The organism is Raineya orbicola (assembly GCF_002843425.1).
Taxonomy (GTDB): Bacteria; Bacteroidota; Bacteroidia; order Cytophagales; family Thermonemataceae; genus Raineya; species Raineya orbicola.
The window spans coordinates 57672-108619 of record NZ_NKXO01000004.1 but is presented as its reverse complement, the minus strand read 5'-3'; the positions used below and the strand labels follow the sequence as shown (position 1 = coordinate 108619).

At 37.1% G+C, this 50948-nt stretch carries 49 protein-coding genes and 1 pseudogene (1 of these 50 only partly in view); 24 read left to right on the top strand and 26 right to left on the bottom strand.

Features of this window, described 5'->3' with window-relative positions; genetic code table 11:
• Positions 1-204 precede the first annotated feature (204 nt).
• From Rain11_RS02030 to Rain11_RS02015, 4 genes are all read left to right on the top strand, one after another.
• Positions 205-480, top strand: coding sequence for a YdeI/OmpD-associated family protein (locus Rain11_RS02030; RefSeq protein ID WP_165778054.1), 276 nt, complete (start codon positions 205-207; stop codon positions 478-480).
• Between the two features lie 184 nt (positions 481-664).
• A complete protein-coding gene (locus tag Rain11_RS02025; RefSeq protein ID WP_101357660.1) occupies positions 665-1462 on the top strand; it encodes a cation diffusion facilitator family transporter in 798 nt (265 codons plus the stop codon).
• Positions 1463-2231: 769 nt separating this feature from the next.
• Complete coding sequence (locus tag Rain11_RS13820; RefSeq protein WP_133121465.1) at positions 2232-2615, top strand: hypothetical protein; 384 nt, start codon at positions 2232-2234, stop codon at positions 2613-2615.
• Positions 2616-2784: 169 nt separating this feature from the next.
• Complete coding sequence (locus tag Rain11_RS02015; RefSeq protein ID WP_101357659.1) at positions 2785-3984, top strand: dioxygenase family protein; 1200 nt, start codon at positions 2785-2787, stop codon at positions 3982-3984.
• Between the two features lie 253 nt (positions 3985-4237).
• On the opposite strand, the pseudogene Rain11_RS14260 reads toward Rain11_RS02015, so the two are convergent.
• From Rain11_RS14260 to hppD, 3 genes and pseudogenes are all read right to left on the bottom strand, one after another.
• A pseudogene (locus Rain11_RS14260) lies at positions 4238-4788 on the bottom strand (IS1 family transposase).
• 282 nt (positions 4789-5070) lie between these two features.
• The gene (accD, locus tag Rain11_RS02000; protein ID WP_101357656.1) at positions 5071-5934 is read right to left on the bottom strand and encodes an acetyl-CoA carboxylase, carboxyltransferase subunit beta; all 864 of its coding nucleotides are present in this window, start codon (positions 5932-5934) and stop codon (positions 5071-5073) included.
• Positions 5935-6241: 307 nt separating this feature from the next.
• Positions 6242-7333 carry a 4-hydroxyphenylpyruvate dioxygenase gene (hppD, locus tag Rain11_RS01995; protein WP_101357655.1) on the bottom strand — a complete coding sequence of 364 codons (1092 nt, stop codon included), beginning with the start codon at positions 7331-7333 and terminating at the stop codon, positions 6242-6244.
• 141 nt (positions 7334-7474) lie between these two features.
• On the opposite strand from hppD, the gene udk reads away from it, so the two are divergent.
• Together udk and Rain11_RS01985 are read left to right on the top strand one after the other, a co-directional pair.
• Positions 7475-8092 carry a uridine kinase gene (gene udk, locus Rain11_RS01990; RefSeq protein ID WP_101357654.1) on the top strand — a complete coding sequence of 206 codons (618 nt, stop codon included), beginning with the start codon at positions 7475-7477 and terminating at the stop codon, positions 8090-8092.
• 2 nt (positions 8093-8094) lie between these two features.
• Entirely contained in the window at positions 8095-8649 is a 555-nt protein-coding gene (locus Rain11_RS01985; RefSeq protein WP_101357653.1) for a hypothetical protein, read from the top strand.
• Positions 8650-8659: 10 nt separating this feature from the next.
• On the opposite strand, the gene Rain11_RS01980 is transcribed toward Rain11_RS01985, so the two are convergent.
• Positions 8660-9724 carry an Rpn family recombination-promoting nuclease/putative transposase gene (locus Rain11_RS01980; RefSeq protein WP_101357652.1) on the bottom strand — a complete coding sequence of 355 codons (1065 nt, stop codon included), beginning with the start codon at positions 9722-9724 and terminating at the stop codon, positions 8660-8662.
• Between the two features lie 100 nt (positions 9725-9824).
• Between Rain11_RS01980 and Rain11_RS01975 the strand changes: the two genes are divergently transcribed.
• Positions 9825-10259, top strand: coding sequence for a hypothetical protein (locus Rain11_RS01975; protein WP_101357651.1), 435 nt, complete (start codon positions 9825-9827; stop codon positions 10257-10259).
• A 2-nt stretch (positions 10260-10261) separates the two neighbouring features.
• Here Rain11_RS01975 and Rain11_RS01970 read toward each other — a convergent pair whose 3' ends face one another.
• Positions 10262-11791 carry an AAA family ATPase gene (locus Rain11_RS01970; RefSeq protein WP_101357650.1) on the bottom strand — a complete coding sequence of 510 codons (1530 nt, stop codon included), beginning with the start codon at positions 11789-11791 and terminating at the stop codon, positions 10262-10264.
• A gap of 269 nt (positions 11792-12060) precedes the next feature.
• Between Rain11_RS01970 and tgt the strand changes: the two genes are divergently transcribed.
• Positions 12061-13191 carry a tRNA guanosine(34) transglycosylase Tgt gene (tgt, locus tag Rain11_RS01965; RefSeq protein WP_101357649.1) on the top strand — a complete coding sequence of 377 codons (1131 nt, stop codon included), beginning with the start codon at positions 12061-12063 and terminating at the stop codon, positions 13189-13191.
• A gap of 119 nt (positions 13192-13310) precedes the next feature.
• A complete protein-coding gene (locus tag Rain11_RS01960; protein ID WP_101357648.1) occupies positions 13311-15197 on the top strand; it encodes a HAMP domain-containing protein in 1887 nt (628 codons plus the stop codon).
• A 28-nt stretch (positions 15198-15225) separates the two neighbouring features.
• On the opposite strand, the gene Rain11_RS01955 is transcribed toward Rain11_RS01960, so the two are convergent.
• Together Rain11_RS01955 and Rain11_RS01950 are read right to left on the bottom strand one after the other, a co-directional pair.
• Entirely contained in the window at positions 15226-16110 is an 885-nt protein-coding gene (locus tag Rain11_RS01955) for a flavin reductase family protein (RefSeq protein ID WP_101357647.1), read from the bottom strand.
• Between the two features lies 1 nt (position 16111).
• Positions 16112-17680 carry a tetratricopeptide repeat protein gene (locus tag Rain11_RS01950; protein WP_101357646.1) on the bottom strand — a complete coding sequence of 523 codons (1569 nt, stop codon included), beginning with the start codon at positions 17678-17680 and terminating at the stop codon, positions 16112-16114.
• A gap of 192 nt (positions 17681-17872) precedes the next feature.
• On the opposite strand from Rain11_RS01950, the gene Rain11_RS01940 reads away from it, so the two are divergent.
• Both Rain11_RS01940 and Rain11_RS01935 read left to right on the top strand, forming a co-directional pair.
• Positions 17873-18376, top strand: a complete 504-nt coding sequence (locus Rain11_RS01940; protein WP_101357644.1) for a hypothetical protein — start codon at positions 17873-17875, stop codon at positions 18374-18376.
• A gap of 4 nt (positions 18377-18380) precedes the next feature.
• Positions 18381-19076, top strand: coding sequence for a hypothetical protein (locus Rain11_RS01935; RefSeq protein WP_101357643.1), 696 nt, complete (start codon positions 18381-18383; stop codon positions 19074-19076).
• Position 19077: 1 nt separating this feature from the next.
• On the opposite strand, the gene Rain11_RS01930 is transcribed toward Rain11_RS01935, so the two are convergent.
• The gene (locus Rain11_RS01930) at positions 19078-20181 is read right to left on the bottom strand and encodes an AMP-binding protein (protein ID WP_101357642.1); all 1104 of its coding nucleotides are present in this window, start codon (positions 20179-20181) and stop codon (positions 19078-19080) included.
• A gap of 34 nt (positions 20182-20215) precedes the next feature.
• Between Rain11_RS01930 and Rain11_RS01925 the strand changes: the two genes are divergently transcribed.
• Together Rain11_RS01925 and Rain11_RS01920 are read left to right on the top strand one after the other, a co-directional pair.
• Positions 20216-20929 carry a pyridoxine 5'-phosphate synthase gene (locus tag Rain11_RS01925; protein WP_101357641.1) on the top strand — a complete coding sequence of 238 codons (714 nt, stop codon included), beginning with the start codon at positions 20216-20218 and terminating at the stop codon, positions 20927-20929.
• Positions 20930-20969: 40 nt separating this feature from the next.
• Positions 20970-22130, top strand: a complete 1161-nt coding sequence (locus Rain11_RS01920) for an FtsW/RodA/SpoVE family cell cycle protein (RefSeq protein WP_101357640.1) — start codon at positions 20970-20972, stop codon at positions 22128-22130.
• Between the two features lies 1 nt (position 22131).
• Here Rain11_RS01920 and Rain11_RS01915 read toward each other — a convergent pair whose 3' ends face one another.
• A complete protein-coding gene (locus Rain11_RS01915) occupies positions 22132-23085 on the bottom strand; it encodes an L-threonylcarbamoyladenylate synthase (RefSeq protein ID WP_101357639.1) in 954 nt (317 codons plus the stop codon).
• On the bottom strand, positions 23082-23564 hold the full coding sequence (locus tag Rain11_RS01910) for a hypothetical protein (RefSeq protein WP_101357638.1): 483 nt from the start codon (positions 23562-23564) through the stop codon (positions 23082-23084). The genes Rain11_RS01915 and Rain11_RS01910 overlap by 4 nt, the downstream gene beginning before the upstream one ends.
• Before the next feature lie 112 nt (positions 23565-23676).
• Here Rain11_RS01910 and Rain11_RS01905 point away from each other — a divergent pair, with 112 nt between their 5' ends.
• On the top strand, positions 23677-24105 hold the full coding sequence (locus tag Rain11_RS01905; RefSeq protein ID WP_101357637.1) for a TerB family tellurite resistance protein: 429 nt from the start codon (positions 23677-23679) through the stop codon (positions 24103-24105).
• Here the strand turns inward: Rain11_RS01905 and Rain11_RS01900 are convergent.
• Both Rain11_RS01900 and rpsO read right to left on the bottom strand, forming a co-directional pair.
• Positions 24089-24319: a hypothetical protein gene (locus Rain11_RS01900; RefSeq protein ID WP_243390521.1), complete on the bottom strand. Its 231-nt coding sequence runs from the start codon at positions 24317-24319 to the stop codon at positions 24089-24091. The two genes, Rain11_RS01905 and Rain11_RS01900, sit on opposite strands and share 17 nt — an antisense overlap.
• Positions 24320-24361: 42 nt before the next feature.
• Positions 24362-24637: a 30S ribosomal protein S15 gene (gene rpsO, locus Rain11_RS01895; RefSeq protein ID WP_101357666.1), complete on the bottom strand. Its 276-nt coding sequence runs from the start codon at positions 24635-24637 to the stop codon at positions 24362-24364.
• A gap of 173 nt (positions 24638-24810) precedes the next feature.
• Between rpsO and Rain11_RS01890 the strand changes: the two genes are divergently transcribed.
• Positions 24811-26121 carry a cryptochrome/photolyase family protein gene (locus tag Rain11_RS01890; protein ID WP_101357665.1) on the top strand — a complete coding sequence of 437 codons (1311 nt, stop codon included), beginning with the start codon at positions 24811-24813 and terminating at the stop codon, positions 26119-26121.
• Positions 26122-26125: 4 nt separating this feature from the next.
• On the opposite strand, the gene Rain11_RS01885 is transcribed toward Rain11_RS01890, so the two are convergent.
• The gene (locus Rain11_RS01885; protein ID WP_101357636.1) at positions 26126-27028 is read right to left on the bottom strand and encodes a hypothetical protein; all 903 of its coding nucleotides are present in this window, start codon (positions 27026-27028) and stop codon (positions 26126-26128) included.
• 119 nt (positions 27029-27147) lie between these two features.
• On the opposite strand from Rain11_RS01885, the gene Rain11_RS01880 reads away from it, so the two are divergent.
• Together Rain11_RS01880 and Rain11_RS01875 are read left to right on the top strand one after the other, a co-directional pair.
• Complete coding sequence (locus tag Rain11_RS01880) at positions 27148-27771, top strand: hypothetical protein (protein ID WP_101357635.1); 624 nt, start codon at positions 27148-27150, stop codon at positions 27769-27771.
• Between the two features lie 3 nt (positions 27772-27774).
• A complete protein-coding gene (locus tag Rain11_RS01875) occupies positions 27775-29769 on the top strand; it encodes a GAF domain-containing protein (protein ID WP_101357634.1) in 1995 nt (664 codons plus the stop codon).
• A gap of 44 nt (positions 29770-29813) precedes the next feature.
• Here Rain11_RS01875 and Rain11_RS01870 read toward each other — a convergent pair whose 3' ends face one another.
• From Rain11_RS01870 to Rain11_RS01850, 5 genes are all read right to left on the bottom strand, one after another.
• Positions 29814-30218, bottom strand: coding sequence for a LysM peptidoglycan-binding domain-containing protein (locus Rain11_RS01870; RefSeq protein WP_101357633.1), 405 nt, complete (start codon positions 30216-30218; stop codon positions 29814-29816).
• 114 nt (positions 30219-30332) lie between these two features.
• Positions 30333-31532, bottom strand: coding sequence for an aspartate aminotransferase family protein (locus Rain11_RS01865; RefSeq protein WP_101357632.1), 1200 nt, complete (start codon positions 31530-31532; stop codon positions 30333-30335).
• A 1-nt stretch (position 31533) separates the two neighbouring features.
• Entirely contained in the window at positions 31534-32322 is a 789-nt protein-coding gene (locus Rain11_RS01860; protein WP_101357631.1) for a lysophospholipid acyltransferase family protein, read from the bottom strand.
• 93 nt (positions 32323-32415) lie between these two features.
• On the bottom strand, positions 32416-32919 hold the full coding sequence (locus Rain11_RS01855) for a bactofilin family protein (RefSeq protein WP_101357630.1): 504 nt from the start codon (positions 32917-32919) through the stop codon (positions 32416-32418).
• A gap of 107 nt (positions 32920-33026) precedes the next feature.
• Positions 33027-33890: a M23 family metallopeptidase gene (locus Rain11_RS01850; RefSeq protein WP_101357629.1), complete on the bottom strand. Its 864-nt coding sequence runs from the start codon at positions 33888-33890 to the stop codon at positions 33027-33029.
• A 184-nt stretch (positions 33891-34074) separates the two neighbouring features.
• Here Rain11_RS01850 and ccsA point away from each other — a divergent pair, with 184 nt between their 5' ends.
• The 3 genes from ccsA (at position 34075) to Rain11_RS01835 (ending at position 38543) form a co-directional block, all read left to right on the top strand.
• Positions 34075-34782: a cytochrome c biogenesis protein CcsA gene (gene ccsA / locus Rain11_RS01845; RefSeq protein ID WP_101357628.1), complete on the top strand. Its 708-nt coding sequence runs from the start codon at positions 34075-34077 to the stop codon at positions 34780-34782.
• A 119-nt stretch (positions 34783-34901) separates the two neighbouring features.
• Complete coding sequence (gene pckA / locus Rain11_RS01840; RefSeq protein ID WP_101357627.1) at positions 34902-36518, top strand: phosphoenolpyruvate carboxykinase (ATP); 1617 nt, start codon at positions 34902-34904, stop codon at positions 36516-36518.
• A 156-nt stretch (positions 36519-36674) separates the two neighbouring features.
• Entirely contained in the window at positions 36675-38543 is a 1869-nt protein-coding gene (locus Rain11_RS01835; RefSeq protein ID WP_133121464.1) for a T9SS type A sorting domain-containing protein, read from the top strand.
• A 49-nt stretch (positions 38544-38592) separates the two neighbouring features.
• Here Rain11_RS01835 and Rain11_RS01830 read toward each other — a convergent pair whose 3' ends face one another.
• The 8 genes from Rain11_RS01830 to Rain11_RS01795 form a co-directional block, all read right to left on the bottom strand.
• A complete protein-coding gene (locus tag Rain11_RS01830; RefSeq protein ID WP_101357625.1) occupies positions 38593-39471 on the bottom strand; it encodes a cbb3-type cytochrome c oxidase N-terminal domain-containing protein in 879 nt (292 codons plus the stop codon).
• Positions 39468-39656, bottom strand: coding sequence for a CcoQ/FixQ family Cbb3-type cytochrome c oxidase assembly chaperone (locus Rain11_RS01825; protein ID WP_101357624.1), 189 nt, complete (start codon positions 39654-39656; stop codon positions 39468-39470). Before Rain11_RS01825 ends, Rain11_RS01830 begins: the two co-directional genes overlap by 4 nt.
• Positions 39657-39715: 59 nt before the next feature.
• Entirely contained in the window at positions 39716-41878 is a 2163-nt protein-coding gene (gene ccoN, locus Rain11_RS01820; protein ID WP_101357623.1) for a cytochrome-c oxidase, cbb3-type subunit I, read from the bottom strand.
• A 13-nt stretch (positions 41879-41891) separates the two neighbouring features.
• The gene (gene ccoS, locus Rain11_RS01815) at positions 41892-42068 is read right to left on the bottom strand and encodes a cbb3-type cytochrome oxidase assembly protein CcoS (RefSeq protein WP_101357622.1); all 177 of its coding nucleotides are present in this window, start codon (positions 42066-42068) and stop codon (positions 41892-41894) included.
• Positions 42069-42072: 4 nt separating this feature from the next.
• Positions 42073-44544, bottom strand: a complete 2472-nt coding sequence (locus Rain11_RS01810; protein WP_101357621.1) for a heavy metal translocating P-type ATPase — start codon at positions 44542-44544, stop codon at positions 42073-42075.
• Position 44545: 1 nt separating this feature from the next.
• A complete protein-coding gene (locus Rain11_RS01805) occupies positions 44546-44881 on the bottom strand; it encodes a thioredoxin domain-containing protein (protein ID WP_101357620.1) in 336 nt (111 codons plus the stop codon).
• Positions 44882-44974: 93 nt separating this feature from the next.
• The gene (gene lpxB, locus Rain11_RS01800) at positions 44975-46081 is read right to left on the bottom strand and encodes a lipid-A-disaccharide synthase (protein ID WP_101357619.1); all 1107 of its coding nucleotides are present in this window, start codon (positions 46079-46081) and stop codon (positions 44975-44977) included.
• 10 nt (positions 46082-46091) lie between these two features.
• Positions 46092-46955 (bottom strand): Wzz/FepE/Etk N-terminal domain-containing protein, encoded by an 864-nt coding sequence (locus Rain11_RS01795; protein WP_101357618.1) that lies wholly within the window; start codon positions 46953-46955, stop codon positions 46092-46094.
• Positions 46956-47042: 87 nt separating this feature from the next.
• Between Rain11_RS01795 and Rain11_RS01790 the strand changes: the two genes are divergently transcribed.
• From Rain11_RS01790 to Rain11_RS01775, 4 genes are all read left to right on the top strand, one after another.
• Complete coding sequence (locus tag Rain11_RS01790) at positions 47043-48341, top strand: UDP-N-acetylmuramoyl-tripeptide--D-alanyl-D-alanine ligase (protein ID WP_101357664.1); 1299 nt, start codon at positions 47043-47045, stop codon at positions 48339-48341.
• A gap of 61 nt (positions 48342-48402) precedes the next feature.
• The gene (locus Rain11_RS01785; RefSeq protein ID WP_101357617.1) at positions 48403-50229 is read left to right on the top strand and encodes an ABC transporter ATP-binding protein; all 1827 of its coding nucleotides are present in this window, start codon (positions 48403-48405) and stop codon (positions 50227-50229) included.
• 114 nt (positions 50230-50343) lie between these two features.
• Positions 50344-50799 (top strand): DUF2147 domain-containing protein, encoded by a 456-nt coding sequence (locus tag Rain11_RS01780; RefSeq protein ID WP_101357616.1) that lies wholly within the window; start codon positions 50344-50346, stop codon positions 50797-50799.
• A 59-nt stretch (positions 50800-50858) separates the two neighbouring features.
• Positions 50859-50948, top strand: the 5' portion of a protein-coding gene (locus Rain11_RS01775; RefSeq protein ID WP_101357615.1) for a hypothetical protein. The gene runs 714 nt beyond the window's last position; only the first 90 of its 804 coding nucleotides appear in the window; the start codon lies at positions 50859-50861; the stop codon falls past the right edge of the window.

The following is a 50948-nucleotide window of genomic DNA, read 5'->3' as shown; positions in this document are numbered from 1 at the left end:
GCTATAAGTATTTTTTTTATACCTCACAAAAAAACAATAAGGATTTTCTTAATGATGAAATCTTTCTTAATTTTGTTAAATTAAACGCCGTCAATATCCACTAATTCATAACTTGGCGGTCATATTGTAAATGGGTACGATTTTATTAAAACTTTAATGCCTGTCAAGGACGCTTCTCACAGACTTTTTGTAAATCAGCAAATGATGAAAGGCGGAAAAACTGCAGTTGGGGAAATTGCAATTTTTGAGATTGAACAGGACACAAACAAAATCAAGAAGGAATATCCAATACCAGAAAAATTAGCTGAGCAGCTTAACAAGAACAATCTAAGTCAAACTTTTAATGATTTAACTGCTTCAAGGAGAAAGGAAATACTGAAATACCTTAATTACATAAAAACAGAAGATGCTTTGTTAAAAAATATTGACAAACTGTTAGCACAACTTAAAGAAAAAAAGAAGAACATAAGAATACCATAACGAAAACAACGACCCGCTAACAGCGGTTTGCCGCAAGCGGGGGTGCAGTGCTTCGGTTGACAGTTTTTTCGTATAATTGGAGTGCGGTTTTCCAAATGAACGGTAGTGCTAAAAAGCCCCGCCTGCGGCAAGCGGCAGAACGTTAGCAGTAATGGTAGGACGCACCAGCCGACAACAATAGACAATGAGGAAAACGACATTTAAAATATCAAAAATGGACTGCCCATCCGAAGAACAAATGATACGGATGAAACTTGCCGACTTGACAAACATCAACTCGTTAGAATTTGACATTGCAAACAGACAACTGACCGTTTTTCACACAGGCAATCACGACCAAATTTTTCAGCGACTTGATAACTTAAAACTTGACACTTCACTTATTGACAGCGTTTCGGCAGACAATTACACAGCAACGACAGACAACACTAACCGAGAAAGAAAATTGCTTTGGCAAGTTTTAGCTATCAACTTTTTCTTTTTTGCTCTTGAAGTGACAACAGGTTTTATTTCAAACTCAATGGGACTTGTGGCGGACAGCTTGGATATGCTTGCCGATAGCATAGTTTACGGACTTGCACTTTTTGCAGTTGGTGGGACAATGACACGAAAAAAGAACATCGCAAAATCAGCAGGTTATTTTCAGTTGACACTTGCCGTTTTCGGTTTCATTGAAGTAATCAGACGATTTGTAGGCAGTGAAACAATTCCTGCATTTCAGACAATGATAATTATTTCAATTCTTGCACTTATCGGCAACGGACTTTGTTTGTATTTACTGCAAAAAAGTAAAAGCAAAGACGCACATATGCAAGCAAGTATGATTTTTACATCCAATGACGTAATTGTAAATCTTGGAGTAATTATAGCAGGCGGACTTGTTTACTTGACAAACTCAAAATATCCTGACCTTATCGTTGGGACAATTGTATTTTTCATTGTTGGACAAGGAGCATTTAAAATTTTAAAACTATCAAAATGACGGACGAACAAAGAACCACTACTGCTAACAGCGGTTTGGCAAAAGGCGGGGTTTCGTGCTTCGTAGAAACATTTTTGCAAGGTTCAACATTTGTGCTTCGAATGAACATTTGCGCTAAAAATCCCGCCCTTCGCCAAGCCGCAAACCGTTAGCACCAATTTTAGGACGACATCAACCGAATTACAGAAACCAAACATATTAGTAGTTTGTAGACGAAATAAAGAACGTAGTAGAACAGGATAATTTCAGAAAATGATTTGAATTGGGCGGACTTGTTTTTCGTAATAGAAACTGTACATTGTACAAAAATATGGGGGACTTTATAAAAATTTAAAAAAAAGGACAGCAAGAACAACGATTTGAGACTTCAGTGACAGGACAAAATATCTTTTTGGTAAGACTTTAGTACATAAAAGTATGCAGACAAAACGACACCAACTAACCACAACCATTGCGAATTTTGCTCAGATAAACTTTCTGTAAATATTGCTGACTGCTTGACTATAAGGATATACAACGACAGACGATTATCATTGGGTTGTGAAAATTGCTATCTTGAATTTAAGAACGATTTTAAATAGACAATTCACAATCAATAGAAGAAAGAAAAACTGGTGCTAACAGCGGTTTGGCGCAATTGGGGTTTTTGTGTAAAAAATAAAGTTGGTTTTGTGTTTGGAAGTTTGGTTTTTATTTTATAGTTTTGGCAAAATTAATCCCCAACTGCGGCCAAGCCGCATAAACGTTAGCAACAATAAAAACAAATAATATGAAAGTAAAATTACTTACCGCATTACTGACATTTATTCTCAGTATTACATTTTTGTCAAATGCAGAAGCTAAATGCAGAAGGGTCGCAACTGTAAAATACCAACAACGATATGGTTGGTCAAAGAAATATACAGTTAAAGTAACTTTTATGACAGGGATGGAATTAAATCAAGCTACAAATAGCTATGATTACTCCTCTTATTCTGTTTATGCGATTATATTTTGGGGCGAAGGACAAGCCACAGTAATTAAATTGAAAAGTTTCCTTTCGTGTGGTTACGAAGTGACTTGTGACTGTATTGATAACGCAATATATGACTTACAAGGATATGACCAAGACGGAGATAAATGGAATATATGTTTGGGCGACTATTGTTACTAGTAAATTTACAGTTGCTAACAGCAGCTACCCAAAAGGCGGGGTTTCGTGTTCCAAAGACAGTTTTGGGGTTAATTAAACATTAGTTTTTCAAATCAAGTTGTGGTAAAAGTCCCGCCCTTCGGGTAGCTGCAAAACGTTATGTGCAACCCTAACAGACAATATCACTAAAGTGAACAGAATATTATTCTTAGGACTACTTGCAACTCTTTTCAGCTTTTTGACAAGTTGCATCGGACAAACAAATCAACAATCCAACGAAATCAAACAAACTCAGGAAGTTGGTGGCGGTTGTGAGGGCTGTGAATTGATGTATGTCGGAATGCCCAAAAATATTTCAAGTGAACATACAAGTATTGGTTGGAAAGAAGGAAAGCAAAAACTCATTCTGACAGGTAAAGTTTTTCTACTTGACGGAAAAACGCCTGCATCTGATGTCATCATTTATTATTGGCATACTGACGATAAAGGTTTGTATTCATCAAATAACGAAACACTTAAACAAGCAAAGGAACACGGCAAACTGCGAGGTTGGGTAAAGTCTGACAAGGAGGGAAATTATACTATTAAAACTTCAAGACCAGCAGCTTACCCGAATGATAATATTCCGCAACACATTCACTTATCAATAAAAGAACCAAACATAAACGAATATTATGCTGACCTTTATTTTGATGATGACCCATTGTATCTAAATCATAAGAAAAAATATGGCAAACTTGACAGAGCAGGAACGGAATTGTTAAGAGTAGTATTGGACGGCAATATTCAAATTGCAGAACACAATATTGTATTAGGATTGAATATCCCCAACTATCCCTCTAAAACTAAAACAGGTATTCAATCTGGCTTAAACATTGGCGAAGACCAACCTTCATTTATGCCATTTCACGCATTTGGACCAGACAAAGGAACAAGGACTTGCCCTGTTTGCAAATATGGACGCTATCACGGAATTGTATATTTCGTTGGTGATAACCCCAATTGGCCAGACATAAAAAAATGGCTTAAACAATTGGACAACGAAAGTATATCAAGAGAAAAGTATCTTAAAGCATACTTTGTTTACGGAAACTCAAAAAAATACAACAAGCTGGCACGACAAACAGAGTTAGAAAAAATTGGAAACGAATTAGGGCTTCAAAAAATTGCTTTGACATTTGTGCCATCATTCAGCGACACTGAAAGCGAGGTATACCTTAACAAAATCAATGCGAGTGTTGATAATACTTTTATTATATACAGACACAGAACCATAGTTGACAAATATGTAAACCTCAAACCGACAGAACAAAACTTTAAACTCATTGCGGAAATACTTGACAAAACAAAAGGAAATTATTTTGACTTAAATGAGCCAAAACACGAATGATAAGAAGGGATGCACATAACAAGGTATTGCCGCAAGCGGGGGTGACGTGCTACTATGACACTTTTCTGCTTAAACAGACTTTGATTTTTCAAATCAACGGTAGTGCTGAAACACCCCGCCTTCGGCAAGCCTTTTCCGTTAGTGGCAACTCTAAAAGACGACAAAATATTAACATATAAAAGAATGTTGTTGTTTAGAATGTATGATAGCGATAGTTCCATTGTTGAAAGATGGTTTTGATATCTGCTTCGTGCTACTTGTCTTTTTTAGAAAAGCAAGTCGTTTTTCGTACAAAACGCCTATTTCTGGCTCGTAAGGCATTATTCAGTCCCTCAATATGACGGGTCAGATGTTTGCCAACTTGATGGTTTTGTGCCCTGCTCTAATACATCAGCAAAAGCAACCCAATGGTCGGTACAATACTGGTCAATTTCAATATCTTTCGCTTTGGCTTTTTCTTGTGCTGAACATAAGACCAAAATTCGTCTATCTGAACACTTTTGTAGTGCTTTTGCTTGGGAGTTATCACACACTTTTCAGACTGCTTAAGAGCTGATTTTATACACAAGCACGACTGACTTGTAAGACCTTTGCAATATCTCGTATGCTACTATTTTTTAGTAATATACTCACTATCAGATGTTTATTTTTAGGGTCTGCTCCCTTGTATCGATAAGCCTGTTGAAACTGCTTACCACAAGATTTACACAAAAAATTTTGTGATCTATCCTTTTTATGACCATTTTTTACTATCTTTGTACCTTGACAATGAGGGCAGTTTACTTTTGTGAATACCTCACACATATTGCAAAAATAATCTCTCTTTGCTTTTTACAAAAATATCATACAATCTTTACCACAACCCTAAAAATTTCTTGATGAGCCTATGGTGGGTATGGCCGCTTATACTTTTTTAGATAAGAAACCTGCTATTAACGACTGCTACAAAATATCCAACGAAATTATACTTTACAAAGATTTCGCCGCATAACTCACGTTATTTTACGAAATCTTGCGGTTTCTCAAAAAAATATCAAATAATTTATTGATAATAAACTACTTGAGTACTTCTCAAAGGACAAGAAGTTATTTCCCATTCCCATTTTTTGGTAAAATCATTTTCAGTAGGGAGGTAAGCTCGTCTTTGAGGTCTTTGCGATGAACAATAAAATCTAAAAAGCCGTGTTCAAGCACAAATTCAGCAGTTTGAAAGCCCGAAGGTAAATCTCTGCCGATAGTTTCACGAATAACTCTCGGTCCTGCGAAACCTATCAAAGCGTTAGGCTCTGCAATATTAAAATCGCCAAGCATTGCAAAAGAAGCTGTAACTCCTCCTGTGGTAGGGTCTGTGAGCAGAGAAATGTAAGGCAAACCTGCTTTATCCAAAAGAGCCAGTTTGGCAGAGGTTTTAGCCATTTGCATAAGCGAAAAGCCCGCTTCCATCATTCTTGCCCCTCCCGAACGCGAAATAATCAGCAAAGGCAATCGCTTTTCTATGCAAAAATCAATGGCTCGGGCAATTTTTTCTCCTACCACCGAACCCATAGAACCGCCTATAAACTCAAAATCCATACAGGCTATTACAATATCAATGCTATTCATTTTGCCATAAGCGGTGCGAATAGCATCTTTTAAGCCTGTTTTTTTTTGAGCTTCCGCAATACGTGTGGGGTAGTCTTTGCTATCCACGAATTTAAGCGGGTCGGCGGAAGTCATATTAGGGTTTAATTCTTCAAACTCGTTGTTATCAAAAAGGATAGCAAAATATTCTGCTGAGCCAATTTTTTCGTGATAATTGCAGTTGAGACAGGTGTAATAATTGGCTTGCAATTCGTGGGTAAGCATTACCTTTTTGCAAGAAGGACATTTATACCAAAGCCCATCAGGTGATTCTTTTTTCTGTGAAGTCGGGGTCTGAATGCCTTTTTCTTGTCTGATAAACCAACTCATAATTTGCTGTTTATGTTGAGCGGTGCAAGTTACGAATTTTTCTAAAATAAGAAACCTACACGCAAGGAAAGAAAAATTATTGATGAAAATCAATAAAAAATTTCTGCTTACAGGAAATCTCGGAATAGAAAGCTATGCTTTCAAGAAAATGAGTATAGGTGTAATCCTGTTGTGCAAAATTTAGGAAATGGTGAAATTCGTGCTGAAAGTCGTTGGAATTTACATTTTTCAGTGTTGTTCTAAAAAAAGCCTTCATCAAAAAAGATGAAGGCTTGGAAAGGAGAATTTTTTAGGGAAAAAGCCATTTTTACAAATTACCTCTTACGGCTTGTTCGCGTTCAATGGCTTCAAAAAGAGCTTTGAAATTGCCTTTTCCGAAAGAAGTTGCACCTTTACGTTGGATAATTTCATAAAAGAGCGTAGGGCGGTCTTCTACGGGTTTGGTGAAAATCTGCAATAAATATCCTTCATCATCTCTATCAACCAAAATATTAAGTTCTTTGAGTTTTTGGACATCTTCATCTATTTTACCAACTCTGTCGTAGAGGTCGTCGTAGTAATTATCGGGCACGTATAAGAAATCTACGCCACGGCGACGAAGCTCACTAACGGTGTGGATAATATTTTCGGTTTCAATAGCAATATGCTGTACACCAGGACCTTTGTAAAAATCTAAGTACTCTTCAATCTGTGATTTTTTTCTGCCTTCGGCAGGTTCATTGATAGGAAACTTGATATACCCTGTGCCATTAGAAACTACTTTGGACATAAGAGCAGAGTATTCGGTAGAGATATCTTTATCGTCAAAGGTTACAAGCAATTTGAAGCCCATTACTTTTTCATAAAACTCTACCCAAGTATTCATTTTTCCAAGTTCTACATTGCCAACGCAGTGATCCACGTGTTTTAAGCCAATAGGCTCAACTTTCATAGTGCTTTTGGCAGGTACATAACCGGGCATAAAAGCCCCTTTGTAGTTTTTACGTTCTACGAAAGTATGGATAGTTTCGCCATAGGTATGAATAGCAGAAATTACTACTTCTCCGAATTCATCTTTCAATTTTTTAGGCTCAAAAGCAGATTTAGCTCCACGACTCATTGTCTCATAATACGATTTTTCGGCATCATCTACCCATAGAGCAAGTACTTTTACACCATCGCCGTGCTTATGTACGTGTTGAGCAATTTCACTTTCAGGAAACATCGGTGCTGTAAGCACAAAGCGAATTTTATTTTGTTGCAATACATAAGAAGTTCTATCACGTACTCCTGTTTCGGGTCCGGCATAGGCTACGAGTTCAAAGCCAAAAGCGGCTTGATAAAAATAAGCAGCTTGTTTGGCATTGCCCACATAAAACTCAATGTGGTCTGTTCCGAGAATAGGCAAAAAATCTTCCATAAAAAATCAGTTTTTTATATGTTCAAGAAAAGGACAAACAAAATTTTGCACCAAAATAAGATTTTTTTGCATTTTTTCCAAAAGCATTTATCAGCATTTTGACAAAGATTTCTAATTTTGCAGGCGAAAAAAAGTACTTCTATGCAAAAACCTTTTATCGTGGGCATTACGGGAGGCAGTGCTTCGGGCAAAACTTCTTTTTTAAAAGGTTTGCTCAATGCCTTTTCAGACGAGCAGGTTTGTCTTGTTTCACAAGACAACTACTATCGCCCACGCGAAGAACAACCTGTTGATGAAAATGGGGTACATAACTTTGATTTGCCCGAATCCATCAACGCTCACGAGTATGCACGCGATATACAAAAACTTCGTAATGGGGAGGTAGTCTATCGTTTGGAATATACCTACAATAACCCTGATATAGTTCCTAAAACACTGATTTTTAAGCCTGCTCCTATTATTATTGTAGAGGGAATTTTTGTGTTTTATTTCAAAGAAATTGCTGACCTGTTGGACTTAAAGATTTTCATTGATGCCAAAGAGCATATCAAGCTCAAACGCCGTATTCATCGCGACCAAGTAGAGCGAGGTTATGACCTTTCAGATGTTTTGTATCGTTACGAAAAGCACGTTGCCCCTACGTATGAGCGTTATATTGAACCCTTCAAAAACGAAGCCGATATTATTATTCCTAATAATAAACACTTTCAGAAACCTTTGGAAATGCTTGTGAGTTATCTAAAAAATAAAATTGAATAAAAGTGAAAAATTTTTTATATGGAGCAATTTTTCTTCTTTTTTCTGCTTGTTATAAGTCGCAAGAGCCGAATAACAATGTGAGTTATTATTATGATTTGACAGCATTTTTGCAAAAATTATATGCTCAAAAAGGCGGATTTTACTTAAAAACTACTTTTACAGAAAATCAGAAACAACAGAAAAAAATTGAGAACATTCGTTGGGAAAAAGAATTGGCATTTTTTGAGCAGACAAATATCAACAAATCTGCTTTTAAGGATTTATATGATGAACGTAGAGAACAAAAAGGCGACACACTGATTTTGCAATACCAAGCCAAAAATAGCGATTTGAAAGTAAAGTTTTTGGAGATAAAATTTGATAAAAATCAAACCCCTATACAAATTAAAGCATTTTTGCAGACAGAAAATTACTTATACGCTTCGGAAAAAGAATTGAATTTGTATTTGAAAGATGAAAAAGTTTTGCGTTATAGTATCAAGGGTAAGCAAAAAATGATTTTTGCGGAAGCCGAAAATTTTGAAATTTACGCCGAAAAAGTTGGTGATAAAAGCTAACGTAAATTTTTTATTTCAGCTTTTTACGAATAATGTCAATTTCTTTTGGAGATAAGCCTGTTAGGCTTGCAATAGTCTCGTTACTTAGACCTTTTTCTATCGCCTTCCTTACTATCTCTTCTTGCTTTTTTTGTTCTGCGTCCAAAAGAGCCTTCTGTATTTCTTCTTGTTTTTTGCGTTCAACTTCGGAGAGAGCCTTCTGCATTTCTTCTTGTTTTTTGCGTTCAACTTCGGAGAGAGCCTTCTGTATCTCTTCTTGTTTTTTGCGTTCAGCGTTTAGAAGAGCCTCTTGGACGGCTTGTTCAACTGCCATTTTTACAATTTTATCCACTTCTTCTTGTATTCTTGAATATTCATCGAGGTAGCGTTTGTACTGACCTTCATAATATTCTCGCTCTTTTTTGTCAAAATACATTATTTCTAATTTTTCACTTGCTTTTCTGATAGCTTCCATTTCTGCAAGTTCGGGGGGCAAATTTTCTTTGGAGTACAAATCAGCATAATTCAAAAACTTTATCCACCTATCCAAAGCTGTTTTTACTTCTTTATGTACTTTTTCAAATTTTTGCAATTCCACAAAATAAAGGTCCAAATAATCTAAATCGGTATGAGTTTCGTTGGTTTCGCGGTCTTTGAGAATGAAACAACGATGATAGCGGTTGTCATCAAAAAAATCAAAATCCATAAGACTGATGACTATACATTTATTGAGGTCAATGTAGGATTTTCCTTTTTTTTCCTTTTTTTGGATTTCCTCTTCTGTTTGATAGTCTAATTGAGAGCCAAAAATCTTTGCCCAATAATAAAGGGTTCGTTTTCCGTAAAATTCTGAGCCACGAATTTGCATTTCAATATCATACAAATTACCATTTTCGTCTTCAGCTTTAATGTCCAGAATAGAGAGTTTCCCTTCGGCGTAGTCAGAAACGTTATAGGGGTTTTTGAGGGTTAAATCTGCAATTTGTTGATATTCGGGTAAAATAGCATTGATGAGCGATAAAAGTATATCCTTATTCTCTTCGGAGCCAAATAGTTTTTTGAAAACCAAATCAATTTTAGGATTTACTTTTGCCATAAAAATTTGCTTTTAGATGTTTCCATTACAAATTTACAACTTTTTTGAATTTAGAGTGGTTTATCTATTAAATTTGCATTGCTTAAATTTAGCAAAATTTATGATTATCCCCAAACGTAAAGCCTCTGATTACCAACGTCCTGAAATTGTGAATGAATTTGATGAAATTCATAAACATATTCAGGAGAAACGTACTCTGTGTGAAATTCAGGTAATTATGGAGGGCAGAATGAGTGATGAAGCAATTGAAAAAATCTATATTCGGGTGCTTAAAGAGTTACGCCGTGCCAAAGACCGCCAGCGTGGGTTTATCATCATTGGACTTGTTTTTTTGAGTGTTGGTTTATGGCTTTCATTTCGAAATATTTCTAATATCTTGCATCAAATGAGCGTCAAAACGGGAGATGAGAATTTTTATGTCAAAAACTCTTTTTTTGAATTTGCTCACCCTTTTTGGCTACTCATTTTTGGTACTATGGTGGTGAGTGGCTTGATTTTGGTGCTAACCAATCTTTTCCAAAAACCGAGAATTTGAATTTACTCGTATAAATGCACAATTTTTTCTAATTGCAAAGCCAAATTTTGCAAAATTTTACTACTTTCTTTCATATTAGCTTCAACAATTTCGGCTAAATGTGCAGGCACAAAAAGATTAGTTTTCAGATGATTAAGCTCGTCAGGGGCATCTTCTTGAAGTCTTTTTTGCTGATTATGAATGTAATTTTTTAGTTCTTGAGCTTTTTCATTCCAAAACTTCTCTACCAAACTATGCGGCTTTTTCTTGATATATTCTGTTTTTTCTCGTTCTACGGTCTTGATTTTCAAAGGTATAACTTGTGAATTGTGTAAAATTTCAAGAGTATGTTTTTGTAAGGCAAGTTTTGCCTGAATTTTATTGACAAGATTGTGGGAAACATCAAACAAACTGATAGATTTCCATTCCTCTACATTCAATTTGACAAAATCCGCTTTTTTGATGAGATTGCCTTCAAAATAGTTGCGAATATTGAGAACTTCTAAAAACTCGGTATCCACTGATTGCATTTCCTCTACCACAACTTGATGGGCAATTAGGGTTTCATTGCGAACTTCCTGTTCAAACTCTTGCAACTCGCGGCTTAAAGCTCCCAAATTAAGAGTAAGATGATAGCCGTGTTCTCTGATAATTTCCGAAAGCATTTGAAAAATAGCAGAAATTTGTTCAGGGGTGTTCCAAAGGCAATGAATCATAAGAAAACAATCCATCAAATCTACTTGCTTACGTTCATTCAGAAAAGCGGAAGTTCGTAAAAGACGAATAATTTTTTTCCAACGGCGGTCATACACCAAAATTTGTGAGCTTTGATGTTGGTTGTATTCCTCAATTTTATGTTTCAAAATTTGTATTACATTAAGCACTACTTCGGGTACATCTATGCTATCAATGCTGGCAGACCATTCTTGCAACTCAATTTCACTTAATTTGAGTTCCGCAGGAACAGTATCAGCGTAAGCATCTTTATTGGAGGTTATCATTTGTAAAAAACTATTCGGATTACGAATTTCCGAAACCTGTGTGCGTATCAGAAATCTATCCCACAAAGCCTCTAAGCCTTCGCCCAGTTGGGGCAATTCATTGGAAGCTGAAATGATGCAACGAATATTTACTTGTAGTTCTTGCTCTCCATTCCGATAAATTCTTTCATTGAGAATGGTGAGTAAGGCATTTTGAATAGCAGAACTCGCTTTCCAAATTTCATCTAAAAATACCACATTGGCATCAGGCAAATATTTTGCTGTGATGCGTTCATATTTATCCTCTTCTTTGAGTTTGCGAATAGATATAGGACCGAAAATTTCATCAGGCGTGCTAAAACGGCTCATCAGATATTCAAAAGATTTGCCTTCACAAAAGGCATATTTTAGTTTGCGAGCCAAAAGACTTTTGGCGACACCGGGCGGACCAAGTAAAAAAATACTTTCGCCACTTACTGCGGCAAGCAAACCCAGAGCCAGAATCTCATCTTTATCAAAAATGCCTTCTGTAAGATGTATAAGAAGTTTTTTTATCCGTTCTTTGCGTTTCATACTTTTGCGTTCTTTTTTCTTGTAAAACACAATCCGAACCCACGAGGCTCGGATTGTGCAACCTAACTAATCAAAAACTTACAATTATGAAAACTAACACTATAACTTATCAAGTTCTGAAAAGGTTTTAATTTCTTGGAATATTTTTGTGAATTTTTGCTCACAAGATATAAGCCATTAAACGTTAAATTCTTGTAATTTGCTTGGTAAGAAAAAAATCTTTTTTTGGCTGAAAAGCAGAAAATTAGCAGTTTTGCAAAAATGATACTATGACTTTTGAACTTTTACACACGGATAGCTCTTGTAAAGCTCGTTTAGGGCGTATTTATACCGACCACGGAACAATAGAAACCCCTATTTTTATGCCTGTGGGTACAGCAGGTACCGTGAAGGCTGTTCATTTCCGAGAGTTGCACAAAGATATACAAGCAGAAATTATTTTGGGCAATACTTATCACTTGTACCTACGTCCAGGGTTAGAAATTTTACAAAATGCAGGGGGCTTGCATAAATTTGGCGGTTGGAATAAGCCCATACTTACCGATAGTGGAGGCTATCAGGTATATTCTTTGGCAGAAAATAGAAAGATAACCGATGAAGGAGTAAAATTCAAATCGCATATAGATGGTTCTTATCACTTTTTTACTCCCGAAAATGTGATGGATATTCAGCGGGTAATAGGAGCAGACATTATAATGGCATTTGACGAGTGTCCGCCCTATCCTTGCGAATATAGCTATGCTAAAAAATCGCTTATGCTTACTCACAAATGGCTCAAACGTTGTTGTGAGCGTGTAGATAATACCACAGGGCTATATGGCTACTCACAGGCATTATTTCCGATAGTGCAGGGGGGCGTTTTCAAGGATTTACGTCAAGAATCGGCGGAATTTATTGCTTCTTTGAAGCGTGAGGGCAATGCTATTGGAGGGCTTGCCGTTGGAGAACCTGCTGAAAAAATGTATGAAATTACAGAATTTGTATGCGATATACTACCTGCTGATAAGCCTCGCTATCTGATGGGGGTGGGTACTCCTGCCAATATTTTAGAAAGCATTGCTTTGGGCGTAGATATGTTTGACTGCGTAATGCCTACTCGCAATGCCCGCAATGGTATGCTTTTTACTACGCAAGGCATTATCAACATTCGCAATGAGAAGTGGAAAAATGATTTTAGTCCTATTGATGAAGTATTAGGAGGTGAGGTGAGCGGCTTTTATACAAAAGCCTATTTGAGGCATCTGATGATTTCCAAAGAAATACTTGCTTCGCAAATAGCAAGTATTCAGAACTTGCGTTTTTATTTGTGGCTGGTTCGCGAGGCTCGCAAACACATCGCTGAAAACAACTTCTTGCAGTGGAAAAATAAAATTATTCCACAGATTATGCAAAAATTGTAAAAAAAGGCTTTTGGGGTAATTTTGAGATGTTTCCTCTCTATGTTTTTGCATAAAAAACTTTCGTTTGCTTTGTTTTCTGCAAAAAATTACGAATTTTGCTTTGAAAAACTGAAAAATCAATGGCGAAAGAAAACCTTATTACGCGTATTCAGTCGCTGAATTTGCAGGTAAAGCTACTCATATTTTTAGGAATAGTGCTTGTACTTAGTATTATCAATTATGCTCTCGTGAACTATGAAGAGGTAAATCTGGCAAATAGCACTTCGGGGATAGAAGTTGCTCAAAGGAATGAAGTAATTGCTCAAAAATTTGGTTTTTTGGCTTTTTCAGTTTTTCAGGGAAATGAAAGCTACAAAAAAGAGTTGGAAATAGCTATCAATGAACATCAGTACAATTTAGACTTGCTTGAAAATGGTGGAACTGTTGAAATCTTGAATAAACGTGTTCCCGTAAGCCCTGTAACAGGTAAAACACGTTCTAAGCTAAATGAAATCAAGCAGTTGTGGGGAACTTACCGAGAAAACTTGCTGGCAGTTCTCACTCAATCTACCGAAGTAACACAAATAGATAGCGTTCTTGCGGCGGGGCAAGTAACTTATACGGTGAAACGTGTGCCTAATCAGGCTCGTAGGCAAGCGATGGCTTTTGTTCAGGATAACACTATCAGCCTTTTTACGCAAAATAGTGAATTGGGTGATTTACTTTGGGAAGATTTCTATACTATAAAAAATCGTAATAGTACCCAAATAGCTTTGATATTTCTTGGATATATTTCCCTTTTCGTGTTTGTATATTGGCAATTTTCGGTAAATGTAGTTGTACCTATTCGTAAAATTGCCAAGGCTATTCGGAGTATTGCATCAGGCGATTTTTCTGTTCGTTTGCACTTCAAACAAAAAGATGAGTTGGGGATACTTGCCGAAGATATCAATGGGCTTTCGGATAGCTTACGAAAGGCTACCGAATTTGCTACTGCAATAGGAAATCACGAATTTGATGTTGAATTAAAGGCTAAAAATGAGCAAGATAAGCTCGTAGTAGCCCTTACACGTATGCGTGATAGCCTCAAAACCATTGATGATGAAAGTGAAAAAAGAACTTGGGCAAATACAGGAATTGCACTTTTCAACGATATTTTACGGAAGCAATATCCTTCTTTTGAGGAGTTTGCTTATGCTATTACCTACAATTTGGTACAGTATCTCAATGTAAATCAGATGGGTTTTTATTCCCTTTTTGAGGAAAGGGGTAAAAAGTATTTGAAATTAGAAGCATGTTATGCCTACGACCGTCGTCGCTTTGAGGAGGAAATTATTGATTTAGAAGATGGGTTATTGGCTCAGGCTGTTTTAGAGAAGGCTGTTATCAATCTTACCGAAGTACCTGAAAATTATATTCGTATTACTTCGGGATTGGGAGATGCTCCTCCTCGCAATTTGCTGATTGTACCGCTAATGGACCAGAAGGAAATCTATGGGGCAATTGAAATAGCTTCATTCCAAAAACTTAAAGATTATGAAATTGAGTTCGTAAAGAAAATTGCTGAAAGTACTGCTACTACTATTGCCGCTATTCGTATCAATCAAGAAACAGAGCGATTGTATAAAGAAGCTACCGAATACGCCCAAAGAATGCAAGCCCAAGAAGAAGAAATGAGACAAAATGTAGAGGAACTGGCATCTACCCAAGAAGTTTTGCAAAGACGTGAAAAAGAAACTGCCGAAGCTTATCAAAAGTTAGCAGAGGAATATGAAAGAAAAATGGCAGAAATGACTTCCAAAGAGCGTATGCTTTCGGAACAAAAAAGTCAGTTGCAAGCCTCTTTGGATATTAGTCAGGAGAATTACAAAAAGTTGGAAAAGCAATATGAGGAAGTTCGAGCGGCTTTTGAAAAACTCAAAAATAAAGAAGCCTCAATGGCTTTTGCTATTCAGGAAAAGGATAAAGAAATTATCACTCTGCGTAAAACGGTAGATGAATTGCGAAAAGGAGGAACCACAGGGTAGCACATATTCAAGAAAAGTTAGAAAAACTTTATTTCAAAAGCACTCGCCAAGCCTCTTGAATTTTTCCTGCTTGCAGAAGTTCCTGTGCATAAAGATGTGTTTGCTTGATAAGTTCTGTCCCTGAAAAATTTTGTTGAATAGTCTGCAAACGATCATCTTGAAAACTCTGAATTTCTTCTGTGGAAGGTAATTTTTCAACATTCGCAAGCCTGCCCAAGTTGTTGCCTGTGAGTATAGAACTATTACGTATGGTTTCAGGAAGTTGGTCTATACCTATGCCTTTGGTAGTAAGAGGTTTAGGAATTTCAAAAAGAGCCTCGCCATTAGCACGGCAATACCACTCGCCCCCCATTCTGCCAACCAAATCAATTTTTCGGGTATCAATTTTTCCTTTGGAGTCCAAAATTTCTTCTTTGACGTGAGCTAATAGCACTTCACAAATTACTAAGTTTCCTGCACCGCCTTGTGTGCCTGTTTCTATAATTTGCAATACTTTGCATTCAAAAGCTACAGGACTTTCACCCACGCGAGGAGGTTTGATAAGCACCGAAGGTACTTGTGTAAAGCCCGCTTTGATGAATTCGTTCACACCTTTATCGTATTCAGTGCTGGCGAGGGAGGTTTGTTCTACCATAGCATAATTTACCACATTTATCACTACCTCGGGAACTTGGCGAACATTTTCCAAAGTATGTTTAGTGGTATTATCACGAACACGACGAGCGGGTGAAAAAATCAGAATAGGAGGATTTGCCCCAAAGGCATTAAAAAAACTAAAAGGACTAAGATTTATGTTGCCTTCGCTATCAAGAGTACTTGCAAAAGCAATAGGACGAGGAGCAACAGCTGAAAGTAAAATACTATGAAAATCAGCAATACTGACTTCTTGGGGGGAAATAGTCTTGATACTCATATTAAGCTACGCTGGCGTATTCTCTTTTTAGTTTTAGTAGTTCAGTTTTTACACGAATGAGTTTTTTATCAGTGGCATCAATATCGGCAGTAAGAAGCCAATCTTCTATTTCTTTTACTGAAAAATTAAAAGTAAAGTTTTCACGCAAAAGTTCATCTATTTCTCTTTCTGTTTTTTCAGTATTTTGCATTAAACCTTTTTGGGCAATGAGCTTGAGGTAAAGCTCAACAGCTTTATGGCTATGCGATTTTTCAATAGGGGTTAATCGTTCAAGGAGTGTAAGAGCTTGGAAAAAATTATCAGTCAGTATATAAATCTCAATAGCGTTGTTGTATGCAGGAATAAAGTCTTTTTTGAGACGAATAGCTTTCTCATAGTCTTCTGCGGCTTGGTCATATTTTTTGAGAATATGATAACAATTAGCTCTGCGTGTGTAAGCCAAATAATCAGGACTTATTTCAATAGCTTTGCTATAAAGCGAGATAGCTTCGGAAAAGTCTTTGTTTTCATAAGCCATCATAGCTTGAGCTATCAGACTATCGTATTCAGGATTATGAATGATTTGTGTATTTTCTGTTTCAGTAGTGGTGGTTTCACTTTCGGCAGTAGGCTGAAAAGTATCTTTTTCGTAAATAATTTCTTCTACGATTTCCTCCTCATTGGTTATTTCAGTAATGCTTTCTTCTTTCAAAGATTCATTGATTTTTTGTTCAATCGCATCTACCCACTCTCGGTTGTTGTGAAACAGAGGTTTTTCGGATATTTGCTCGCTTTCGTTTTCTATGCTTTCTTTTTCTATTTTTTTCTCGTTGGGGTTTATTGTATTGATTTCGGCGATAGTGAAAATCTCTGTTTGAATAGGTTTTTCAGTTTCATTATTAGGGGAAAGTTCATTAGTAATTGTAGTTTTATCTTCAATGTTCTGGCGATTCAATTGTTTTTCTAATTCAGTTATTTTATTTTTGAGAGATGAAATGATACTTTCATATTCGCTGTTATTTGCATTTTGCGTAGATTGCCAACTTTTTAATTCTTTTTGCAGGATATCCTTCAAAATCACAGAAAGCTGTGTTTTGAGCTCACTTTGCTGATTAAGAGCAAAACTTTGCATTTGGCGTTCTTGTTGGTCTTTAAGCATTTTCAAAGCCACAAAGAAAAGCACCACACAAAGAACTACAATGCCTAAACCTCCGAAAAGTAACATAGATGCTTGTTGGTTAATTTGCTGTTGGAGTAAAAAAGTATGGTTTTGTACAATTTGTCCAATTTCATTTTTTCGTTCGTCTTTCTGCTTTTTTAAGTCGCTAAGTTCTTCCGCGTATTTTTTATCAATTTGGGCTAAGTAAAATTGCAAAGTACTGAGCATTTGTTTCTGTTGAGTAGTGTCTTTGGCAGAAAGTAATAAAATTTGAGCCTGCAAATTTTCTATCTGGTGGCGATAGTTATTTTCTAATGAACGAATTCTATCTTCTAACAAGCGGTTATGTCTGCGTTGGAGCAATTCCTCTTCGCGTTGAGCCCAGCAAGAAAGAGAAATAAAAAAAATAAAAGCAAGTATGAGATTTTTCATTTTTTTAGAACTTTACAAGATTTCAAAATGCAAGTTACAATTTTTTTTCAAATTTGCAAAAAAAATTAAATTTTTTCAAAAAAATTACAAAAAAGTTTTTTTCATTCAAATTGTTTTTTCGTTTGAGATTTTCAGAAATGTTTTCTACCTTTGCAGAAATTTTGAAAACGTTTTCTTAAAAAATAAATCTTTATGAAAGAGTTATTAAAGCACTTGCCTGCTATCAAAAAGTTTGTAGAAGAGCGTACTCAAGCTATTCAGGAATTGAGCGATAATACGGTCAAAAACTTTTTACGGGAAGCCTATAAATTACCTTTCCTATTTCCTGTAAGAATTATTGTAAGTGAAGAGAAATTTGTAAATTTTTTATTTGATATGCGGAAAGACCTTTTTGATGGGAAAAATATATTTTTCGCTTCCGAAACAGGTAAAAATGAACAGAGTAATACAGAAGTGCTACAAAATTCAGAAAATAATGTAAAAGAAAATGAACAGCAGTATAAGCAAGAAACCAAAGTAAAAAAAGTAGCAAAGACTACCACAAAACAAGAAAATAATTCGCAAGAAAACAATTTGAGTGAAAATGTAAAAAAAACAAAAAAAGTTACATCTAATTCAAGCACTACTGCTAAAAAGCAGTCTGCTAAAACTACAACGCAAACTCCAACACTTAAAACCAAAAAAGTAAAAGCCTAATGTTTTGAAAAAAGCCAAGAGTACCTATAAAAAAATACGTACTGCATTGCTTATTTTAGCAGGTCTGGGGGCATTTTACTGGATTTATTTTTACGTATGGGGCTTTTCACCTTTCAAATTAGAAGAAGCAAATAAAATTAGGGTGAAGATAGCAAACTTGCACAATCAGCCCAAAGAAATAATTTCAAAAACTTTTCATCTTACACTTTTAGACTCTTCTCAAAAGGAGCAGAATTTGTGGAATTTGGCAAGTGCCTACTACGAACTCAACCAGAAAAATATAGCTCTGCGTTTTTATGACTCACTGGCTCGTTCAACAAAATCGGCAGAATGGCAGTCACAAGCTAAAGTTCAAATCGGTAATATTATTTTTCTGACCACCCCTCAAGCCTTAGACTCAGCCCTGAAAGCCTACAAACAATCGCTCTATCTTGCAGAAAATAATGAAAATGCTCGCTTCAATTACGAGCTAATTAGAAAACTCTCTCAAAAAAACACCCCTCAAACCAAAGAAAAAGTAAATTCTCCGTCTTTACCCACACCTGTTGATACTATTGTAGAATTGCCAATTTTCAAGGAAAATAAAAGTCAAAATGAGCTTTTAGAAGCAATTACCAATCAAGAGCAAGAGTTACTACGCAAATATTTTCAGAAAAGAACCCCTTCTGCTCCTACAATCAAAAACTTGCCCAATTGGTGATTTACAAAATTCTTTTAATCTTGCCTGTAGCAGTTTGCTCAAAATGACTTTTATAGAGAATAGATTTGGGTACATAATATTTGTTGGTTGTAAGCAGGGCAATTTTGTTTAATATTTCTCTTTCCTTTTCTACATTCCAAAAAGCGTTTTCCACACAAAGCACTAATTTTTGTCCTAATTTTTCATCAGGTATGCCTATGCAAAAAAAACGATTATGGATATGTTCTGCTTCAAAAACTTTTTCCACAATTTTTTCCACCATTTCTAACTGAATTTTCACTCCACCGCTATTGATAACATTATCTATTCGTCCTGTAATTCTGAAAGTGCCATTTGGCAGAATATCAGCAATATCATTTGTAATAATTTCCTGAAAATCCGTAGTTGGCGAAGTGATACAGAGACAACCTCGTTTATCCAAACGAACTTTAACCCCCTCTAAAACCTGAAAAAAATCGCTTTTCTCCTTACCATTCACAGCACGAACGGCAATATGCGAAAGGGTTTCTGTCATTCCGTAAGTGTGAAAAATAGGAATTTTTAGCTTTTCAAGGCTCTTTTCCAAAGAATAAGAAAGACTTGTTCCTCCTAAAATAATAGTGCTTTGCTTATGAAAAAGTCGGTTAATTTTTTCAGGTGTTTGTTCCAAAATACTTTGCATTTGCAAAGGGACAAAAGCGGCGAAATCAATTTTTCGGCTTACTTCCAAGTTTTGCAGAGGGTTGCTTTGGGTTTCTTGTAAAATAATATGCCAAGCCAGTTCCATTCCACGAATAAGCATCATTTTGCCTGCAATAAATTCAGTAGGTAGGCATAGCAAGGCAACTTCTCCGCCTTTAAGTTGAAAGGCTTTTTGCGTAAGGGTTACACTTGCGAGTAGTTGTTTTCGGCTTGCCTGAATAGTTTTGGGTGTTCCCGTAGAGCCAGAAGTTTGAAAACTAAAAATTTCTTTTTCGCTGAGCCAATCTTTACAAAACTCTAAAATTTGGCTTATCCAGTAAGGCAAGTTTTCGTCTTTGGTGAATTTGAGACAATCTTGTTTGCTCCAAGAGTTTTCTTTGTAATAAATGCGGAAATCTGTTTGTTTTCGTAAAATTTTTATCATTATTTTGTAAAAATCTTGTCTTTATCTAAAAAATATGACCAAATTAAGCGTAAATATCAATAAATTTGCAACACTTCGCAACGCAAGAGGAGGAAATAACCCCAATATCGTAAAAGTAACCCAAGATGTACAACGTTTTGGGGCAAATGGCGTTACGGTGCATCCTCGCCCCGATGAACGCCACATTCGCTATCAAGATGTTTTAGATATAGCCCCACTGATTTATACAGAATTTAATATTGAAGGTTATCCTGATAAGCGTTGGTTAGATTTAGTTTTGCGTGTAAAACCTACCCAAGCAACGCTTGTTCCTGATGCACCTAACGTGCTTACTTCCAATGCAGGTTGGAACGTTTCAGAAAATAGTGTATTTTTGAAGGAAATAGTGGATACTTTGCAAAGAGAAGGTATTAGAGTTTCTATTTTTGTGGAAACAGATTTGAAAAATATTGAAAAAGTTGCAGAAATTGGAGCAAAACGTATAGAACTTTATACCGAGCCGTATGCCCGCCAATACGCTGAAAATCCTCAAAAAGCGGTTGAGCCGTACATCAAGGCGGCTGAATTAGCAAAAAATATTGGATTAGAAGTCAATGCAGGACACGATTTGAGCCTTGAAAATCTTGCTTTCTTGAAAAGAAACATTCCATTTTTGGCGGAGGTTTCTATCGGACACGCCCTCATCTGCGATGCTTTGTATGTGGGTTTGGAAAATACTATACAATTGTATTTGAGGCAGTTGGAATAGTACTTTTATTCTTGTAAAATTCTTTTAATCTGTATAACCTATGCCACCACTTACGAATACCTATATCAGTGAAACACCCCCTTTGAAAAAAGAAAATAGCATTTTCAAAGGCGACCCTATTATTTGGTATATTGTTTTGGCTTTTTCTATTATTAGTGTGCTTTTGGTGTATAGTGCTACACAGAGTTTGGCATATCGCGAAAATAGTGGCGATACAGTGCATTATCTCAAGAAGCATTCGTTGTTTCTGATACTTTCATTGGTGGTGATGTGGTTAGCTCATTTGATAGACTATCGTTTTTATGCAAGACTTTCGCGATTGGCATTACAAATTTCTGTTCCTTTACTTATTATTACAATGTTTTTTGGGGTAGAACTCAATGAAGCTACCCGAAGTCTTATTATTCCCGTCTTAAATGTTTCTTTTCGTCCTTTTGATTTAGCCAAATTAGCTTTGATAGCTCATCTTGCCGTAATGCTTTCTCGTAGGCAACAAAATATTGAAAATATTCAAGAATCACTAATGCCAATGATTACTTGGATAGGTATTATTTGTGGGCTTATTGCGGTGAATAACTTTTCTACTTCTTTTGTGATTTTTGTTACTTCTTTGCTGGTAATGTTTATTGGCAGAGTTCCTGTGCGGTATTTTGTAACAATTGCAGTAGTAGGTTTGTTGGTGATAGGAATTGCTTTGGTTTCTGGTTCACGTTGGGAAACTTTCAAATCGCGAGTAAAATCTTATTACGAATTGATAGAAACTCCTGAAAAAGCACAAAATACACAAATTGAACAATCTTTCATAGCCATTGGTACGGGAGGTTTTTGGGGTAAAGGTCCGGGCAGAAGCACTCAGCAAGAATTTCTTTCACAAGCCTATTCAGATTTTATTTTTGCGGTTTTGGTAGAAGAATATGGTTTTATAGGGGGGGCTATTGTGATATTTTTGTATATGGCTCTGTTGTATCGGGCAATGATTATTATGTCGCGAAGCAATCGGGCTTTTGGGGGTTTGCTGGCTACGGGACTTGCATTCAGTCTTGTAATGCAGGCACTTGTACATATATGCGTAACTTTGGGGCTTGTGCCTGTTACAGGATTACCACTCCCTCTTTTGAGTATGGGGGGAACTTCCTTGCTTTTCACGGGAGCAACTATTGGTATTATTTTGAGTGTAAGCCGAGGCGATATTCAGGAGTAAGCTATCTTTTGGCACTGGCTCTGCGAAGGCGGTCGTTGATAGCTCTGCCCAAATCTTTTTCAGGTAAAAGCTCTGCCCAAATTACCTTAACAGGCATTTTATCAAGTTTTCTCAGCATTGCAAACAAGTTTTTAGCCGCTTCTGTAAAACTGCCCTGCTCCGATAGTATCAATTGGTTTTCTGGGTAAATATTGGGAATGGGTTTTCTAAAAACCAAAGTGCCTATATCTTGGGGAGAGTATCTTTCTAAAATTTCTTGTAAATTACCTAAAAATAACTTTTTAGTAGGAGCATAATGGCTTTCTAAACTACCCGGTGCCAAAGGATTGGAAGTAGAATGAGTTTTTACTTCTACTTTACCAATCAAATTTTCTATGGCTTCTACGGAAACCCCACCTAAACGATAAATAATTGTTTTTTCACCTTCAAACCCTACAATAGTTGATTCTACTCCTACACTACAACTGCCTCCGTCCAAGATGAGAGGGATTTTTTCTCCTAATTGCTCGGCTACGTGTTGGGCTGTGGTGGGGCTGATGTATCCAAAAGGGTTGGCACTTGGAGCCGCCAGTGGAAACTCTAATCTTTGCAATAATTGTAGCGTAAGGAAATGTTTGGGAATACGAACTGCCACCGTGGGCAAACCTGCTGTTACTAAGTCGGGAATGATAGGCTTTTTAGGCAAAAGTAAAGTGAGCGAACCTGCCCAAAATTTTTCGGCAAGCAATAGAGCCTTTGGGGGAAATTCAAGAACAAAATTTTTTATTTTTGCTAAACTATCGCTATGAACTATGAGCGGGTCGAAGGTGGGGCGATTTTTTACTGCAAAAATTTGAGCTACTGCCTCTTCACTTAAAGCATTTCCTGCCAAACCATACACTGTTTCGGTAGGAATGGCTACTAATTCGTTATTTCTTAATAATTTTTCTGCTAAATTAAGGTCTGTACTTATCATTGCTTTGCACCCAAACGAATAGCTCCCAAAAAACGACTAATAATTGTAAAAAATAACACCACTACTAATCCTGCTTCGGTAGGAACAGGTAAGCCATTAGCTCCTGTGGCGTAAATATCTATCCAAAAACGTGTAAAACTATTATCAATGCTGTCCAAAAGCCTTTTGCCAAAATTATCGTCAAAGATATTACCCAGATGTATGCCCCAATACACTAAAATAACCAACCAAAATAACAAATAAATGGGAAAAAGTTTATCCCACAATTTAGGTAATAAGTTTATGGGGGTTACGGCTGTATGTTTTTTTCTAAAAAATACTATTCCATAGAAAGAAGCAATAAAAGAAATAATCATACAACCACCAAAAACCCATAAATTTACTTCATAATAACCTAAAATTTTGTAAGATAGCCACGTAGCAACAAAAAAGCTACCTAACAGAGAGGCGAGTATATCTCCTATTGTTGTGCTTTTCATAGCTTAAAAGAGTTTAGAGATTTACACAAAAGAAAAAATTTTTTTCGTTTTTTGAAACTTTTTGAAAACTCTTACGTAAATAATATAGAAATATCAACTTAAACTGCTGCTTATGCCTTGGCTTAACTTTTTCAAAGGTAACAAAGATGCGAAATCTGTTGCTACCAAAAGCCATTTGGATAACCTTATCCAAATAGCGAAAATTGATGGTTATTATGATGAGATAGAAAAAGATTATCTCCTCAAAGTGGCTCAAAGTTACAATATTCCTGCAAGAAATATTGAGGAAGTAGAAAAATATTCGCATAAAATTTCAATGGCTGAGCCTGAAAATAAAGAAATGATCTACCGACAACTTTACGAACTTGTAGGAATGATGCTCGCCGATGGCGTAGTACATAATCAGGAAATAGAACTCTGTGCTCGCTTTGCAGAAGAAATGGGTGTAGCACAAAGCAATGGAATGATTTTTATCTCTAACCTTGTCAAAGAAATCGAAAAAGGGGCTACACCCCAAGATATTGCTAAATTTTTGGGTTAAAAATTTGTAGCATATACTTGCGTCTTATCTTATTGAGCAAAAACTTTTTTTGCATTTCAAAGCTATTGGGGTGCAGTTCTGCAAAATCTGCTTGTAATTTTAGCCAAAGTTCGGGTTCTGCTTGGGCAAGTTTTTGCCAATCAATGTTTTTCTTTTCCAAATAACTTTCCAAACTAATGTTACTTTCCATAGCTCTATAAACAAAAAATGCCAAAACTTTTGCAAGTAATGGCATTAGGTAATACTTTCAAGCAAATTACTTTCTCAAATTTAGCTCCTTCAAAATAGCTCTGTAACGCTCTAAATCGTTATTTTGGAGATAGTTGAGCAAACTTTTACGCTTACCAACGAGCTTCAGAAGACCTAAACGAGTAGAGTGGTCTTTTTTGTGTGTTTTCAAATGCTCGGTAAGATGGTTAATTCTTTCGGTAAAAAGAGCTATTTGAGATTCAGGAGAACCAGAATCATTCACACTTTTAGAAGGACTATATTTGGCAAAAAGTTCCTGCTTTTTTTCGCTTGTCAGATACATAATCTTAATGCTTTTATTCCAAACCAAAATTGAGAGTGCAAAGGTAAAAATAAAAAATGAATTAGCCAAAGTTTTTATGGAAAAAATTAAATAGTTTTTTATACTATGGAAAAATCACAAACCTTTTATGAGGCTTATTGTTTTTTGTTTGGATTTTTGAATATAAAGTTTTTATGAAACCTTCGGTTAGTATTTTTTTGTTTCGCAGAGATTTACGTTTGCACGATAACGCAGGGCTGTATCACGCCTTGAAGGGGGCTTATCCCGTTGTTCCTGTTTTCATTTTTGATAGAAACATTTTAGACGAGCTGGAAGATAAAAACGACCGCCGAGTTACGTTTATTCATCAAGCCATTTTTGAAATTCAAAAACAATTGATAGCCTTAGAGAGCAGTTTGGAAGTTTTTTATGGCTTCCCTCTTGATGTTTTTCAAAAAATCACTGACAAATACGAAGTAAAAGCCGTTTTCACAAACCACGATTACGAACCTTATGCACGCATACGCGATAGCCAAATAACTGATTTTCTCCAAAACAGAGGTATTCCTTTCTTTACTTTCAAAGATCAATGTATTTTTGAAAAGCAAGAAATTTTAAGCAATACAGGCACGCCTTATTCAGTTTTTACACCTTATAGCAAAAAATGGCTTTCACAACTTACCCCCAAACATTTAGAAAGCTATCTTACAGAAAGCTATTGGGGGAATTTTTACAAACAACCTGCTCAAAAGATAATTAGTCTTGAAGAAATGGGTTTTGTGAAAGCTGACCAAAATTTCCCAAGCAAGGCAATAAGAGAAGAAATTTTGAAAAACTATGCCGAAAAACGCAATTTTCCTGCAATCGAAGGAACTTCACGCTTGGGAGTACATTTGCGTTTTGGAACGATTAGTATTCGTGAGCTTGGCAGGGCGGCACAAAAGCTAAATCAGACTTTTCTCAATGAGCTTATTTGGCGAGATTTTTATATGATGATACTTTGGAATTTCCCTCACGTAGTTTCTCAGGCTTTCAAGAGAGAATACGACCAAATTCAGTGGCGTAATAATGAAGAAGAGTTTGCTCTTTGGTGCGAAGGTAAAACGGGCTATCCGATTGTAGATGCGGGTATGCGTGAACTAAATGCCACGGGCTATATGCACAACCGAGTGCGTATGATTGTAGCAAGTTTTCTAACGAAACATTTGCTTATTGATTGGCGTTGGGGCGAAGCGTATTTTGCCAAAAAACTTTTAGATTTTGACCTCGCCGCCAATAATGGCGGTTGGCAATGGGCAAGTGGTAGCGGTTGCGATGCCGCCCCATATTTTCGGATTTTCAATCCTGCTGAACAAACCAAAAAATTTGACCCCCAACTGCAATACATCAAGAAATGGGTGCCCGAATTTGCAGATTTTTCTTATCCCAAGCCCATTGTAGAACATACTTTTGCCCGCAATAGAGCATTAGAAACCTACAAAAAAGCTTTAGGGCAAAAAGTGTAGTTTTTTACTTCTTTCCAAGGCTAATTTGAATACCTACATAGGGGGCAGGGAAAGAATCAAAAACATCACCGTAATCGTAAATTGTAAAATTCGTTACTCCTAAATCATAAACTTTATTTTTTCTCGCAAGTCTTACAGCCAAAGAATTAGAAAGTAAACCCGTTTCAAAAAGACCAAAGTAAAAGTTTTGAGTAACTAAAAAGGTTCGCCAATTCAAAGGAGTAACAGCAGAAACCTGAAAAAAAGGATTTACCCTAAAATCAGGATATATGAAGCTGAAAAAAGTGCCTGCCCCTAATGTAATATTTTGGCGTCTATTGCCCAAAGTGATTAACAAATTAGGGTTATGAATTAAATCTAAACCTGTTGAAAAGAATGGTTCATAAAAAAGGAAATTATTAGCTTGCAGTGCAAGATGAATATTAGGCTTGAATGAGTGAGAAAACTTGAAATTTATGTTTGAGAGAAAAAAAGGAATTGGAATTGCAAAAAAATTGATGCCTGCACTAAATTTCTCTGTAAAACCATAATGTACGCCTGTGAAAAGTAGCAAAAATGAGTAATTTCCTTTTTTCGCTTCAAGCGGAATAGCCGAAGGCATAAATAAGTATCTTTCGGGAACAGGATTGTAAGCATTTGAGGCGGTTTTGTCTATATTGCTACTGTTATCAGTAACCTCCTGATTTTTGTCTAAAATTTCAAAAGACTTAATATTTTCAAAAGGTATTTCAATAATTCCTAAGGTTTCCGTTTCCAGTACCCAAAAAGTTTTATTGATCTCTAAAAGTTTGCCTTTGAGTACATTTCCATCTTTGAGAACAATCTGATATTTTTTGCTAATTTCTTGGGCTTGCAAACCTTCAAAACCCAAAAAAAGTATCAAAAAAGCAAAAACAAGTATTTTCATAGTATTATGAACTTTCTGGCAATTTAAGAATTTTTAGATAAACTTACATCGCAATCTATCAAAATTTTGTAAGCAAATTTTTATTCCTTATCTTTGTAAAAGTGCAACATCATAGAGCTATGAAACATCTCTTTATAGTAATTGGTATAGCTTTTGGTTTGATGAAAAGTAGCTTACAAGCCCAAATTTTGGCTGAGGGTAGTTGGCTTCAAGGACGAGTAATGGATAAAGAAGGTAATTTATATTCGGGAAGGCTCAAATACGATACTGAAAAACAAACCGTTATGATAGAAGTGGGAGGGGTTACTAAAACGTTTAGTGCAAGGCAGGTAGATTTTTTTGAGTTTTTTGATGAAAAAGTCCGTGTAGGTAGGCGTTTTGTGGCACTGCCTTATCAAAAAAATCCGAATATCAATTACGAAACTATGCAGTTTTTTGAGCTTATTTACGAAGGTAAAAAAGCCACATTATTAGGAACAGAATATTTGGAAACTCGTGTCAATCCACAACCGGGCTGGGGCTGGTACGGAATGGGGACTACTACCTTTTCGTATCGGATAGTAACTGAATTCTATGCTCTCAAATCTAATGGTAAAATCGTTAAACTAAAAACAAGCAAGAAAAAACGATTCTTTGAACAAATGCAAGAACCTCGCCTGACGGAATTTATCAAAAAAAATCGTTTAAGTTTGCAACAACGTGCTGATATGGTTCGTATCTTTGAGTATTACAATAATTTGTAAGTTATGACTGAACTCACGAATGCCCCCAAAAAATACAACTTGTTCAAACGTATTTGGTACTACTTCCGCATAGATTTCACGACTATTCAGGGAAGGCTAACGGGAGGATTTCTTTCTATGGCTCTGATTTCCTTTATTCTCATACAAGGAGCCAATTATCAGTGGGGGTTGATGCTTCAAAATCGCAATTTTGTTTTGGAAAGAATTATTCCTGTGAAGTATTTTGCATCTGCTCTCAATGATAAAGTACAGGAGAGTATAGTTGCCGTAGAAAAGGCGTTTGTTTTCAATGATGAACAATTTTTGAAAGAATACGAGAACATCTGGCTGAATGGCGTAAAAACTAACCGAGACTCTCTGGAAAAATACGTAAAAAAAGCACAAAATAATACCGTATCGGTGCTTTTTTCTAAAATAGATAATCAGCTTACCAACCTGAAAGCAGAGCTCAATCAGCTAAAAAGTGTATATGTGCGGCGTAAGCAAATTGTAGGGATAGATAACGTGAATCAGCGTTTGCAGAAATCATTGCAGACTGATATAGCTCTGATTGTATCGGATTTGAGAAAAACAGCTGAAGAGATTATTATTCAGCAAGATAATACAGAAAAAGAATATGATGAAAAATATCAGAATTTAGCGTATTGGCGTGATTGGATTGTTGCAGGCGAGTTTGTGGTAGCAGTAGCAGTGGCGGCGTTTATCGGTTCATTGCTGATTTTGCTTATCCTCAGACGCATTCGCAGTATGCGTGATAGCTTGCGTGTTCTTACAAAAGGTGATATTCCCCCTCCAATTCCCGAAGCCAAAGATGAACTTAACTCTATGGTGCAAGCGGTAAATGAACTTGCTCAAAACCTGCAAGTGATTAAAACCTTTGCTACCGAAGTAGGGCAAGGTCGTTTTGATTCAGAGGTAGCGGTTTTTGGCGGAAAAGGAGAATTGGGAACTTCACTTGCTGAAATGCGTAATAGCTTGAAAGCTGTTTATGAACAAGAACAACTACGGGCTTGGGCAACTGCGGGGCTTGCCAAGTTTTCTGAAATATTAAGACGCAACACCGATAACTTGGAAATGCTTTGCACAGAAGTAATTTCTGAAACGGTGCGTTATTTGGGTATCAATCAGGGTGGAATTTTTGTTCTAAACAAAACTGAAAAAGAGCCTTTTTTAGAACTGAAAGGAATGTATGCTTTTGATAAAAAGAAAAGTATGCAAAAGCAAATTCGCTTGGGTGAGGGTCTTTTAGGGCAAGCTTTTTTGGAAGGAGGTGTAGTGCATATCAAGCAAGTACCCCCTGATTATGCTTTGGTAAAATCTGGGTTAGGTAATTTGCAACCTAAAAGTATTTTGATAGTGCCTTTGGAATACAATGAAGAAGTGATTGGTTGTTTTGAGTTGGGCAGTTTTACTGAATTTGAACAATATCAAATTGACTTTGTAAAAAGTATTGCCGAAGTAACAGCTTCTACAATTATTTCTGTATTTGCCAACGACTCTACACGTCGCTTGCTTTCAGAAATGAAATCTAAAACCGATGCTATTCGTGAGCAAGAGGAGTATTTGCGTCAGAATACGCAAGAGTTAATTCATTCACAAGAAGAGCTTGAAAAAAATCTCTTGCAAAGCGAAAAAGAAATAGCCAAACTTAGGCTAATTTTAGATAGCGTAAGTGATGCCATTTTGGTATATTCGGAGAAGGGCATTATTCAGTTTGCCAATCGTCAGGCTGAAAATATGTTTGGCTATGAATCGGGAGAACTGCAAGAAGTAAGTGTAAGAAACCTTTTGGATATACTGCCTGATGAAATACGAAGCGATTTTGCGGCTACTCGTACCCGCCGAGCCGAAGGCGTAGCTACCAAAGATGTTAGAAAAATTAAAGCAGTAACCAAAAACGGCTTACGTTTTGATGTGCAAATGCAAGTCAAAAATTTTGAAACAGGACAAGATAGACTGCTGGTAGCTACTATTCAGAACCTTTCAGGAAACGTGTAGTAAAAGGGCTTTGCTCACAACAAAAGCCCTTACTATAATGATTGTTATTGAGGGATTTTCAATACCATTCCCACTTTTATCAGGTCTGGATTGCTACCGATAACATCTTTGTTTGCTTCGTAAATTTTAGTGTATAAAGCACCATTTCCTAAAAGTTTTTGGGCAATACCCCAAAGAGTATCTCCTGCTTGTACGGTGTAGGTTTGTTTTTCAGCTTCGGCTTTACGAACTTCTTCAGCAACACTTAAACCTGTAACAATTTTAGTCAAACCTTCCACATTTTGCACATCGGCAAGTACGGCTTGCTTATCGGCGGCAGTTTCTACTTCGCCACGAATGGTTACTTCTGTGCCATTCACGATTACCTCTAAATCGCGAACTCTGCCTCTTACTACCTCTTCTACTTTGGTTTTGAGGGCTTTTTCAGCCATTTCTTTCAAATCAAACATAATTGTAGGGGTTAAATTGTTTGTGTGAATTTAGGTATAAATTCTTTTTCAAACAATTTCTTGCAAGCCTTTTTTCGCTCAAATAGGAAATTTTCTCGGTAAAATTTAGATTATTCAAGTTGAATGATAAACTCTTTCAATGGCTTGCAAAATAAAGGCACAAGCAGTTTGAATTTCACTTTCAGAAATAGTAAGGGGAGGAGCAATACGCATAGCATTATCGCAAAATAAAAACCAATCTGTAATTACCCCTAATTCAAGGGCTTTATCAATGATTTTTTTGAGAAGGCTAAAACTTTCAAATTCTACTGCCATCAGCAAACCCTTATGGCGAATTTGGCGTATGAGTGGGTGTTTGAGGTTTTGCAAAAAGAGTTGGGCTTTTGTTTCGGCTTGCTGAGCTAAATTTTCCTCTAAAATAATTTCCAAAGTAGCTTTTGCCGCCGCAGTACTTACGGGGTGTCCGCCAAAAGTAGTAATATGCCCCAAAACAGGATTTTCGGTAAAAACTTGCATTATGCTTCTGTGAGCAATGAAAGCCCCAATAGGCATACCGCCCCCCATTCCTTTGGCAAGTACCAAAATATCAGGCACTATACCAAAATGCTCAAAAGCCCACAATTTACCTGTTCTACCAAAACCTGCTTGAATTTCGTCTAAAATAAGCAAAGTCCCTTTTTCTTTGCATCGCACAGCAAGTTGTTGGAAATAATTGGAGCAAGCTACTTTCACACCTGCCTCGCCTTGTATGGTTTCAATGATAACGCAAGCGGTTTTTTCTGTAATTTGCTCCAAATCCGAATAACTACCATAATGTATGTGCTTTACCATAGGAAGCAGAGGTCGGTAGGCTCTTTTGAAGTATTCGTTGCCGCCTGCCGAAAGAGCCCCTTGCGTAGAGCCGTGATAGGCATTGTAACAACTAATGATTTCCATTCTGCCTGTAAAGCGTTTAGCCAGTTTCAAAGCACCCTCTACGGCTTCGCTTCCTGAATTTGTGAAATAAACATTATCCAAATTTGCAGGCAGATTTTCTACTAATTTTTGAGCCAAAAGCACCTGCGGACTTTGCACATACTCACCATAGACCATCAGGTGCAAATACTTTTGCAGTTGAGCCTGAATAGCTTCTATTACTTTGGGGTGGCGATGCCCCACATTGCTTACGCTAATCCCTGAAATAAGGTCTATGTATTTTTTACCATTAGGAGCATACAAATAAACTCCTTCGGCTTTTTCTATTTCTAAAAGCAAAGGAGAGGGGGAAGTTTGAGCAAGAAAACGCAAAAATAATTCTCTCTGTGAAAATGACATTCTATTTGCCCATTAAACCTATTTTATCTTCAAACTTGAACTGAAAACGCTCCGATTGTTCAATAGCGTCCATTACTTGTGCCAAAATATTTTCTGCACTATCTTCATAATTGATAAAAAGAGGTTCTTTGAACGTAACCGAAAGTTCAACGCCTGTTTTTTTCAGGAAAAGACCTTTTTTATCAAAGGCTCTACGAAAACCATTGATAACCACAGGCACAACCACAGGTTTGAACTCTTTGATAATGTGAGCAGTACCTTTTCTGCCGGGGGCAAAGGCTTTGGTAGTTCCTTGGGGAAAGGTAATCACCCAACCATCTTGCAGGGCTTGCCCTACGTTTTCAATATCTTTCAAATCTACCTCTCGCTGAATGGCTTTGCCTGCTTCTCGCCAAGTACGTTTTACTTTAATTGCTCCTACGTATGCAAACAAGCGAGGTATCAGACCTGATTTCATAGTCTCTTCTGCGGCTACGAAATACACATTGCTACGAGGACGAAGCAGATACAAAGGGTTGCGATGGTTTTTAGTGATTTTTGAGCCTACGGTGCAAAAAATATGGAGCATTGTAATTACATCAGCAAAGTAAGTCTGATGATTAGAAACAAAAAGCACGCCTTTGGCAGGCAGATTTTCTAGAATTTCACGACCTTTTACTTGGGTTTTGTTAAGCCAGTTCAGACGCGGGAAAGTGAGGCTTCCAATTAGTGAAATAAGCAGTTTTTTCAACGGAATAAGATGCCCAAAGGAATCTTTTTTGATAAAAGGTAGTTTAATTGCTAATTTCATAGGTATTCCATTTTTGCCAAAAATGCAAACAGAATAAAAAAGGCAATCTAATAAAATTGCCTTTGAAGTATGAATATCGGTGCTTGGGTAGCACTAAATTTTCAAATCACTGAAAACGGAGTTGGTGGATACTTCTTCTTTACCATTTTCAGTTTTAAGACTAAAATTGTTTTCAGTTTTTGTATCTTTTGGCTCGCTTGCCATTTTCTTGATTTGGTTAATATCTCCCATTTGGCATTTACCATTAAAAATAGCTCCTGCCTCTACTACCATTTTAGATGTAATAATATCGCCATTGATAATAGCGGTAGATTTTAATACTAAAAGTTCGGCAATTTCTAATGACCCTTTTACTTCACCTTCAATTTCAGCATTTTGGGCGGTGATACTGCCTTCTACCAAAGATGCGTTACCCGTTGCTACTTTGGATTTGCTTTTAATATCGCCGATGAGTTTGCCATCTACACGTACATTGCCAAAGGTATCAATGTTTCCTTGCAATGTAGCCCCTTTACCGATATTGGTGCTTGCATTAGAAATCTTATCAATTTCTTGAGTTTTAGGGGTTTCTTTATGCGAACTTCCAAACATTGCCATAATTTAAGAGGGTTTTAGTTTTGATAAAAATTTGGTTTTAGTTTGAGAGAAACGAATGAAATCCTGAATTATTGAGAAATTCACGCTGAAAGATACGAATTTTTTTCTTAAAAAGAAACAAATTTTTCAGGATTTATTGCATTTCCCTTATACCATAGTTCAAAATGTAGGTGAGGTCCCGAGGAGAGCCTACCTGTATTGCCTATAATTGCAATGACATCACCTGCTTTTACAAAATCGCCTACTTTTTTGAAAAGAGCGGCGTTGTGCTTGTAAAAGCTAACTATTTCGCCTTGATGTTGTATGGCAATCACATTGCCAGTGTCTTCTGTCCAAGAAGCCAGAATTACGGTGCCATCGGCGGCGGCTTTGATAGGTTCATTGGCTTTGGCAACCAAATCAATGCCGAAATGTTTGTTTTTTGCATCAAAGCGTTCGGTGATAGTACCCTTGATAGGCGGAAAAAACGAGATACCTTGCAATTGGGTTTCTTCCTTGCTCATTTTCGTTTCTTTAAGGCTAATATTCATACTTTCGTATTCTTTTCGCAGGTTCAAATCGGCTTGCGAAATATAATCTTGAATGGTATCAGTTTGGGCAACTTGATTTTTGAGAATTTTAGAAGTATCTGCTCGTAAGTCCTTTACATCACCTTCAATAGCTTTTCTAAAATTTTGGTAGTAGCGTTCATACTGGTTTGTAACTTCAAGAAGTGAATCTACGGTATTGGTAAGTGAAAGAAGTTGCTTTTTCATCTGCAATTCTTGTGAGCTTTGTAGTATTTTGCCACTTTGGCGAGGGGCTAGCCAAAAACCTAAAATAAACATCAGCACAAGTATTGGTACTACCAAAACTAAGGCTTTGGTGTGGCTGTAAGAAAAAGTGCGTTTCTCTTCAAAGTTCTCCTCATCTCTTACAACTACTTCGTAGCGATGCGAAAGCCACGCAAATAAACTTTCTTTGATTTTCATTGACTAAAATTTTTGCAAAAAAACAAAAAAATCAGCATTTCGCCGAAGTTTTTCGCAAGATTATCTAAAAGTTTGAGCCTTATTTGCTAATTTTGCAAACTAAAAACTCGCTCAAAAGGTTAAGAAGCAAAGTTTGAGACTTCGCTTGCAAACCCACAATTTCTGAACTTCAAAACTTTCTTATATGTTTCGTTTGGCTTGGTGGAAATGGGTTACAATTGTTTTCCTTGTTTATGCAGTGATAGCAGGCTTTTTGGTGGATATTCCCCGTCTGCAAACAGGTAATTTAGACCATACGGCTCGGAATTTATATTTTCACGTGCCTATGTGGTTTGGAATGGTTTTCGTGCTAACGCTTTCAGTTGTTCATTCTGTTTTGTATTTACGTAAAAATCAGGAAATCAGCAATCTGAAAGCTGTTTCCTTTGCCGAAGTAGGGGTATTGTATGGTATGTTGGGGCTTATTACAGGAATGGTATGGGGAAAATTTACTTGGGGGGATTTTCTGCCTCGTGATGTAAAAATTTACGGAGCCGCCGTAGCTATGTTGATTTATTTGGCATATTTTATTTTGCGGTCTGCTATTGAAAATAAAGAGCAGGCGGCACGTATTTCGGCAGTCTATAATATTTTTGCCTATGCTGTCTATATTCCCCTGATTTTCGTAATGCCTCGCCTATATGATAGCATACACCCAGGTAACGGCGGAAATCCAGGGTTTAATGCATATGACCTTAATGGCAATATGCGTATGGTTTTTTATCCTGCTGTGATTGGCTTTTTGGGTTTGGCTCTGTGGATTGCTACTTTGCGTACGCGTGTGCGAGTATTAGAGCAAGCCTTGCAAGTTGCAGAAAATAGAAAGCAAGTCAGTATTGAAATCGTTTCTTAATCTCAAAAGTGCCTTGCTTATCTTGCTTTTCAAAAAGTATTTTTTAATTTTCACTTAACCAAGACTTTTTGTATCTTTGCGGAAATTTTTTCATTTTTTGTTCAACTCAATCAAGGTTTATGGAAGAAATTGGTAAAAAATCCTCTAAAAGTGGTTTGCAAGCCATTGGCATACACAAAGTAGCAAAAGCCTATTGGAATCTTTCTCCTGCCGAACTTGTAGAGCAAGCTCTGGCTCGAAAAGAAGGTACTCTTGCCGATAATGGGGCTTTGATGTGTGATACAGGCAAATTTACAGGTCGTTCTCCCAAAGACAAGTTCACCGTGTTAGATGCTAAAACCAAAGATTCTGTTTGGTGGGGCGATATTAACCAACCTTTTGATGAAGCCAAATTTGATGCTTTGCACGCCAAAATGATAAAATTTTTAGAAAATAAAGAGGTTTTTGTGCGTGATGCCTATGCGGGGGCAGATGAAAACTATCGTTTGAATTTGCGTGTCGTAAATACAATGGCTTGGCATAATCTTTTCTGCTATAATCTTTTTTTAAGACCTTCCGCCGCTGAACTGGAAACTTTTGAACCTAACTTTACAATCATCAATATTCCCGAATTTCAGGCTGACCCTGCCGTAGATGGTACTCGTCAAGCAAATTTTACCATTATCAATTTTACAAAACGTATTATTCTTATTGGTGGCTCGGCGTATGCGGGTGAAATGAAAAAAGGTATTTTTACGGTGCTGAACTACATTTTACCTCACGAAAGAAATACGCTTTCAATGCACTGCTCTGCCAATGTGGGCAAAGAAGGTGATGTAGCTATTTTCTTTGGACTTTCAGGAACAGGTAAAACTACCCTTTCCGCTGACCCTCAACGCAGTCTGATTGGTGATGACGAACACGGCTGGACAGAAAACGGCATATTTAACTTTGAAGGTGGGTGTTATGCCAAAGTAGTAAATATTACTCGTGAAAATGAACCTCAAATTTGGGACGCTATCAAGTTTGGAGCAGTTCTGGAAAATACTCGTTGCTATCCTGATACACGCACCCCCGACTATACCAATATTTCAGTAACAGAAAATACAAGGGTAGGGTATCCCATTCATTTTATTAGTAATGCATTAGAACCTTCGGTAGCAGGCATACCCAAAAATATTTTCTTCCTAACTGCTGATGCATTCGGGGTGCTTCCACCTATATCCAAACTTACACCAGGGCAAGCAATGTACTTTTTCATATCGGGTTATACTGCCAAAGTAGCGGGCACAGAAGTAGGCGTAGTAGAGCCACAAGCAACTTTTTCAGCTTGTTTTGGTGCTGCGTTTTTACCTCTACACCCTACCAAATACGCTGAGCTTTTGGGTAAAAAAATGCGTGAACATAAAGTTAATGTTTGGCTGGTGAATACGGGTTGGACAGGCGGTCCGTATGGGGTGGGTTCTCGTATGAAGCTCAAATATACGCGTGCTATGCTTACGGCGGCTATGGAGGGCAAGTTGGACAACGTAACCTATATCAATCACCCTGTTTTTGGGGTAGCTGTACCGCAGTCTTGTCCTGATGTTCCTAGCGAAGTGTTGAACCCTCGCGATACTTGGGCTGATAAAACTCAATATGACCTCAAAGCCAATGAACTTGCAGCGGCATTTGTGAAAAATTTTGCTAAATACGCTGATTTTGCTAATGAGGAAATCCTCTCTGCCGCTCCCAAAGTAGCTTCGGTGGTAAGTTAGATAACTTAATAAATCTTACTCTGCAACGCCTTTATCTTTTTAAGGATAAAGGCGTTTTTAATTTCGCCGAGAAAAATACCTATTTCGCCGAAAAATTGTGTTACAATGATTTACTTTTCGTTATTTTTATGTATAAATATAAAAAAAAATGCCATTATGTTAAAGTATTTATGTGTAATCTTGTTTGTAACCTCAGCAAATTACTCTTTTGCTCAGGTAGTTAATGGATATGCAAGAGTTACCAGTATTGTGGGAAATCAAGTTACTCTTTCCAACGCTGCTGGTGAAATCGACGAAACTGCCGACACCTTTGATAATGGAGACTACATTATCCTAATGCAAATGCAAGATAATGTAATAGGTTCAACTGCTAATGATGCCACTTTTGGTAATTTAGGCAGTATTCATTCGGCGGGTTTGTATGAAGTAAGGCAAATCGTTTCACAAGTTGCAGGACCGCCCCGCGTGCTAACTTTAGATGCTGTTCCTACTAATAGTTACAATATAGGAACAAATAGTTCTGTACAAGTGATTACTTTCAGACGTTTTGGTTCGCCCCATTACACTTCTACCTCTAATATGAGTGCTTTGCCTTGGAACGGAGCTATTGGAGGAGTTTTAGCCATAGATGTACCCGGAATATTTACTTTGGCACATCATCTTTCTGCTAATGGAGCAGGTTTTAGGGGAGCACCTAATGATGATAATAGCAGTACTAATTGGACAGCAATGCCCACACCTACTTGTGAAGATAATCTTTTCTTTGCTTCTTTTCCTGGTCCAAGAGCTCCCAAAGGAGAAGGTATCTATCGTAATACAAACCCTAATTATGTAGCGGCTCGTGGAAAAATACTCAATGGTGGCGGTGGTGGCAATAGCCACAATGGTGGTGGTGGAGGAGGAGGTAATTATAGTGCAGGAGGTCTTGGTGGCTGGGGCTGGAAGTGTGATGTGGTCAGTCGTAATTCAGGCGGACAAGGAGGAATTAGTTTGAATGCTCATATCAACATCAATCGTATTTTTATGGGCGGCGGTGGCGGAGCAGGAGAAAGGAATAATGGATTTGATTCTTATGGTGGCAATGGTGGTGGAATCATTATTATTAGGGCTAATACGCTTCAAACTGCGGGTGCTTGTGGTACTTTGAACATAACCGCCAATGGAAACAATGCCCCACTTGGTAATGGTTGGGACGGCTGTGGTGGTGGTGGTGCAGGAGGTTCAATTGTATTTATTGTGCCTAATTGGAGCGTTTCGCCTACTTGTCCTATTTCGGTTAGTGCTAATGGAGGTAGTGGAGGCTCAGTGAACTCATCAACACACGGTGGAGGTGGTGGAGGTGGGCAAGGTGTAGTTTTCTTTACTTCCTCAGCACCTTCTAATGTTTCTGTGGCTACTTCGCAAGGGCAAGGAGGTTGTAATAATAATAATGTTCCTTGTGATAGAGCCGCAGATGGAGAAAATATTGGTACAAACGTATTTTTTAATTCCTCTTCACCCTTACCTGTGGAGTTGGTTTATTTCCGTGCAAAGGCTGTATCTAAGCAAACTGCTCAAATAGAGTGGCTCTTACAAACAGCTATCAATGTGGATAAATTTATTTTAGAGCGTTCAGACAATTTACAAAATTGGCAAGAAATAAGTCAGCAAAAGTGGAATAACCAATTGTATTTCAGCTATTTAGATATAGATATCCCTTTTGCTATGGTTTATTATCGTTTGAAAATTATTGATAAAGATGGCTCATATAAATTTTCTCGTGTAGCAACCGTGCAATTTAGGGGTAGTTCTAAAATTGCCATTTACCCCAATCCTACAAGCGATAAAGTATTTATAGAACTTGATGAGGACATTCAAAGGATTTCTTTGCAAGATTTGAAAGGAAATAAAATACCAATTAGTGTAAACAATATAGGAGAGAAAAAGAGTATAAGCCTAAATCATTTTCCAAAAGGCTTGTATATCTTACAGATACAGACGGAAAAGGAAATTTATACTGAAAAGCTGATTGTTCAAGGAAACTAAAAAGTAAGGTAGCCCTAAGTAGGCTACCTTTTATAGTTTTAGTTAGTGTTTAGTTCGCTTGTGAAACGGCTTTACTTTCATTATTTGCATTGCCTTCGTTACTTTCTTTTGTACCTTGTGGCTCTTTGGCATTGGGGGGATTAGTGCCTTTGAGCGAATGAATGTAACTGCTTACAAGCTGAATTTGAAGCGGGTTGAGTTGTTTTTGCCAGCCGGGCATACCTTTCTGCGTACCATATTTTATAGTTTTGAAAATGTCATTGATTTTTCCGCCATAGAGCCAATACTCATCGGTCAGATTAGGACCTACTAATCCTTCGCCTTTTTGTCCGTGGCAGGCGGCACAATTAGCTTTATACACCTCTGCCCCTTTCTGAATTTGCTTTGCATCAGTGATAAGTTTTACATTTTTTTCATCAATGCTATTAGCAACTTTTTTCAAGTACTCTTCTTTTTTGACCTCTGCGATTTTGACTTCTTTTTCATATTCGGCATCTTGCAAATCCCAAACCTTCCATACGTGGTAAATAGGCAAATACAATACTGCGAAGGCAATCGTTACACCAAAAAACCAGTTGAACCACGCAGGAATAGGGTTATCTAATTCTTTGATGCCGTCAAACTCTTCATCAAGCAAAAGTTTATGTTCTTGCGATTTGGGTTTGAAGCCGATAAAACGTTCCCATAGGCTCAAGTGTTCGCCTGTAACCCGATTGGTTTCTTTTTGCAATAGATTAAGCAGTTGGAAAACTGTAATGATTAAAAGGATGATTATGGTAGCAGTAAGTCCTATCAGGAAAGCCAAAATCCAGAAAATCATTTCCTCTTCGCTACTTTTCTGAATGGCTACGACTTCTTGGGCTTTGAGTGGCACACTTGCCAAAGCAAACAAAGCTAGAATACCAATTTTGCGAAATATTGCTTTCATTGTTTTGATAAGTTTTGGTTAGGGATAGAACCGTCGTTTAAGGGAATATTTTTGATTTGCTGCATTTTGTCTTTTTTAGCTGTAATCAGCCACACGAGCATTCCTATAAAAAAGGTGAAAAATATCAGTAGTGAGATAATCAGGTAAATATCTACACCTTGCACACCATTAAGAAACTGCCTCATAGGTTTTTGAATTTGGTTTTTTATAGAAAATTTAGGTAAGGGGGCAAAGCCCCCAAGTTTTACTTTTGAGCGGTTTGCTCTTGTACTTTGATATCAGTACCCAAGCGTTGCAAATAGGCTATCAAAGCTACGATTTCTGTATTTTTCTCTACTTTTACTTTTTCTTTTTTCAGATTTTCTACGATTTGTGTAGCTTGCTCATCAATTTTATTGCGGGCATTTTTAATGTCCTCTTCGCTGTAAGGAACGCCCATAGTTCGTAGAACTTGCATTTTCTTTTCAATATCGGCGTAATCCATCTTGTTTTCTAAAAGCCAAGGATAAGGAGGCATAATAGAGCCGGGCGACATAGAAACAGGCTCTCGCATATGATGATAGTGCCAAGAATCGGGATATTTTTTACCAAGCCTCATCAAATCGGGACCTGTACGTTTAGAACCCCACAAGAAAGGGCGGTCATATACGTATTCACCTGATTTGGAATATTCGCCATAACGTTCAGTTTCTGAACGGAAAGGACGGACAAGCTGAGTATGACAAGCATTGCAACCTTCACGAATGTACAAATCTCTGCCTTCTAACTCTAATGGAGTGTAGGGTTTCACACTGGCAATGGTAGGAATATTTTCTTTGATAACAAAAGTAGGAATCATTTGTACCAAACCACCAATAGAAACTACAATTAAAGAGCCAACAAGCATCAGCAAAGGTTTGGTTTCAAATATTTTATGCCAACCTTTTAACTCTCCTATGGGTTGTGTGCGGAAAGAAACAGCTTCGGCGGCTTCATTGGCAACGAATTTTCCTTGTTTGGCAGTTTTCCAAAGATTATACACCATTACAATTACACCTGCAAAATAAAGCGTACCACCAATGCCACGCATTGCGTACATAGGTATAATTTTGGTAACAGTATCCAAGAAATTTCCATAACGCAAAGTGCCATCTTCAGCAAATTCTTTCCACATCAAACCTTGTGTAAATCCTGAAACGTACATAGGTATAGCATACAATACAATGCCCAAAGTGCCTATCCAGAAATGGGTATTGAGCAGTTTTTTAGAATAAATTTCTGTTTGATACAGGCGAGGCACAAGATAGTACAAAATGGCAAAAGTCATCATTCCATTCCAGCCCAAAGCTCCTACGTGTACGTGTGCTACTACCCAGTCGGTAAAGTGGGCAATGGCATTTACATTTTTGAGCGAGAGCATAGGTCCTTCAAAAGTTGCCATTAGGTATGCCGTAATAGCAACTACCATCATTTTGAGCGAAGCGTCATCACGTACTTTATCCCAAGCTCCACGAAGGGTAAGCAAGCCATTGATACCACCACCCCAAGAGGGAGCAATGAGCATCACAGAAAACACTACCCCCAAAGATTGTACCCAGTCGGGAGTAGATGAGTAAAGCAAATGGTGAGGACCCGCCCAGATATAGATAAAAATCAGTGTCCAGAAGTGTAAAATAGATAGTTTGTAGGAGTAAATTGGGCGATTTGCCATTTTAGGAAGGTAGTAGTACATCAAGCCCAAATAAGGGGTAGTAAGGAAAAAAGCTACTGCATTGTGTCCGTACCACCATTGCACGAGGGCATCTTGCACACCTGCGAAAAGTGAATAACTTTTTAAGAAACTAACAGGTAACTCAAAAGAATTGACAATATGAAGCATTGCTACGGTTACCCAAGAAGCAATATAAAACCAAATCGCAGCGTAAATATGTTTTTCACGACGTTTGATGAGCGTTCCGAACATATTGATACCAAATACCACCCAAACCAGCGTAATGGCAATATCAATAGGCCACTCTAATTCGGCATACTCTTTGGAAGTAGTAATACCCAAAGGCAAGGTAATAGCCGCCGAAAGAATAATCAGTTGCCAGCCCCAGAAATGTATTTGACTCAAAACATCGCTAAACATACGCGTTTTGAGCAGGCGTTGCATAGAATGATACACGCCCATAAAAATTGCATTCCCTACAAAGGCGAAAATCACGGCATTGGTGTGTAGAGGACGAATGCGTCCAAACGTTGTGTAAGGTATGCCAAAATTCAGTTCGGGGAAAACCAACTGAAAGGCAACGAGCAAACCTACAAGCATTCCAATTATCCCAAAAACTACTGTGGCAATACCGAAATTACGAACAATTGTGTTGTCGTATTCAAATTTTTCCAGTATGCCACTATGGGTGTAAGCAGATGAGGTTTTTACTTCCATAACTTGTTAAATTTTAGGTTTTTGATGAAAAATTTTCGGAATTAGAAGGTTTTTTATCTTCAAAAAGTATTCGTATTGAAGGCGTATAATCGTCCTCGTATTGTCCGCTTCGCAAATTCCACAGGAATACCAGCAGAAATAGTGTTCCCATTATTACACTGACACTCAAAAGAAAATAAATCACAGCCATAGTTTTAGCAGTTAATATTTTGACGATTGCTTTTTAGTAAAAAGTTTCCTTTGGCTTTTACGCTTAATGTTGTAAAAGCTACCACAGTAACAGAACTCAAAGGCATAAGAATTGCGGCAATTAGCGGCGAGAGTGTGCCTTGTACTGCAAAAGAAAGCCCTATGATGTTGTAAATCAGAGATATTCCAAAGCTCTGTTTGATGACTCTCATCGTTTTTTGGGCTAATGCCAAAAATCCTATCAAATTACCTAATGCAGAAGCATCTAAAATGGCATCAGAGGCTGGGGTGAAATAGGCAATGTTTTCTGTTACTGCTATGCCCACATCAGCTTTTTGTAAAGCTCCTGCGTCATTTAAGCCATCACCGAGCATCATTACCTTTTTTCCACTTTTTTGCAAACTTTTCACAAATTCCCATTTATCGTGAGGCGATTGATTGAAGTGCATTTTTTCATTTTTCAAGAAATACTTTACGAGATATGGGGCTTCGCCTGCGTTATCTCCTGAAAGTAAGTGTAAATCATAGCCTTTGTTCCAGAGGTTTTGTGTGAGAGTTTCTATTTCCTTGCGGTAACTATTGCGAAATACAAAGTAACCTTTCAATTCACCATTGATTTTCACAAATACTTTGCTGTGGTAGTCTTGTAAGGGCATTTCTACTTCAAGCCATTTTGCCGAACCTAATTGCACCCAAAAATTTCCCACTTTCCCACTTATACCTTTTCCTGTAAATTCTTCAAAATCTTGAACCTCTATTCTGAGGGGAGTATCAAGGGGGAGGTACTGGTAAATTTGTTGTGAAAGCGGGTGTGTAGAATTGCGAGCAAGTAACTTGATAGCTACTTTTTCTGCTTCAGATAACCCTTGCTGTATGGCTTTCCACTCAACTTGAGCTTTATCAGTTTCGGTAATAGTGCCTGTTTTATCAAAAATAAGGGTATCAATATGAGCCATTTGCTCAATAACGGCTACATTTTTAAGATAAAATTTAGTTTTGCCCATTATACGCATAGCCGTTCCCAAAGCAAAAGGAGATGAAAGTGCCAAAGCACAAGGACAACCAATAATCAGCACTGCTGTAAAAGCATTGATAGCTCTTGCCAAATCATTTTGCCATAGCCAATACACAATCCCCCCAAAAGCAACCGCCAAAAGAGCAAATGTGAAGTATTTACTCAAAAAGTTTTGCAAGCGAATAGTAGCTTCTTGGCTGGCTTTTTTCTTTTGAAATTCGTCTTTATTCCACAACTCCGTAAGGTAGCTTTGTGAAACAGGTTTTACTACTTCTAATTCAATAGTTGAACCTATCTGTTTGCCTCCTGCATAAATGATTTCGCCCAAAACTTTTTCCACAGGCATAGCCTCGCCCGTTACGAAACTATAATCTATGTTTGCCTCGCCTTTGAGCAAAATGCTATCGGCGGGAATAAGCTCTTGGTTGCGAATAACTATTCTATCGCCTACTTTGAGTTGGGCAACAGGTACTTGTTTTTCAGTACCTTCGGCGGTTTGTAAGCTCACTGCTACGGGGAAATAGGCTTTGAAATCTCTATCGTAGCGGAGTATATCATAGGTGCGTTGTTGAAACCATTTTCCCAAAAGCAAAAAGAAAATTAGCCCTGCAAGGGTATCTACGTAGCCTGCACCTATATCGGCAAAGATTTCGTAAGCACTGCGAGTAAGTAGAACAATCAATCCGAGAGCCAAAGGAAAATCAATATTTACAATTCCTTTGCGAATACTTTGGTAAGCCGAGTGAATATACCCCCAACCTGAATAGAAAAAAGCAGGTAAAACAATCAGGAAATTGATATATTGGAAAAATTTGCGAAAAGAACCTTCTGAATGGCTATCAAAACCAAAATACTCAGGAAAGCTAATCAGCATAATATTGCCAAAGGCAAAACCTGCTACGGCAATTTTGGCAATGATTTGTTTTTGTTCTCGGCTAATGCGTTTTTGCTCATTTTCAGCTTTTTCGGTATCGCTTAATGTGATATGAGGCTCATAGCCTATTTGGGCTAAAAGGGTAACAATTGCTTGCAAATCAGTTTCTTTTTCTGCATAAGAAACCAGCACTTGCTTTTTAAGAAAATCTACTCGGCTATATTGTATGCCTTTGTTGAGCTTATGCAGGTTTTCTAAAAGCCAAATGCAAGAACTACAATGAATAGCAGGAATGTAAAAAGTAATTTTAGCAGTATTGCCATCGGAAAAATCCAGCAGTTTGGCTTTGATTTCAGGCAAGTTCAGATAAGCATACTTTTCGGCTCGTACTTCGGCTTTTTGTGAGATGCGTTGCAAATCTTCCATTGTGTAATACTCGCACAAGCCATTTTCTTGTAAAAGAGCATATACTTGTTGGCAACCATTACAGCAAAAAGGCTTATCATCGTAGAATATAGTTTCATTGGGCTTGCAGGTATCGCCGCAGTGGTAGCACGTAGTGGCAATATGGGTATGAGTAGCCGACATATTATTGCAAAATATTTTTAGTCTTCAAGTCTTGGATAATTTGCTCTATAAGTGTTTCATTGATGCTTTCTTGGGCAAATCTGCCAATTTCTTTATCTTCAAAAATGAGAATTAGCTTTGGAAAACGCTTGACATTGAAACTTTTGGTAAGTTCGGGGTGGAGATTTGCATCAATGCTGAAAAAGTGCATTTTGCCTGCTTGTGTATAAGAATAAAGCAGATTTTCTGTATGCAAGGCAATTTTTTGCTCATCTCTGTTTGAGTAAAAAAACAGAACAATGAGCTTGGTAAGTGTTTTGGGCTCTACTTTCCGACTAATTAACTCCTTGATGGTCATAAAAATCCATACTATTTCTGTTTCCAAAAGTAGTATGGAAAAATGGAGGAGGGTATGAGTTTAAGGAGTAGAAAAACTGACTTTTATCAGGGGTTACTTACTCAAATAGTCAATCATTTTATGAGCCGCTGTTTGTGAAGCACCTACACTGCCCATTATGTGTTTGAGGGTGAGATAATTTTGAAGCATTTTTTCACGTCCTTCTCCCGAAACGATTTTTTCTAATTCTTGTCGTAGGTTTTCAGTGGTTAGGTTATTTTGGATAAGCTCACAAACTACTTGTTGGTTCATTATGAGATTAACAAGCGAAATGTAACGTACTTGTACTAATCGTTTAGCAATTTGATATGAAAGGGCATTTCCCTTGTAGCAAACCACTTGTGGAACGCTGAAAAGAGCCGTTTCCAGCGTAGCGGTGCCTGAGGTTACAATGGCTGTGTGAGCGTGAGCTAATAAATCATAGGTTTGATTATACAAAACAGGGACTTCGTATTTTTTACAAATATCATACATTTCGGTGGGTACATTATCAACGCCTGCAACAACCCATTGAAAATCTGCAAAATAAGGCTTGCAAGAAAGCATAATAGGCAAAATGTAATGAAGTTCGCTTCTTCGGCTACCGGGCAAAACCGCTAAAATAGGCTTTTGGGGAGAAAGATTATTTTTCTTGAAAAAATTTTCATCTCCTTTGTAACTATTGATGGCATCTAAAAGGGGGTTGCCTACGTAATCTACTTCGTAGTGGAATTTTTTGTAAAAATCTTTTTCAAAAGGTAAGATTACAAACATTCTATCTACGTATTTTTTGATTTTGTACGCTCGTTTTGTATTCCAAGCCCATATTTTGGGGGAAATGTAATAAAAGGTGCGAATGTTGTGCTTTTTGCAGAAACGAGCTATTCGCATATTAAATCCTGCAAAATCTACTAAAATGACTACATCGGGTTGGTAGTTGAGAATATCTTTTTTGCAAAGTGAAAGAAACTTAAAAATTTTGGAAATTTTGGAAAGCACTTCCAAAAAGCCCATTACAGCAATTTCCTTGTAATGCTGAAACATTGTGCCACCTACTGCTTGCATTTGCTCACCACCTAAAAAGCGAAAATCAGCTTGGCTATCAAGATTTTTGATAGCTTTCATCAGGTTAGAAGCGTGTAAATCGCCTGAACGCTCACCAACTACCAAGTAGTATTTCACAGAGAAAATTTTAGATTGTGTTTTGTTCTCTTTGACGAATAATTTTGTTGAATTCAATTACCAAACTCCACAAAATGCCTACAATAAAGCCTATCAGTGCCGAAATTCCCAAAGTGTCACGAATAGAAAATTTGCGAGGCTTTTGGTAGTGAGTGAAACCTTTGATGACCTTTATATCATCAATAAAAGCCAATTCTTCTTTCACTTTACCCTCGGCTTCGTATAGCAGTAGTAAGTCTTTTGAAAATCCGCTATTGGAGTTTAAAATAATGGGATTTTTAGCAAATAAACTTGCTTCTACAATTCTTTTGATGCTATCAGTGTGTTTTATATCTTTTTGAATTTGAGCAAGCAATCTTTCTTTATTTTCTTTGAAAAGTTGCTTGCGTTTTTGTACATAAGGCAGATTTTCAAAATAACTGACTATCCCTTGTTGGATTTTCTCTAAATTTTCGTTATTGGTGGTTTCTATGGTAAGGGCAATTGTAGAATCTTTGCGTATATCTTTATCAATATTTTTTTGAATCTCACGATTGGGAGCGGCTTCTAATTTTTCAAGGTTCTTGGCAATATCTTTTGGCAAACCTGTAAGTTTTTCAATTTCATTGTAATTTTCTTCTCTTACCAAGTTGTTAAGCGTATTTGTTATCTCTACTACTTCGGAAGCTGTCATTGAACGCGACTGAAAAATCATAGTGGATTGATAGCGAGGCTGAAAAACTAAAAAGCTACTTAATACCCCTAACCCAATACAAGCAATCATTACTGCTAAAATAAGCAAAAATCGCTTTTTGAAAAACTTGTAAATCTTGATAATCAGTTCTAATAAATCAATTTCTTCGTAAGATTGGCTTTGCGAATTGGTTGTGTTCATAATTTCTATATTTATCGGGCAAAACTATAAATTTTTTACTTTCTTTGTGTGTTTTATGAAAGGTTTTTATTTTCAAAATTTGGTTTTATGCAATTGGCAGAGCTTTATAAGGTTTATTTAGCAAATCCTCGTATTTCTACCGATACTCGCAAAATTGAGGCAGGAAGTATCTTTTTTGCTCTCAAAGGAGCGAATTTCAATGGAAATGCCTTCGCCCAAGAAGCTCTTGATAAAGGAGCTATTTATGCCGTAATTGATGAAAAAAAATACCAAAATAGCGAAAAGTGTATTTTGGTGAAAAATGTATTAAAAACCTTACAGCAACTTGCTACCTTACACCGAAAAAATTTAGATATTCCTTTTATCGCTATTGCGGGTTCTAATGGTAAAACAACCACCAAAGAACTCACAGCTCTTGTGTTAGCTCAGAAATACAAAACTTTCGCCACACAAGGCAATCTGAATAATCACATTGGAGTACCACTTACTATTCTTTCTATTCCGAAAGATACAGAAATTGCAGTTATTGAGCTTGGGGCGAATCACATCGGCGAAACAGTTTTTCTTTGTCAAATCGCACAACCCACTTGCGGAGTAGTTACCAATATCGGTTTAGACCATCTAGAGGGTTTTGGGAGTTTGGAAGGAGTAGCAAAGGCTAATAGCGAACTTTATAAGTATTTGCAAAAAAACAAAGGCGTAATTTTTCTCAATACTAATGAAAAAGAATTGCTTTCAGTTCTTGAAAAACTCAAATTTCCTAAAAAACGTACTTTTACTTATCCCAACGAAAAAGATTACTTACATTGTAAATTAGGCAGTTCAGATTTTTTTGTTTCTTACGAAAATGAGCAAGGCAATTTTATTCAAACACAACTGATAGGCAAATATAATTTTGCAAATATTGCTACGGCTTTGTGCATTGGTAAATATTTTGGAGTAGCCCCCGAAAAAATGGACGAAGCCATTTTGAGCTACAAACCTCGTAACAATCGTTCGCAGATTTTACATCAAAATACTAATATTGTCATTTTAGACGCATACAATGCCAACCCAAGTTCAATGAAAGAAGCCATAGAAAATTTCGCTCAAATTCAAACTTCACAGAGTAAAGCAGTTATTTTGGGACAAATGAATGAACTTGGTTCTTATAGTTATGCCGAACATCAAAAGTTGGGTAAGCTCATTGCTGAAAAAAACTTTGATCTAGTTGTTTTGTATGGTGATGAAATGCAACCTGCTTTGGAATTTTTACCGAAAGCCTATTTTTTTACTGATAAATTTTCTTTACATAATTGGCTCAAAGATAAAAACTTGCAAGATTGGTTCATTCTTGTAAAGGGTTCGCGAGGAGTGCAAATGGAGTCGGTTTTAGATTTTTTGTAGTTCTGCAACTTTTTATGCTATTTACGAGTTTTATTTTTGCTAATTTTGCAAAAAAATTACTATGCCTCCACGCAATCGTTTCGCAGAAAACGGCGAAAATCCTGACAAAAAACGCAAACTTACCAAAGAAGGTTTTGCCAAAATCAGAAAACTATTGGCTTATACACGTCCTTATCGGGTCTATTTTTGGGTAGGAATGTTCTTTTTGGTGATTTCTACCCTTACCACGCTTACTTTTCCTACACTTTCGGGCAAAATTGCTGATGTAGCTTCGGGAGATACCTCTTGGATACTTAAAAGTGTCAATCAGGTAGCTTGGGTATTTTTGGGGATACTACTTTTGCAGGCTTTGGCTTCCTTTTTTCGTGTGTATCTTTTTGCCAATGTAAGCGAGCGAACAATGGCAGACTTGCGAGCTAGCCTTTACAACAAAATTATCACGCTACCGATAAGTTTTTTTGAGAAAAATCGTGTGGGCGACCTTATTAGCCGCATCAATACAGATATTAGTCAGCTGGAAAGTATGCTTTCTTTTGGCTTGGCTGAAATTTTCAGGCAAGTTGCCGTTCTGACCATAGGCGTAAGTATTTTGCTTATTCGCTACACTGAACTTGCTTTGGTAATGCTTGCTACTTTTCCCGTGATGATAATTGCGGCAATTCTTTTTGGTAGATTTATCCGAAAACTTTCCAAAAAAGCCCAAGATGAACTCGCCCAAGCGAGTACCATTGTAGAAGAAACTTTTCAGGCTATTCAAGTAGTTAAAATTTTCACAAATGAACTTTGGGAACAAAGGCGTTATCGCAATAAATTAAATAATTTGGTAAAAATTGCTCTTAAAACCTCTGTATTTCGGGGTATTTTTGTATCGTTTCTGATATTTGCTCTTTTTGGTGGAATTGTGCTCGTACTTTGGTATGGGGCAAATCTGATTGCCGAAGGTTCGCTCAAAACAGGCGAACTGATAGAGTTTATTCTTTACACGATATTTATTGGTGCTTCGGTGGCGGGTATGGGTGATTTGTACGCTCAACTCCAAAAAACCATTGGGGCTTCGGAAAGAATTTTGGAGATTTTAGGGGAAAAATCCGAAATCAATCGTTTTGCAGATTTGGAAAATTTAGAAAAAATTAAAGGTAAAATTCAGATTGAAAATTTGCATTTTAGCTACCCGACAAGAGCTGATTTAGAGGTTTTGAAGGGTGTATCACTAAAAATTCATCAAGGGCAGAAAGTAGCTCTTGTAGGGTATAGTGGAGCAGGTAAATCTACTATTATTCAATTACTTATGAAACTTTATGAAGTTCCTGCCCAAACAATATGGATAGACGAAAAACCTTTGGAGCAATGGGATACACACACTTTGCGGGCAAATATGGCTCTTGTGCCGCAGGAACTTATACTTTTTGGCGGAACTATTCGTGAAAATATCGCCTATGGCAAGCCCAATGCCTCTGATGAGGAAATCATTGAGGCGGCAAAAAAAGCCAATGCTTGGGAATTTATTGAGCGTTTTCCCGAAAAATTAAATACCATTGTAGGCGAAAGGGGGATAAAACTTTCAGGGGGGCAACGTCAGCGAATTGCGATTGCAAGAGCCATTCTGAAAAATCCGAGTATTCTGATTTTGGACGAAGCTACAAGTTCTTTGGATGCTGAATCGGAAAAAATCGTGCAAGATGCCCTCAATGAACTTATGAAAAACCGAACTACTATCATTATTGCACATAGACTTGCTACAATTCGCAATGCTGATGTAATTTATGTGCTTGACGAAGGCAAAATCGCTGAAATTGGCACACATCAGAAACTTTTGCAGAATGAAAATGGCATTTATGCAGGGTTGGTGCGTATGCAAATGGAATATGCCACTTATGAGATAACTTAAATTCCCCCAAAAAAAACTTTCAATTTTTGTAACAAATTCTAAAAAAATTTGGTATAATTGTTGCCACGTTTGTGTTTGTTAAAATCAATTTTTCACCTAAACTCTAAAAAGCGTATGAAAAAAGTTAGCTTACTAGCTGTTTTTACATTTTTAGCCATCAATGTTTTTGCTCAAAGTGAAGGAGATGCTATTATAGGTATCTGGATGAATGACGAGGGTACGGCTCGCGTTCAAATTTACAAAACCAAAGAGGGCAAATATAATGGTAGAATTGTTTGGCTCAAAGAACCCAATGATCCCGAAACAGGTCAGCCCAAATTAGATAAGAAAAACCCTAATGAGGCTATGAGAAATAAGCCAGTGAAGGGATTGGTAAATCTGATTAACCTTGAATACAAAGGCTCTAAAAAATGGGGCGGTGATGATGCTCGTATTTATGACCCTAAATCAGGAAATACGTATACCTGCGACGCAACAATGACAAACGAAAGTACCCTTGAGCTTAAAGGAAAAATACCCGGAACAGGAATTGGCAGAACAGCGACCTGGACAAAGCAAGTGAAAAAATAAATTGATAGCACCTATACCTACAAGTTATTCAGGCTTGTAGGTTTTTTCTCATTAATTTTATGTCAAAAATTACCAAAATTTTACTTTTTCTTTTATTATCGGTTCATCTGCAAGCTCAAAGCATTTTAGAAGATGAACTGACCAAAGAA

What these genes read in the sequence shown, in the direction of transcription:
- Rain11_RS01960 (WP_101357648.1), top strand. Translation starts at nt 13,311, where the DNA reads ATGGCGAAAGAAAACCTTATTACGCGTATTCAGTCGCTGAATTTGCAG.
- Rain11_RS01785 (WP_101357617.1), top strand. Translation starts at nt 48,403, where the DNA reads ATGCCTCCACGCAATCGTTTCGCAGAAAACGGCGAAAATCCTGACAAA.
- Rain11_RS01830 (WP_101357625.1), bottom strand. Translation starts at nt 39,471, where the DNA reads ATGAAAGCAATATTTCGCAAAATTGGTATTCTAGCTTTGTTTGCTTTG.
- accD (WP_101357656.1), bottom strand. Translation starts at nt 5,934, where the DNA reads ATGAGTTGGTTTATCAGACAAGAAAAAGGCATTCAGACCCCGACTTCA.
- Rain11_RS01875 (WP_101357634.1), top strand. Translation starts at nt 27,775, where the DNA reads ATGACTGAACTCACGAATGCCCCCAAAAAATACAACTTGTTCAAACGT.
- Rain11_RS01870 (WP_101357633.1), bottom strand. Translation starts at nt 30,218, where the DNA reads ATGTTTGATTTGAAAGAAATGGCTGAAAAAGCCCTCAAAACCAAAGTA.
- Rain11_RS01865 (WP_101357632.1), bottom strand. Translation starts at nt 31,532, where the DNA reads ATGTCATTTTCACAGAGAGAATTATTTTTGCGTTTTCTTGCTCAAACT.
- Rain11_RS01925 (WP_101357641.1), top strand. Translation starts at nt 20,216, where the DNA reads ATGACCAAATTAAGCGTAAATATCAATAAATTTGCAACACTTCGCAAC.
- Rain11_RS01930 (WP_101357642.1), bottom strand. Translation starts at nt 20,181, where the DNA reads ATGATAAAAATTTTACGAAAACAAACAGATTTCCGCATTTATTACAAA.
- Rain11_RS01860 (WP_101357631.1), bottom strand. Translation starts at nt 32,322, where the DNA reads ATGAAATTAGCAATTAAACTACCTTTTATCAAAAAAGATTCCTTTGGG.
- ccoN (WP_101357623.1), bottom strand. Translation starts at nt 41,878, where the DNA reads ATGGAAGTAAAAACCTCATCTGCTTACACCCATAGTGGCATACTGGAA.
- Rain11_RS01835 (WP_133121464.1), top strand. Translation starts at nt 36,675, where the DNA reads ATGTTAAAGTATTTATGTGTAATCTTGTTTGTAACCTCAGCAAATTAC.
- rpsO (WP_101357666.1), bottom strand. Translation starts at nt 24,637, where the DNA reads ATGTATCTGACAAGCGAAAAAAAGCAGGAACTTTTTGCCAAATATAGT.
- Rain11_RS01805 (WP_101357620.1), bottom strand. Translation starts at nt 44,881, where the DNA reads ATGACCATCAAGGAGTTAATTAGTCGGAAAGTAGAGCCCAAAACACTT.
- Rain11_RS01850 (WP_101357629.1), bottom strand. Translation starts at nt 33,890, where the DNA reads ATGAAAATCAAAGAAAGTTTATTTGCGTGGCTTTCGCATCGCTACGAA.
- Rain11_RS01905 (WP_101357637.1), top strand. Translation starts at nt 23,677, where the DNA reads ATGCCTTGGCTTAACTTTTTCAAAGGTAACAAAGATGCGAAATCTGTT.
- Rain11_RS13820 (WP_133121465.1), top strand. Translation starts at nt 2,232, where the DNA reads ATGAAAGTAAAATTACTTACCGCATTACTGACATTTATTCTCAGTATT.
- ccoS (WP_101357622.1), bottom strand. Translation starts at nt 42,068, where the DNA reads ATGGCTGTGATTTATTTTCTTTTGAGTGTCAGTGTAATAATGGGAACA.
- ccsA (WP_101357628.1), top strand. Translation starts at nt 34,075, where the DNA reads ATGTTTCGTTTGGCTTGGTGGAAATGGGTTACAATTGTTTTCCTTGTT.
- hppD (WP_101357655.1), bottom strand. Translation starts at nt 7,333, where the DNA reads ATGGAAGATTTTTTGCCTATTCTCGGAACAGACCACATTGAGTTTTAT.
- Rain11_RS01885 (WP_101357636.1), bottom strand. Translation starts at nt 27,028, where the DNA reads ATGAAAATACTTGTTTTTGCTTTTTTGATACTTTTTTTGGGTTTTGAA.
- udk (WP_101357654.1), top strand. Translation starts at nt 7,475, where the DNA reads ATGCAAAAACCTTTTATCGTGGGCATTACGGGAGGCAGTGCTTCGGGC.
- Rain11_RS01950 (WP_101357646.1), bottom strand. Translation starts at nt 17,680, where the DNA reads ATGAAAAATCTCATACTTGCTTTTATTTTTTTTATTTCTCTTTCTTGC.
- Rain11_RS01955 (WP_101357647.1), bottom strand. Translation starts at nt 16,110, where the DNA reads ATGAGTATCAAGACTATTTCCCCCCAAGAAGTCAGTATTGCTGATTTT.
- Rain11_RS01915 (WP_101357639.1), bottom strand. Translation starts at nt 23,085, where the DNA reads ATGATAAGTACAGACCTTAATTTAGCAGAAAAATTATTAAGAAATAAC.
- tgt (WP_101357649.1), top strand. Translation starts at nt 12,061, where the DNA reads ATGACTTTTGAACTTTTACACACGGATAGCTCTTGTAAAGCTCGTTTA.
- Rain11_RS01855 (WP_101357630.1), bottom strand. Translation starts at nt 32,919, where the DNA reads ATGGCAATGTTTGGAAGTTCGCATAAAGAAACCCCTAAAACTCAAGAA.
- Rain11_RS01970 (WP_101357650.1), bottom strand. Translation starts at nt 11,791, where the DNA reads ATGAAACGCAAAGAACGGATAAAAAAACTTCTTATACATCTTACAGAA.
- Rain11_RS01920 (WP_101357640.1), top strand. Translation starts at nt 20,970, where the DNA reads ATGCCACCACTTACGAATACCTATATCAGTGAAACACCCCCTTTGAAA.
- Rain11_RS01880 (WP_101357635.1), top strand. Translation starts at nt 27,148, where the DNA reads ATGAAACATCTCTTTATAGTAATTGGTATAGCTTTTGGTTTGATGAAA.
- Rain11_RS01975 (WP_101357651.1), top strand. Translation starts at nt 9,825, where the DNA reads ATGATTATCCCCAAACGTAAAGCCTCTGATTACCAACGTCCTGAAATT.
- Rain11_RS01890 (WP_101357665.1), top strand. Translation starts at nt 24,811, where the DNA reads ATGAAACCTTCGGTTAGTATTTTTTTGTTTCGCAGAGATTTACGTTTG.
- Rain11_RS01780 (WP_101357616.1), top strand. Translation starts at nt 50,344, where the DNA reads ATGAAAAAAGTTAGCTTACTAGCTGTTTTTACATTTTTAGCCATCAAT.
- Rain11_RS01825 (WP_101357624.1), bottom strand. Translation starts at nt 39,656, where the DNA reads ATGAGGCAGTTTCTTAATGGTGTGCAAGGTGTAGATATTTACCTGATT.
- Rain11_RS01790 (WP_101357664.1), top strand. Translation starts at nt 47,043, where the DNA reads ATGCAATTGGCAGAGCTTTATAAGGTTTATTTAGCAAATCCTCGTATT.
- Rain11_RS02030 (WP_165778054.1), top strand. Translation starts at nt 205, where the DNA reads ATGAAAGGCGGAAAAACTGCAGTTGGGGAAATTGCAATTTTTGAGATT.
- Rain11_RS01940 (WP_101357644.1), top strand. Translation starts at nt 17,873, where the DNA reads ATGAAAGAGTTATTAAAGCACTTGCCTGCTATCAAAAAGTTTGTAGAA.
- Rain11_RS01910 (WP_101357638.1), bottom strand. Translation starts at nt 23,564, where the DNA reads ATGAAAAGCACAACAATAGGAGATATACTCGCCTCTCTGTTAGGTAGC.
- Rain11_RS01810 (WP_101357621.1), bottom strand. Translation starts at nt 44,544, where the DNA reads ATGTCGGCTACTCATACCCATATTGCCACTACGTGCTACCACTGCGGC.
- Rain11_RS01980 (WP_101357652.1), bottom strand. Translation starts at nt 9,724, where the DNA reads ATGGCAAAAGTAAATCCTAAAATTGATTTGGTTTTCAAAAAACTATTT.
- pckA (WP_101357627.1), top strand. Translation starts at nt 34,902, where the DNA reads ATGGAAGAAATTGGTAAAAAATCCTCTAAAAGTGGTTTGCAAGCCATT.
- Rain11_RS01795 (WP_101357618.1), bottom strand. Translation starts at nt 46,955, where the DNA reads ATGAACACAACCAATTCGCAAAGCCAATCTTACGAAGAAATTGATTTA.
- Rain11_RS02025 (WP_101357660.1), top strand. Translation starts at nt 665, where the DNA reads ATGAGGAAAACGACATTTAAAATATCAAAAATGGACTGCCCATCCGAA.